Annotated in this window: 55 protein-coding genes, 4 tRNA genes and 1 pseudogene; 23 read left to right on the forward strand and 37 right to left on the reverse strand. The window is 64.4% G+C overall.

From position 1 onward, the window contains the following. The 7 genes from PKA57_RS02565 to PKA57_RS02595 form a co-directional block, all read right to left on the reverse strand. Positions 1 to 912, reverse strand: a 912-nt coding sequence (locus tag PKA57_RS02565; RefSeq protein WP_324297362.1) for a hypothetical protein, incomplete at its 3' end; no start/stop codon positions are given. Between the two features lie 120 nt (positions 913 to 1,032). Beyond that, positions 1,033 to 2,658, reverse strand: a complete 1,626-nt coding sequence (locus tag PKA57_RS02570; protein WP_324297363.1) for a molybdopterin-binding/glycosyltransferase family 2 protein — start codon at positions 2,656 to 2,658, stop codon at positions 1,033 to 1,035. Next, positions 2,655 to 3,332 carry an XdhC family protein gene (locus tag PKA57_RS02575; RefSeq protein WP_324297364.1) on the reverse strand — a complete coding sequence of 226 codons (678 nt, stop codon included), beginning with the start codon at positions 3,330 to 3,332 and terminating at the stop codon, positions 2,655 to 2,657. The genes PKA57_RS02570 and PKA57_RS02575 overlap by 4 nt, the downstream gene beginning before the upstream one ends. Before the next feature lies 1 nt (position 3,333). After that, on the reverse strand, positions 3,334 to 3,678 hold the full coding sequence (locus PKA57_RS02580) for an XdhC family protein (RefSeq protein ID WP_324297365.1): 345 nt from the start codon (positions 3,676 to 3,678) through the stop codon (positions 3,334 to 3,336). Continuing rightward, positions 3,675 to 4,859, reverse strand: coding sequence for a VWA domain-containing protein (locus PKA57_RS02585; protein ID WP_324297366.1), 1,185 nt, complete (start codon positions 4,857 to 4,859; stop codon positions 3,675 to 3,677). The genes PKA57_RS02580 and PKA57_RS02585 overlap by 4 nt, the downstream gene beginning before the upstream one ends. Beyond that, complete coding sequence (locus PKA57_RS02590; RefSeq protein ID WP_324297367.1) at positions 4,859 to 5,770, reverse strand: MoxR family ATPase; 912 nt, start codon at positions 5,768 to 5,770, stop codon at positions 4,859 to 4,861. The genes PKA57_RS02585 and PKA57_RS02590 overlap by 1 nt, the downstream gene beginning before the upstream one ends. 62 nt (positions 5,771 to 5,832) lie before the next feature. Beyond that, positions 5,833 to 6,411 carry a TetR/AcrR family transcriptional regulator gene (locus PKA57_RS02595; protein ID WP_324297368.1) on the reverse strand — a complete coding sequence of 193 codons (579 nt, stop codon included), beginning with the start codon at positions 6,409 to 6,411 and terminating at the stop codon, positions 5,833 to 5,835. 66 nt (positions 6,412 to 6,477) lie between these two features. Here PKA57_RS02595 and PKA57_RS02600 point away from each other — a divergent pair, with 66 nt between their 5' ends. Both PKA57_RS02600 and PKA57_RS02605 read left to right on the forward strand, forming a co-directional pair. Continuing rightward, positions 6,478 to 7,113 (forward strand): carboxymuconolactone decarboxylase family protein, encoded by a 636-nt coding sequence (locus tag PKA57_RS02600; RefSeq protein ID WP_324297369.1) that lies wholly within the window; start codon positions 6,478 to 6,480, stop codon positions 7,111 to 7,113. 16 nt (positions 7,114 to 7,129) lie between these two features. Beyond that, positions 7,130 to 7,669 (forward strand): VOC family protein, encoded by a 540-nt coding sequence (locus PKA57_RS02605; protein WP_324297370.1) that lies wholly within the window; start codon positions 7,130 to 7,132, stop codon positions 7,667 to 7,669. Positions 7,670 to 7,675: 6 nt separating this feature from the next. Here PKA57_RS02605 and PKA57_RS02610 read toward each other — a convergent pair whose 3' ends face one another. The 14 genes and pseudogenes from PKA57_RS02610 to PKA57_RS02675 form a co-directional block, all read right to left on the reverse strand. Further along, positions 7,676 to 8,473 (reverse strand): xanthine dehydrogenase family protein subunit M, encoded by a 798-nt coding sequence (locus PKA57_RS02610; protein ID WP_324297371.1) that lies wholly within the window; start codon positions 8,471 to 8,473, stop codon positions 7,676 to 7,678. A gap of 10 nt (positions 8,474 to 8,483) precedes the next feature. Continuing rightward, positions 8,484 to 10,850, reverse strand: a complete 2,367-nt coding sequence (locus PKA57_RS02615) for a xanthine dehydrogenase family protein molybdopterin-binding subunit (protein WP_324297372.1) — start codon at positions 10,848 to 10,850, stop codon at positions 8,484 to 8,486. Positions 10,851 to 10,918: 68 nt separating this feature from the next. Further along, complete coding sequence (locus PKA57_RS02620) at positions 10,919 to 11,383, reverse strand: (2Fe-2S)-binding protein (RefSeq protein ID WP_324297373.1); 465 nt, start codon at positions 11,381 to 11,383, stop codon at positions 10,919 to 10,921. Between the two features lie 277 nt (positions 11,384 to 11,660). After that, positions 11,661 to 12,098: pseudogene (locus PKA57_RS02625) on the reverse strand (carbon monoxide dehydrogenase subunit G); the annotation flags it as partial. A 34-nt stretch (positions 12,099 to 12,132) separates the two neighbouring features. Beyond that, positions 12,133 to 13,839, reverse strand: a complete 1,707-nt coding sequence (locus PKA57_RS02630) for a Na(+)/H(+) antiporter subunit D (protein WP_324297374.1) — start codon at positions 13,837 to 13,839, stop codon at positions 12,133 to 12,135. After that, entirely contained in the window at positions 13,832 to 14,110 is a 279-nt protein-coding gene (locus PKA57_RS02635; protein WP_324297375.1) for a hypothetical protein, read from the reverse strand. Before PKA57_RS02635 ends, PKA57_RS02630 begins: the two co-directional genes overlap by 8 nt. After that, positions 14,107 to 15,621 (reverse strand): proton-conducting transporter membrane subunit, encoded by a 1,515-nt coding sequence (locus PKA57_RS02640; RefSeq protein WP_324297376.1) that lies wholly within the window; start codon positions 15,619 to 15,621, stop codon positions 14,107 to 14,109. Before PKA57_RS02640 ends, PKA57_RS02635 begins: the two co-directional genes overlap by 4 nt. A gap of 7 nt (positions 15,622 to 15,628) precedes the next feature. Next, positions 15,629 to 17,131, reverse strand: coding sequence for a monovalent cation/H+ antiporter subunit D family protein (locus PKA57_RS02645; protein WP_324297377.1), 1,503 nt, complete (start codon positions 17,129 to 17,131; stop codon positions 15,629 to 15,631). Further along, complete coding sequence (locus PKA57_RS02650) at positions 17,131 to 17,514, reverse strand: cation:proton antiporter subunit C (RefSeq protein ID WP_324297378.1); 384 nt, start codon at positions 17,512 to 17,514, stop codon at positions 17,131 to 17,133. The genes PKA57_RS02645 and PKA57_RS02650 overlap by 1 nt, the downstream gene beginning before the upstream one ends. Positions 17,515 to 17,517: 3 nt before the next feature. Next, positions 17,518 to 17,952, reverse strand: coding sequence for a Na(+)/H(+) antiporter subunit B (locus PKA57_RS02655; RefSeq protein WP_324297379.1), 435 nt, complete (start codon positions 17,950 to 17,952; stop codon positions 17,518 to 17,520). Beyond that, positions 17,949 to 18,497 (reverse strand): DUF4040 domain-containing protein, encoded by a 549-nt coding sequence (locus tag PKA57_RS02660; protein ID WP_324297380.1) that lies wholly within the window; start codon positions 18,495 to 18,497, stop codon positions 17,949 to 17,951. The genes PKA57_RS02655 and PKA57_RS02660 overlap by 4 nt, the downstream gene beginning before the upstream one ends. Beyond that, a complete protein-coding gene (gene mnhG, locus PKA57_RS02665) occupies positions 18,494 to 18,853 on the reverse strand; it encodes a monovalent cation/H(+) antiporter subunit G (protein WP_324297381.1) in 360 nt (119 codons plus the stop codon). Before mnhG ends, PKA57_RS02660 begins: the two co-directional genes overlap by 4 nt. Then, positions 18,853 to 19,164: a cation:proton antiporter gene (locus PKA57_RS02670; protein WP_324297382.1), complete on the reverse strand. Its 312-nt coding sequence runs from the start codon at positions 19,162 to 19,164 to the stop codon at positions 18,853 to 18,855. Before PKA57_RS02670 ends, mnhG begins: the two co-directional genes overlap by 1 nt. Next, positions 19,161 to 19,640, reverse strand: coding sequence for a Na+/H+ antiporter subunit E (locus PKA57_RS02675; RefSeq protein ID WP_324297383.1), 480 nt, complete (start codon positions 19,638 to 19,640; stop codon positions 19,161 to 19,163). The genes PKA57_RS02670 and PKA57_RS02675 overlap by 4 nt, the downstream gene beginning before the upstream one ends. 284 nt (positions 19,641 to 19,924) lie before the next feature. Between PKA57_RS02675 and PKA57_RS02680 the strand changes: the two genes are divergently transcribed. Both PKA57_RS02680 and PKA57_RS02685 read left to right on the forward strand, forming a co-directional pair. Continuing rightward, complete coding sequence (locus tag PKA57_RS02680) at positions 19,925 to 20,476, forward strand: cold-shock protein (RefSeq protein ID WP_324297442.1); 552 nt, start codon at positions 19,925 to 19,927, stop codon at positions 20,474 to 20,476. An 87-nt stretch (positions 20,477 to 20,563) separates the two neighbouring features. Further along, positions 20,564 to 21,031, forward strand: coding sequence for a PaaI family thioesterase (locus PKA57_RS02685; RefSeq protein WP_324297384.1), 468 nt, complete (start codon positions 20,564 to 20,566; stop codon positions 21,029 to 21,031). Between the two features lie 14 nt (positions 21,032 to 21,045). Here the strand turns inward: PKA57_RS02685 and PKA57_RS02690 are convergent. Continuing rightward, a tRNA-Pro gene (locus tag PKA57_RS02690) sits at positions 21,046 to 21,122 on the reverse strand. Positions 21,123 to 21,550: 428 nt separating this feature from the next. Here PKA57_RS02690 and PKA57_RS02695 point away from each other — a divergent pair. Then, positions 21,551 to 23,245: an ABC transporter permease subunit gene (locus tag PKA57_RS02695; RefSeq protein WP_324297443.1), complete on the forward strand. Its 1,695-nt coding sequence runs from the start codon at positions 21,551 to 21,553 to the stop codon at positions 23,243 to 23,245. 26 nt (positions 23,246 to 23,271) lie between these two features. Next, positions 23,272 to 24,579: a nitrate/sulfonate/bicarbonate ABC transporter ATP-binding protein gene (locus tag PKA57_RS02700; protein WP_324297444.1), complete on the forward strand. Its 1,308-nt coding sequence runs from the start codon at positions 23,272 to 23,274 to the stop codon at positions 24,577 to 24,579. Between the two features lie 71 nt (positions 24,580 to 24,650). Here the strand turns inward: PKA57_RS02700 and PKA57_RS02705 are convergent, their stop codons facing one another. Next, a complete protein-coding gene (locus PKA57_RS02705) occupies positions 24,651 to 24,863 on the reverse strand; it encodes a hypothetical protein (protein ID WP_324297385.1) in 213 nt (70 codons plus the stop codon). 232 nt (positions 24,864 to 25,095) lie between these two features. On the opposite strand from PKA57_RS02705, the gene PKA57_RS02710 reads away from it, so the two are divergent. Beyond that, positions 25,096 to 25,404, forward strand: coding sequence for an ETC complex I subunit (locus PKA57_RS02710; RefSeq protein ID WP_324297386.1), 309 nt, complete (start codon positions 25,096 to 25,098; stop codon positions 25,402 to 25,404). 53 nt (positions 25,405 to 25,457) lie between these two features. Then, positions 25,458 to 25,534 (forward strand) — tRNA-Arg (locus PKA57_RS02715). 126 nt (positions 25,535 to 25,660) lie between these two features. Here the strand turns inward: PKA57_RS02715 and PKA57_RS02720 are convergent. Both PKA57_RS02720 and PKA57_RS02725 read right to left on the reverse strand, forming a co-directional pair. After that, positions 25,661 to 25,840 (reverse strand): Flp family type IVb pilin, encoded by a 180-nt coding sequence (locus tag PKA57_RS02720; RefSeq protein WP_324297387.1) that lies wholly within the window; start codon positions 25,838 to 25,840, stop codon positions 25,661 to 25,663. Positions 25,841 to 25,976: 136 nt separating this feature from the next. Beyond that, entirely contained in the window at positions 25,977 to 26,246 is a 270-nt protein-coding gene (locus PKA57_RS02725; protein ID WP_324297388.1) for a hypothetical protein, read from the reverse strand. Between the two features lie 138 nt (positions 26,247 to 26,384). Between PKA57_RS02725 and PKA57_RS02730 the strand changes: the two genes are divergently transcribed. Together PKA57_RS02730 and PKA57_RS02735 are read left to right on the forward strand one after the other, a co-directional pair. Further along, positions 26,385 to 27,020 (forward strand): tetratricopeptide repeat protein, encoded by a 636-nt coding sequence (locus PKA57_RS02730; RefSeq protein WP_324297389.1) that lies wholly within the window; start codon positions 26,385 to 26,387, stop codon positions 27,018 to 27,020. Positions 27,021 to 27,144: 124 nt separating this feature from the next. Next, positions 27,145 to 28,455, forward strand: a complete 1,311-nt coding sequence (locus PKA57_RS02735) for a D-arabinono-1,4-lactone oxidase (RefSeq protein WP_324297390.1) — start codon at positions 27,145 to 27,147, stop codon at positions 28,453 to 28,455. A 1-nt stretch (position 28,456) separates the two neighbouring features. Here the strand turns inward: PKA57_RS02735 and modC are convergent, their stop codons facing one another. From modC to metC, 3 genes are read right to left on the reverse strand one after another with little or no spacing between them, the layout of a single operon-like run. Further along, complete coding sequence (modC, locus tag PKA57_RS02740; RefSeq protein WP_324297391.1) at positions 28,457 to 29,584, reverse strand: molybdenum ABC transporter ATP-binding protein; 1,128 nt, start codon at positions 29,582 to 29,584, stop codon at positions 28,457 to 28,459. Continuing rightward, positions 29,584 to 30,294 (reverse strand): molybdate ABC transporter permease subunit, encoded by a 711-nt coding sequence (gene modB, locus PKA57_RS02745; RefSeq protein ID WP_324297392.1) that lies wholly within the window; start codon positions 30,292 to 30,294, stop codon positions 29,584 to 29,586. Before modB ends, modC begins: the two co-directional genes overlap by 1 nt. Positions 30,295 to 30,298: 4 nt before the next feature. Then, positions 30,299 to 31,462: a cystathionine beta-lyase gene (gene metC, locus PKA57_RS02750; RefSeq protein WP_324297393.1), complete on the reverse strand. Its 1,164-nt coding sequence runs from the start codon at positions 31,460 to 31,462 to the stop codon at positions 30,299 to 30,301. 292 nt (positions 31,463 to 31,754) lie between these two features. On the opposite strand from metC, the gene PKA57_RS02755 reads away from it, so the two are divergent. The 4 genes from PKA57_RS02755 to PKA57_RS02770 are packed head-to-tail and all read left to right on the forward strand — an operon-like array spanning position 31,755 to position 35,922. Continuing rightward, on the forward strand, positions 31,755 to 32,870 hold the full coding sequence (locus PKA57_RS02755) for an amino acid ABC transporter substrate-binding protein (protein WP_324297394.1): 1,116 nt from the start codon (positions 31,755 to 31,757) through the stop codon (positions 32,868 to 32,870). Between the two features lie 52 nt (positions 32,871 to 32,922). Next, positions 32,923 to 34,071 (forward strand): amino acid ABC transporter permease, encoded by a 1,149-nt coding sequence (locus PKA57_RS02760; RefSeq protein WP_324297395.1) that lies wholly within the window; start codon positions 32,923 to 32,925, stop codon positions 34,069 to 34,071. A 1-nt stretch (position 34,072) separates the two neighbouring features. Continuing rightward, positions 34,073 to 35,167, forward strand: coding sequence for an amino acid ABC transporter permease (locus PKA57_RS02765; RefSeq protein ID WP_324297396.1), 1,095 nt, complete (start codon positions 34,073 to 34,075; stop codon positions 35,165 to 35,167). A 2-nt stretch (positions 35,168 to 35,169) separates the two neighbouring features. Then, positions 35,170 to 35,922: an amino acid ABC transporter ATP-binding protein gene (locus PKA57_RS02770; RefSeq protein ID WP_324297397.1), complete on the forward strand. Its 753-nt coding sequence runs from the start codon at positions 35,170 to 35,172 to the stop codon at positions 35,920 to 35,922. A gap of 51 nt (positions 35,923 to 35,973) precedes the next feature. On the opposite strand, the gene PKA57_RS02775 is transcribed toward PKA57_RS02770, so the two are convergent. From PKA57_RS02775 to PKA57_RS02800, 6 genes are all read right to left on the reverse strand, one after another. Beyond that, a complete protein-coding gene (locus tag PKA57_RS02775) occupies positions 35,974 to 36,486 on the reverse strand; it encodes a GNAT family N-acetyltransferase (protein WP_324297398.1) in 513 nt (170 codons plus the stop codon). A 43-nt stretch (positions 36,487 to 36,529) separates the two neighbouring features. Then, a complete protein-coding gene (gene sseA / locus PKA57_RS02780) occupies positions 36,530 to 37,378 on the reverse strand; it encodes a 3-mercaptopyruvate sulfurtransferase (protein ID WP_324297399.1) in 849 nt (282 codons plus the stop codon). 14 nt (positions 37,379 to 37,392) lie between these two features. Beyond that, complete coding sequence (locus PKA57_RS02785) at positions 37,393 to 38,391, reverse strand: cysteine synthase A (protein ID WP_324297400.1); 999 nt, start codon at positions 38,389 to 38,391, stop codon at positions 37,393 to 37,395. Between the two features lie 107 nt (positions 38,392 to 38,498). After that, on the reverse strand, positions 38,499 to 39,113 hold the full coding sequence (locus PKA57_RS02790) for an NUDIX domain-containing protein (protein WP_324297401.1): 615 nt from the start codon (positions 39,111 to 39,113) through the stop codon (positions 38,499 to 38,501). A gap of 57 nt (positions 39,114 to 39,170) precedes the next feature. Next, a complete protein-coding gene (locus PKA57_RS02795) occupies positions 39,171 to 40,427 on the reverse strand; it encodes a cyclopropane-fatty-acyl-phospholipid synthase family protein (protein ID WP_324297402.1) in 1,257 nt (418 codons plus the stop codon). A gap of 143 nt (positions 40,428 to 40,570) precedes the next feature. Next, positions 40,571 to 40,645: transfer RNA gene (locus tag PKA57_RS02800), tRNA-Asn, on the reverse strand. Positions 40,646 to 40,851: 206 nt separating this feature from the next. Here PKA57_RS02800 and PKA57_RS02805 point away from each other — a divergent pair. Then, a complete protein-coding gene (locus tag PKA57_RS02805) occupies positions 40,852 to 41,046 on the forward strand; it encodes a hypothetical protein (protein WP_324297445.1) in 195 nt (64 codons plus the stop codon). Here PKA57_RS02805 and PKA57_RS02810 read toward each other — a convergent pair. Next, the gene (locus PKA57_RS02810; RefSeq protein ID WP_324297403.1) at positions 41,043 to 41,990 is read right to left on the reverse strand and encodes a polysaccharide deacetylase family protein; all 948 of its coding nucleotides are present in this window, start codon (positions 41,988 to 41,990) and stop codon (positions 41,043 to 41,045) included. The genes PKA57_RS02805 and PKA57_RS02810 overlap by 4 nt on opposite strands. Positions 41,991 to 42,319: 329 nt before the next feature. Between PKA57_RS02810 and PKA57_RS02815 the strand changes: the two genes are divergently transcribed. Genes PKA57_RS02815 through PKA57_RS02830 form a run of 4 tightly spaced genes read left to right on the forward strand, consistent with a single transcriptional unit; the run spans position 42,320 to position 47,159 of the window. Continuing rightward, on the forward strand, positions 42,320 to 43,609 hold the full coding sequence (locus PKA57_RS02815) for a GNAT family N-acetyltransferase (RefSeq protein ID WP_324297404.1): 1,290 nt from the start codon (positions 42,320 to 42,322) through the stop codon (positions 43,607 to 43,609). A gap of 16 nt (positions 43,610 to 43,625) precedes the next feature. Next, positions 43,626 to 45,005: an oligosaccharide flippase family protein gene (locus PKA57_RS02820; protein ID WP_324297405.1), complete on the forward strand. Its 1,380-nt coding sequence runs from the start codon at positions 43,626 to 43,628 to the stop codon at positions 45,003 to 45,005. Between the two features lie 11 nt (positions 45,006 to 45,016). Further along, a complete protein-coding gene (locus PKA57_RS02825; RefSeq protein WP_324297406.1) occupies positions 45,017 to 46,264 on the forward strand; it encodes a GNAT family N-acetyltransferase in 1,248 nt (415 codons plus the stop codon). Further along, the gene (locus PKA57_RS02830) at positions 46,257 to 47,159 is read left to right on the forward strand and encodes a cupin-like domain-containing protein (protein ID WP_324297407.1); all 903 of its coding nucleotides are present in this window, start codon (positions 46,257 to 46,259) and stop codon (positions 47,157 to 47,159) included. The genes PKA57_RS02825 and PKA57_RS02830 overlap by 8 nt, the downstream gene beginning before the upstream one ends. Here PKA57_RS02830 and PKA57_RS02835 read toward each other — a convergent pair whose 3' ends face one another. Next, entirely contained in the window at positions 47,160 to 49,358 is a 2,199-nt protein-coding gene (locus tag PKA57_RS02835; RefSeq protein ID WP_324297408.1) for a polysaccharide biosynthesis tyrosine autokinase, read from the reverse strand. Positions 49,359 to 49,568: 210 nt separating this feature from the next. Here PKA57_RS02835 and PKA57_RS02840 point away from each other — a divergent pair, with 210 nt between their 5' ends. Genes PKA57_RS02840 through PKA57_RS02855 form a run of 4 tightly spaced genes read left to right on the forward strand, consistent with a single transcriptional unit; the run spans position 49,569 to position 54,311 of the window. Further along, complete coding sequence (locus PKA57_RS02840) at positions 49,569 to 50,192, forward strand: polysaccharide biosynthesis/export family protein (RefSeq protein ID WP_324297409.1); 624 nt, start codon at positions 49,569 to 49,571, stop codon at positions 50,190 to 50,192. Next, entirely contained in the window at positions 50,192 to 51,397 is a 1,206-nt protein-coding gene (locus PKA57_RS02845) for a glycosyltransferase family 4 protein (RefSeq protein ID WP_324297410.1), read from the forward strand. Before PKA57_RS02840 ends, PKA57_RS02845 begins: the two co-directional genes overlap by 1 nt. After that, entirely contained in the window at positions 51,394 to 52,959 is a 1,566-nt protein-coding gene (locus PKA57_RS02850) for an undecaprenyl-phosphate glucose phosphotransferase (RefSeq protein WP_324297411.1), read from the forward strand. Before PKA57_RS02845 ends, PKA57_RS02850 begins: the two co-directional genes overlap by 4 nt. Positions 52,960 to 52,970: 11 nt before the next feature. Next, entirely contained in the window at positions 52,971 to 54,311 is a 1,341-nt protein-coding gene (locus PKA57_RS02855) for an O-antigen ligase family protein (protein ID WP_324297412.1), read from the forward strand. A 23-nt stretch (positions 54,312 to 54,334) separates the two neighbouring features. Here PKA57_RS02855 and PKA57_RS02860 read toward each other — a convergent pair. After that, positions 54,335 to 54,408: transfer RNA gene (locus tag PKA57_RS02860), tRNA-Cys, on the reverse strand. Positions 54,409 to 54,651: the final 243 nt, after the last annotated feature.

Here is a 54,651-nt window from a genome sequence, read left to right on the forward strand (position 1 = left end):
CGGCAATGGCGGTGGCGGATAGGGGCCGGCTTCCACATCACCGGCCTTCAAATGGCGATCGTAGATGTTCTCGATGCGGCTGATCAGACGCTCAGAAAAGAAAGGCTGCCACACTTTTTTGTATCCGCACGCTGGTTTGGACATATACGGATCCGGTGGCCATCCGCTCGCAACGGCGGCGCCTCGCGCCCACCGTTCGATGGCGCCGCGGCCATCGGCCCAGATCAGCTCGAATTGCGGCACGCCGTTCTTCGGCGCAGATGGATCTTGCGCCACGGCCTCTTCAGGTAGGTGAGGACGAAGTTCGCAATAGAGTGGGACAAGCGTTCGGAAATTGCGCAGCGCGCTGCCATTACGATCGGCGCCAAATCGTGACTTGGGCGGCTTGTTGAGAATGGCGAAGCGGAATTCAGGCGAAGATAGGCCCTTAATGTTGAGAACCGGACGCAGCGAGTGGATCAACGCACGCTCCGTTCTTTCGGCTTCGTCACTTTTTTCCCGCCCAAGAGCTGGTCCCATCAGTAGGCCAAACCAGTAGGTGGCGCGGCCCTTGTACTTCTCGATTTTCGTGAGGCCGCCACTGTTCCTGATACGCTGCGCGAGAGTAAGCGCCGCGTCATCACCATTCTTGCCGATGTAGAGGATCTTTGTTGGCATGCGTGACCAGCGTTTGAGCCTGCCGATTGCCATATAGAGTCCGAAATCCGGCAGTCCGAACTTCTCATGTGCCTCGGCGGCCGCGTTCGCGCATCTCTCCTTGGTCGGATATGGGCCGTACCAGTCGACAACGGCGCCCCAGCCCGTAGTCTGATGTGTCGACAACGGTGCCGCCGGAGAGGTCGCTAGCGGTTCGTCGGTGTACGGCGTTGGGTCAATCGCGGTGCTTTCGGTACCAGAAACAGTCAGGTTCATGCGCGTCCCCGAACGTCATCTGCGACTGTCAATCTTCATATAGTGGGGCAGAGCAAGCCGATATGTCAAAAAAGATCGTCCGTGAACGGCAAGAATCGATCGCCGCTCCCGCGAGTTCGATCATTTTCCGCGCCGCTGCGCCATCTCCTCCGGCGTGTCGATGTCGGTCAGCGTCGCGGCATCCGGCATAGGCACCTCGCAGACAGCGTCCTCGTGCTCGCCGATGAGATGTTTGGCGCCCACATCGCCCTTGAGGTCCTGCATTTCGGGGAGGTAGCGCGCGCCCCAGAGAACGGGGTTCCCGCGCTTGCCCGCAAAGGTCGGCACACAGATGGTCCGGCCCTCGTCGGGATCGTATGCGGCGACGAGCCGGTCGATATGCCTTGCCGAAATATCCGGCATGTCTCCGAGGCAGATGACTGCGGCGTCGATGTCGCCGGGGAGCGCGCTCACACCAGCGCGGAGCGAGGTCGAAAGACCTTCGGCATAGTCGGGGTTGTGGACGAAGTTGACGGCGCGGCCGGCAAGGGCCGCGCGTACTTCGTTATCCTCATGTCCAGTGACGACCGTGACCGATGAGGCGACCGAGGCGAGCGCCGCATCGACGACGCGGGCGAGCATGGGCTTGCCGTCGATTTCGGCGGTGAGCTTGTTGGCGGCGCCCATGCGGCTCGACCGGCCGGCGGCGAGGACAAGGGCCGCGACGCGCGGGGCGGAGGGCTTGGTGGCGGCCGCGCTGCCGCTTCCGTCGCGCGGCTGGGGCCGGGAGGCGATCTCCTTCAGGAGACCGCCCGCGCCGAGGCGCATCACGTCTTCCCGGGTGACGGAAATTCCCGCCAGCAGGCGCGAGAGCACGAAGTCGAAGCCGTTGAGCTTCGGCGAGCGGGCGCAGCCCGGCAGGCCCAGCACCGGCGTCGTGCCGTGGCGGGCGAGCAGCATCAGATTGCCGGGATCAACCGGCATGCCGAAATGAAGGATCTCGCCGCCTGCTCTGGCGATTCCGGCGGGGAGCACGTCGCGACGGTCGGTGATGGCGGAGGCGCCGTAAACGAGGACGGGGCTGAAACCTTCCGCGAGCGCTTCCGCCACCGCGCCTGCCACGGCCGCCTCCTCATGCGCGCAGCGATATTCCTTGCCGATCCGGCTTCCCATCGCGGCGAGGCGGGCCGCGAGCACGTCATGCGTCTTGTCGAGCACGCTTTCCTTCGTCGTGGGCAACCTCGTTGCGACGAGCGCGGCGTTATGCGGGCGGAAAGGGTGAAGCGTGAGGATCGGCTCGCCCGACCTTGCGAGCGAGACGGCCTTGTCGAGGGCGGCGCGCGGGGCGGCGAAGGGGATCACCTTGACGGTTCCGACCATCTGGCGGGCGGCGACGGTTTCAAACGGGGCGAGCGTGGCGGCCGTCAGCGCCTCGTCGAGAAGGTTGATGGCGTCGATCCGCTCGCGCTCATAGGCGAGCACGCCATCCGCCTCGGCGAAGAGGTTGCAGCGGCCAGTGAAAGGCTCGCCGACGCGCAGGCCCGGCCCGGCAAGGGCCTGGGCGAGTTCGGCGGCGGCCTGATCTTCGGGCACGTCGCCCGCCTCGAGGCGCGCGGCGGTCACCCGCGCAATGCCCGCCTGCTCCAGCGCCTCGATGTCGCCGGCCGTCAGGACGCGGCCCTTCTTGAAGGTGGCAGCGCCCACGCGGAGCGAATGGGCGAGGATCGCGCCCTCGGCCTTTGCGCTTTCCATCTCTGCGAAGATCATGTGCGGAGCACCTCCGTGATCTCGGCCATGATCGAGATGGCGATCTCGGCCGGGCTCTTTGCGCCGATCGACAGGCCGACAGGGCCGTGAATGCGGGCGAAAGCCTCATCGCTGAAGCCCGCGGCCGCTAGGCGTTCGTGCCGCGCGCCATGGGTCTTCTTGCTGCCCAGCGCGCCGATATAGAAGCAGGGGCTTGCGAGCGCCGCTTTCAGGGCGGGGTCGTCGAGCTTCGGATCATGGGTGAGGGTGACGACGGCGGTGCGCGCATCGGGCGCAAGCACTACCATGGCTTCGTCCGGCCAGTCGGTGATGAGCGTCACATCGGGAAAGCGATCGGTCGAGGCAAAGGCCGTACGCGGATCAATCACGGTCACGTCATAGCCGGCAATCGTGGCAATGCGGGTGAGCGGCTGGGCGATGTGGACAGCGCCGACGAGAATGAGGCGGAGGGGCGGATTGAAGGCGTTGAGGAACCACTCCTCGCCCTCGACCTCCACAACCCGGCTCTTGTCCGCCGCAAGCACTTCAAGCGCCGCTTTAACAAATATATTTTTCTCATCTATATCAGTGTAATACAGAAGTTTTTGAAAGGCATCCGAGAGCCTTGTTGCAAGCACGACGGGGCGCTTTGCGGCACGGTCCTTCAGAAGCTGGTTGAGGATAGCGGCGTCCATGTCAGACCGTCACCGGCTCGACGAAGACGCGAATGCGGCCGCCGCAGGCAAGACCCACCTCCCAGGCCCTGGCGTCGCTTACACCATATTCGAGGATTTCGGGCTTGCCCGTTTCCAGCGTGTCGAGCGCGCGGGTAACGACGTCGCCCTCGATGCAGCCGCCGGAGACGGAGCCCACAAAGGCGGCATCGTCGCGGATGGCGAGCTGGCTGCCGACCGGCCTTGGCGCGGAGCCCCACGTCTCGATGACGGTGGCGAGCGCCACGCGGCGGCCTTCCGCCTGCCAGCGTGCGGCCTGTTCCAGCACATTGTCATGGTCGAGCTTGCGATCGGGCGTTTCGCTCATGCGGCCCTCCTTTCCGGCTTGCGCGTTGCCGGGGCGCTCAGCGCGTCGATCAGCTGCGACAGCGAAGCGATGTTGTGAACGGGCCGGAACTCGTCCACATGCGGCAGCAGCGCCCTGATGCCCAGAGCTTTGGGCTCGAAGCGATCATAGCGCAACAAGGGGTTGAGCCAGATGAGCCTTCTGGACTGGCGGTGCAGGCGCGCGATCTCGGGTTCTACGCCCGTGCCCGCATCGCGGTCGAGCCCGTCGGTCACGAGGAGGACGACCGCGCCCTGGCCGAGCACGCGGCGCGCCCAGTCCACATTGAACCGGCGCAGCGTTTCGCCGATGCGCGTGCCACCATCCCAATCCTCGACGGATGACGCGACGCGGACGAGTGCCTCGTCAATGTCGCGGTGCCGAAGCTCGCGCGTGACATTGGTGAGGCGCGTGCCGAAGAGGAAGACATGCACCCGGTCGCGGCTGTTGGTCAGCGCATGGAGGAAATGGAGGAAGATGCGGCTATAGGCCGACATCGACCCCGAAATGTCGCAGAGCACGATAAGGGGCGGCCGGCGGTGCCGATAGTCGCGCCTGCGCAGCGGAATGATGCCCCGCGCGCGGATCGAGGCGCGAAGCGTCGCGCGCATGTCGACGAGCCTGCCCGTCGGCGCGGGCTCGGTGCGGCGGGCGCGCACTTCGTCGAGTGGAAGCCTCAGTCGCGCGATGGCGGCCTTCGCCTCGGCAAGCTCGGCTGCCGTCATCTGCTCGAAATCCTTGTGCCGCAGCATCTCGACGGCGGAGAAGGTTTCGCTCGCGTCGATATCGAGGCCGGCCTCGAGCGGTTCCGCGCGCCTTTGCTCCTCGCCAAAGAGCGCGTCGGCAATACGGCGGCTCGCCTTCTCGCGGTCTTCGGTGTCGGCGGCGCGGATTTCAGGCAGCATCAGCGCCATCATCCGGTCGAGCAGGCGCGGGTCGCGCCAGAAGACATGGAACGCCTGATCGAAAAGCGTGTGGTCCTCGTGCCGTTTCACCAGCGTCGAGTGAAGGGTCCAGTAGAAATCCTCGCGGGACTTGAGCCCTGCCACTTCGATGGCCTCGATCGTATCGAGCACCTGGCGCGGGCCGACCTTCAGACCGGCGCGGCGCAGGACGCGCGCGAAATGCACGATGTTCTCGGCGAGCCTGCCGGGCTCCGCCATCACTCTGCCGCCCGCGCGGCGGCGCGAATTTCCTCGAGGATCTTCGCCGCCTCGCTTCCCCGGACGCGCGCGATGTCGTCCTGATATTTGAGCAGCGCGCCGAGCGTGTCGTTCACGATCTGCTGGTCGAGCGCGAGGGCATCGAGTTCGGTCAGCGCGGTCGCCCAGTCGATCGTTTCGGCGACGCCCGGGCTCTTGTAGAGATCGAGCCCGCGCAGCGCCTGGACGAAGGCGACGACTTCGCCCGAGAGGCGCTGGCTTGCGCCCGGCGCCTTCAGCTTCAGGATTTCGAGTTCGCGCTCGGCATTCGGGTAGTCGACCCAGTGATAGAGGCAGCGGCGCTTCAGCGCGTCGTGGATTTCGCGCGTGCGGTTCGATGTGATGATGACGATGGGAGGCTCGCTCGCCTTGATGGTGCCGATTTCCGGAACAGTGACCTGAAAGTCCGACAGCACCTCGAGAAGATAGGCCTCGAAGGGTTCGTCGGCGCGGTCTAGCTCGTCGATGAGGAAGACGGGCGGGCCCGCAACATCGGGCGACAGCGCCTGAAGGATCGGGCGGCGGATGAGGAACCGCTCGGAGAATATGTCCTTGCCGAGTTCGGTGAGATCCTGGCTTCCGGCCGCCTCCGCGAGGCGGATCTCGATCATCTGCGCCTGATAGTTCCACTCATAGACAGCGTTCGACGTGTCGAGGCCTTCATAGCACTGAAGCCGGATGAGGCGGCGGCCGAGCGCCTCGGCGAGCACCTTGGCGATCTCGGTCTTGCCGACGCCCGCCTCGCCCTCGAGAAGCAGCGGACGCTTCATCCGAAGCGCGAGGAAGATGGCGGTCGCGAGCGAGCGGTCGGCCACATAGGCGCCGCGCGCAAGAAGATCGACGGTTTCGTCGATAGAATTCGGCATGGTCATGCGATGACTCTCGTCGCTTGCCGGCAGGGGGAAAAGCGCCGACGCTCGTTCGCGTCAGGTGCCTATTCGCTTCCGGCGTTCGCCTGGCCCGTCATCAGCTCGTTCATGCGGCCGAGCACGTCGCTGCCAGTCTTGTCGAGAAGGTAGGGTGCCGCCGAAATGCCGATACTGCAATAGAAGAGAATGAGCGCGCGCGCCCTTGCCTCGGCGGGCGTCGCGCCCATCGCCTCGAATTGCGATTGCACATAGGCGGTGATTTGCCGGTCGGTCGTCTCGATGGCGGCGCGGATGCGGGGCTCGCTCACGCCCCATGCGCGCATGGCCGCGTCGTATTGCACGATGTCGTCGCGCCAGAAGCCCTGCGCCAGATGATCGAGCCTTTCGGCGGGCGTCATGCCGCTCTGCTCCGCCTCGGCGAGCGCCGCCGTCGGCCGCCGTTCCGCCCAGTCGGCCGCCATCGCCTCGATCAGCGCGTCGCGGCTCGCAAAGTGCCAGTAGAAGCTCCCCTTGGTGATGCCGAGCGCAAGGCAGAGCCGGTCCACGCGAAGCGCCTCTGGCCCGCCCTCGACGAGCAGCCGCATGGCCGCCTCGATCCAGTCGGCCTTGTTCATGCGGGAGGATGATTTCGGTGCGAGTGTCATTTTCCGCTCGACCATACCATACCGTATGGTAGCCTTCCAGCGAGGGAAGAGACGAGGGAGGTACACATGCCGCGCCTGCGGGAAGTCGGTAAGGACGAAGCGCATCCATTTGCGAAGCGCGTTTACGCCTCGCTGTTCGGCGAGCGCGATCCGGTGAAGGAGCCGGGCACCGAGACGGGCACGCCCGGAAACTGGTGGACCGTCTTCGCGCTGGTACCGGATGCGTTCGACCATGCGGTGGCGGGCTTCCAGTTCTATCGCAGCCCCAATCGCAAGCTTTCGCCCAGGCTGCGCGAGCTTGGCCAGATCCGCGCGGGCTGGGCGCGCGGCAGCAAATTCGTCTTCTCGCAGCATTGCAAGGCGGCACGCGGCGTCGGCTTCACGGAGGAGCAGGTTCAGGCGATCCCGCACTGGCAGGTGGCGACCTGCTTCGACGAACTTGAACGCGCGGTTCTGGCCTATGCGGATTGCCTCGTGCTTTCCGGCGGGCGAACGCCGGATGGCGTCTTCGAGGTCTTGAAGAAGCATCTTTCGGACGAGGAAATTCTGGAGCTAACCTATGTGACGGCGCTTTATGATTTCCATGCCGTGATCTCGAAGGCGCTGCGTCTCGAATATGACGATGTGGAGGAGCGTGTCGTCGAAGTGCCCGCGCCGCAAGGCTCCGGCATGGACGTCATGCGGATGGTCGATCAGAAGTGAACCGGGAAGGAAAGCCATGGCTTATCATCATCTCGCCTTTGCGACGCGCGACATCAAGGCCATCGACCATTTCTATCGGGAGGTCATGGGCTTCGATCTGAAGAAGGTCGAAATCGGGCCGACGCCGGTCGGCGGCTGGGCCAAGCATTTCTTCTACGAAATCGAACCGGATCGCTTCATCGCCTTCTGGGAGCTTCATGGCGAGCCCTATGCCCGGGAATTCGAGACGGGCATGTCGCGCGCGGTCGGGCTTCCCGACTGGGTGAACCATGTGTCCTTCTATTCTCCGACCGAGGAACATCTGGTCGAGAAGCGCAACATGTGGCTCGCAGGCGGTTACGACGTCTTCGAGGTCGATCACAACTGGTGCCGGTCGATCTACACGATGGACCCCAACGGCACGATGGTCGAATATTGTGTGACGACGGGCGTTTTCACCGCCGAGGACAAGGAGCGCGCCATCGCGGCGCTCACATCGGACACGCTGCCCCATTCGGCGCCGCCGAAATCGATGCAGCATTTCAAGGCTGCCGATTACCGCAGGGCGGCGGAATAAATCCGCTCAGCCCGCCGCCGCGACCGCGCGCTTCGCCATCACGGTGATGAGATGCGCGCGGTATTCGGCGCTGCCGTGAAGGTCCGAGAGGAGCCCGTCGGCGGGCGCCTTGATCGAGGCGACGGCCTCCGGCGACCAGTTTTTCGTGAGCGCGTCTTCCATCGCCTTCATGCGGAAAACGCCGTTCTGGCCCGCGCCCGTCACCGCGACGCGCACGCCCCAGGGGCCCTTCGACACGAAGACGCCGACCATGGCGTAGCGTGAAGCCGGATTGGGGAACTTCGCGTAAGCCGCCTTGTCGGGATGGGGAAAGGTCACTTCCCTGATGATCTCTCCGGGCTCCAGCGCCGTCTCGAACATGCCCTTGAAGAATTCGTCTGCCTCGATGAGCCGCTTCGTGGTGTGGATCTTGGCGTCGAGTGCGAGGCAGGCGGCGGGATAGTCCGCAGCCGGATCGTTATTGGCGATGGAGCCGCCGATCGTGCCCATGTGGCGAACAGCGGGATCGCCAATGCCTTCCGCGAGCGCGGCGAGGGCAGGGATATGTTTCTTCACATCGGCGGAGGTCGCGACATCGAAATGCCTCGTCGTCGCGCCGATCATGACGGCATTGCCTTCCGCGCGGATGAAGGCGAGCTCCTTCAGGCTGCCGATGTCGATGATGTCGCTCGGCATGGCGAGCCGCTGTTTCAGCGTCGGGATCAGCGTCTGGCCGCCCGCAAGGAGCTTCGGATCGTCGGCCTGGCCGAGCAGCGCCACAGCATCAGCGAGCGATTTCGGGCGGACATAGTTGAACTGATACATGGGCTCTCTCCTATTCGGCGGCGGCGCGCGGCTTCATCTGCAATGTCTGCCAGATGCGCGCGGGCGTGGCCGGCATTTCGATCTCGCGGACGCCGAGCGCATCCGTGACGGCATTGATGATGGCGGGCGGCGATGCGATGGCGCCAGCCTCGCCGCAGCCTTTCATCCCGAGCGGGTTTGACGGGCAGACCGTCGTGGTGAAGCCGAGACGGAAGCTCGGAAGGTTGTCGGCGCGCGGCATGCAGTAATCCATATAGGAGCCGGTGACGAGCTGGCCGGATTCCGTGTCGTAGACGCCATGTTCCAGCAGCGCCTGACCGACGCCCTGCGCGATGCCGCCATGCACCTGGCCTTCGACGATCATCGGATTGATGACGGTGCCGAAATCGTCGACCGCGACGAAATTCACGATCTCGGGCACGCCCGTGTCGGGATCGATCTCGACCTCGCAGATGTGACAACCGGCAGGAAAGGTGAAATTCGCCGGATCGTAGAAGGCGCTTTCCTTGAGGCCCGGCTCGATTTCGGATGAGGGGAAACCGTGGGCCGTGTAGGCGGCGAGCGAGACTTCCGGCCAGGTGAGAGATTTATCCGTACCCTGAACCGTGAACTTTCCGTTCTCGAAGACGATGTCTTCCGCCGCCGCTTCCATGAGATGGGCGGCGATCTTCTTCGCCTTGGCCTCGACCTTGTCGAGCGCCTTGGAGATGGCGCTCATGCCCACGGCGCCGGATCGCGAGCCATAGGTGCCCATGCCGAACTGCACCTTGTCGGTATCGCCATGGACGATCTCGATCTGGTCGATGGGAACGCCGAGGCGGGAGGAAACGAGCTGGGCGAAAGTTGTCTCGTGCCCCTGTCCATGGCTGTGCGAGCCGGTGAGCACCTCGATATTGCCGGTCGGGTTGACGCGGACTTCCGCCGACTCCCAGAGGCCGACGCCTGCGCCAAGCGAGCCGACGGCCGCGGAAGGCGCGATGCCGCAGGCCTCGATATAGGTCGAATAGCCAAGACCGCGGAGCCTGCCCCGTCGCGCGGCCTCCGCCTTTCGCGCGGCGAAGCCTTTCGCGTCGATGATCTCCATCGCCTTGTCGAGCGAGGCTTCGTAATTGCCCGTGTCATAATTCATGATGACGGGCGTCTGGTGGGGGAAGCTGCGAATGAAATTGCGGCGGCGGATTTCAGCCGGGTCGAGCCCCGTTTCGCGCGCCGCCGTTTCCACGATCCGCTCGATGAGGAACGTCGCTTCGGGCCGCCCCGCGCCGCGATAGGCATCGACGGGCGCCGTATGCGTATAGACGCCATCGACCTCGACATAGATCGCCGGCAAATCGTACTGGCCCGAAAGGAGCGTGCCGTAGAGATAGGTCGGCACGGCCGATGAGAAGGTCGACAGATAGGCGCCGAGATTGGCTATCGTCTTGACGCGGAGGCCGAGGAATTTTCCATTGGCGTCGAGCGCCAGTTCCGCATGGCTCAGGTGGTCGCGGCCATGGGCATCCGCCAGAAAGCTCTCGGAGCGTTCGGCCGTCCATTTGATCGGGCGGCCGACCTTCGCCGCCGCCCAGACACAGGCCGTTTCCTCCGCATAGATGAAGATCTTCGAGCCGAAGCCGCCGCCGACATCGGGCGCGATGACGCGGAGCTTGTGTTCGGGCGCCACGCCGACAAAGGCCGAGAGCACGAGGCGCGCGACATGCGGGTTCTGGCTCGTGGTGTGGAGCGTGTAGCCGCCCGTGCCCTTGTCATATTCGCCGATGGCGGCGCGCGGCTCCATCGCGTTCGGGATGAGGCGGTTGTTGACGAGATCGAGCTTCACGATCTTCGCGGCCTTCGCGAAGGCTGCTTCCGTTTCGGCCTTGTTGCCGAGTTCCCATTCAAAGCAGGTGTTGCGCGACGCTTCCGGATGGACTTGCGGCGCGCCCGGCTTCTGGCAATCGGCGAGCGCGACGACGGCGGGCAGGGGCTCGTAATCGACCTCGATCAGCTCCGAGGCGGACTTCGCCTCGGCATGCGTTTCGGCGACGATCATGGCGACGTGATCGCCGACATAGCGCACCGTATCGAGGGCGAGCGCCGGATGGGCCCCGACCTTCATCGGCGAGCCGTCCTTGGAATGAACCGTCCAGCCGCAGATGAGCCCGCCGAGCTTGTCGGCGGCAATGTCCTTGCCGGTGAAGATCGCGACAACGCCGGGCGCGGCGAGCGCGGCTTTCGTGTCGATGGCGCGAATCCTGGCGTGAGCGTGAGGGGAGCGGAGGAAATAGGCGTGCGTCTGTTTCGGCCGGTTTATATCGTCCGTGTAATGGCCATTTCCGGTGATGAAGCGGAAGTCTTCCTTGCGGCGGACAGGCTTGCCGATGCCTTGATCTGTCATGTCGTCGTCCTCCCTCAACTTCATGTCGCCCCGGATCAGCGCCGGGCTTCAGAGGCCGAATTTGCCGCTCAGCGCATCTCCTCCGAGGCGGCGAGGATCGCCTTCACGATATTGTGATAGCCGGTGCAGCGGCAGATATTGCCCTCGAGTTCCTCGCGCACCGTGCGCTCGTCGAGGCCGGGCTTGCGCCTTATGAGGTCGATCGCCGTCATGATCATGCCGGGCGTGCAGAAGCCGCATTGAAGGCCGTGATGTTCCCTGAAGGCTTTTTGCACCGGGTGGAGTTCGCCATTCGTGGCGACGCCCTCGATCGTCGTCACCTCGGCATCCTCGGCCTGTGCGGCGAGCATGGTGCATGACTTCACCGCCCGTCCGTTCACATGCACGACGCAGGCGCCGCATTGGCTCGTATCGCAGCCGACATGCGTGCCTGTAAGCCCCAGGGCTTCGCGTATGTAGTGAACGAGGAGGGTGCGTGCCTCGACATCGGCGCTCACCTTCTTCCCGTTGACTGTCATCGACACAACGGTCATGCGGTCCTCCCTCGGATATTTTCAGGAGTCTCCGCGCTTGTGCCTGTGGCGTCAAGCGGGCTCGGGCGGGGAGGCGGAATTAGCGGCCGAAGATGAGCAGCAGGCCGATCACGACGATGACGAGGATCGTCCCCCATATCCATGGCGAGAGGCCCTGTCCGGCCTCTTCGTCGGGCACCATGGGTACCCCGGTCGGGGCGATGGCGTCCTGATCGGGTGACTTGACAAGCCCTTCCTCGAGCTCGCCGAGGAGCTCCGGCACCGCCTCGACCTTGGTGCCGCCAAGGGCCGCTGAAAAATTGCCGAAAAATTCGTCAGCGAGCTTCGATGCGGTCGAGTCGATGAAGCGCTGGCCGATCTGGGCGAGCTTGCCGCCGATCTGCGCGTTCACCTGATAGCTGAGGACCGTCGCGCCCTCCTCGTCGCGCAGGCGCACCACGGCCGATCCCTTGGCGAAGCCCGCCGCGCCGCCATTGCCCTCGCCGCTGATGGTGTAGCCATTCGGCGGGTCGATGTCGGTGAGCTTGACCTTGCCCTTGAAGCGGGCGCTGACCGGGCCGACCTTCGCGCGGGCGACGGCCTCGAATTCGTCGTCGGCGATCTTGTCGACGGATTCAGCACCCGGAATGGTGTTACGAAGCATCTCGGGGTCGTTCAGCGCCGTCCATACGGCTTCCCGGGAGGCGGGAATCTTGTATTCGCCGGACATTTCCATGGGCGCGTCTCCTCGCGAGCTCGTCTCGTTGATCTTATAGGTAAGTCAGCGTCAGCGTGATGCCAAGCAGAACCGCGATCCATAGCACCATTGAGCCTGTCGGCCAGGTGCGGGCGAGGATGCCTTCGGGGCCGTGCGTCCGGTAGATGGTGACGAGTGCGCGGTCGAGGCGATAGTCGACGCGCCGCGCCGCCGCCCGCCACATCGAGCGGATGTGGTAGGCAACGAGGCCGAAGAGGCCGGGCAGAAGCCGCCTGTAGAGCCAGTCGAAATCGAGATTGATCGAGCGGAGATCGGCCGGATAGAGGCCGCGCCGCACGAGCAGCGCGAAGGCGAGGCCCGCGAAGAAGAGAAGCTGAAGCTGCGTCACGACGTGGTCGGCCGTATAGGGCACATAGTCCGCCGCATAGGGGAGCAGGGCATAGAGCCGCTCCGGCCAGATGCCGATACCGATGCAGAGCGCGGACGTGAGGCCCATGGCGATGAGCATATGCGCCGGCGCTTCCTTCGCCTTCAGGCCGCGGTCGTGGCCGAGGAACATGGCGAAGGGGACGCGCAGGCCCGTATGCAGGAACGCGGCGACCGAGGCCGCGACGAGAACGAGCCAGACGATCAGGCGGCCGCTATCGGCGCTCGCCGAAACGACGAGGCTCTTCGAGACAAAGCCCGCAAGGAACGGGAAGGACGAGATCGAGAGCGCGCCGACGACGCAGAAGACCATGGTGAGTGGCATGGATTTGCAGAGGCCGCCGAGTTCCGACGCCTTGCCCGTTCCCGTCCGGTAGATGACCGCGCCCACGCTCATGAAGAGGAGCGCCGTGTAGAAGATCGAGGCGAAGGCGTGTGTGACCGTGCCCGCGAGCGCCAGCGGCGTGCCGATGCCGATGCCCACAACCATGAAGCCGAGTTGCTGGTTGAGGCCATAGGCCAGCACGCGGCGGAGATTGTTTTCGATGGTGGCGTAGAAGGCCGGGACGAGCGCCATGACCGCGCCGATATAGACGAGGAGTTCCGTGCCCGCGAAGCCGCGCGCCAATGCGTAGACGGCGAGCTTCGTCGTGAAGGCCGAGAGCGTCACCGATCCTGTCAGCGTGGCGGCGGGGTAGGCGTCCTGCAGCCAGTTGTTGAGAAGCGGGAAGGCGCATTTGATGCCGAAGGCGAGAAAGATCGCCCAGCTTGCGAGGCTGTCGAGTTCCATGCGCTCGAAGGCGATGGAGCCCGTTTCGTGGTAGCGCAGCGCGATGCCGACGAGGAGCAGAAGGCCGGAGCCGATCTGAATGGCGAGGTAGCGAAGGCCGGTGCGCCAGGCGCCTTCGCTGCGCCGCGCCCAGACGAGGAAGACCGAGGCGAGGGCGGTTCCCTCCCAGAAAACGAAAAGGGTTATGAGATCGGCGGCGAAGACGGCGCCGATCGCAGCACCGGCATAGAGAAGGCTTGCCGCCTGCTCCATCCGGTCGCGCAGATGCAGCGCATAGAAAAGGGCAAGGAAGGCCGCGAGCGAAAAGGCGAGCGCGAAGACATAGGCGAGCGCGTCGAGCCGCATCACGCCGACGCGCAGATCGAAAAAGGTGAAGCCGCCATAATTCGCGTAAGGAAGGAAGGCGAAGCCCGCAAGCGCTGCGGCCGGCACGGCGAGCGCGAAGAATGCGCGCGGGCGTGGCCAGCGGATAAGCGCGACAAGGGCAGCTCCAATGGCGTAGCAGAAAACGGGATAGAGCGCGGGCGAGGCGAGATCAGGCATTGCGTGCCTCCTCCGTGCCTGCCATGCGTTCGTCTTCCTGATCGGTCGCCTCGGCGCCGTAAAAATCCTCCGGACGCAGCGTCAGCCGCCTGAGACCTTTGGCGATGAAAATGACGGCGACATAAACGGCGAAGCCGAAGAGGCAATAGAAGAGCGGCGTCTGCTCGATTGCGAATGCGCCATGTCGTTCGCGGAAGAAGTCGGCGGCCGCAAGCGCAAAACAGATGATGCCGAGCGCGTAAAGCACTCTCGACGTGATGTAGCCGCTCATGGGGTTGCCTCCGTCGCGTTCGGCAGCAGCGGGACGTGCAAGAGGAAATCGTAGATTTCATTTCCGAAGAAGAAGAGCGCGACACAGCCCCCGGCGGTCAGCAGGATCGGGACGAGGCAGAGAAGCGGCGCCTCGGCGATCGGCTCGCGGGTGGGTTCCGCCGGCGTGCCATTGAGCGTTTTTGCCCGCCTTGATGGCATGAAGAGCGCCGTGCCCGCCACGGGCAGGAGATAGGCGAGGCTCAGCAGCGAGCCGATGGCGAGAACAGCCATCATGAAGAGCTGCTTCGCATCGGCGGCGGCGAGCAGGAGGAACCATTTGCTCCATCCGCCGCCGAGCGGCGGAAGGCCGACAATGCTGAGCGAGGCGATGAGGAAGGCGGCGAATGTCCATGGCATGCGGCGCCCGAGGCCCGCCAGTTCGCTCACGCGCGTCTTTTTCGTCGCGACGTAAATGGCGCCCGCGCACATGAAGAGGGTGATCTTCGCCATGGCGTGGGTGACCATCTGCATCGTGCCGCCGATGATGCCCATCTGATTGGCGAGCGCGACGCCAAGCGTCACATAGGCGAGCTGGCTCACCGTGGAATAGGCAAGGCGCGCCTTGAGATCGTCCTTGGAGAGGGCGATGAGCGCGGCGACGACGAGCGAGATCGCCGCAGCCCAGACGAGCCAGTCCGATGCGCCGGTGCGCGAGAGAAAGCCGACGCCGAAGATGTAGACGCCGACCTTGAGCATGGTGAAGACGCCCGCCTTGACGACCGCGACGGCGTGGAGAAGGGCGCTCACCGGCGCGGGCGCGACCATGGCGGCCGGAAGCCAGCGGTGGAAAGGCATGAGCGCTGCCTTGCCGATGCCGAAGGCGAAAAGCGCGAGCAGGAACGGAGCCCAGACGGGATCGACACGGCCTTCGATGATGCCGCCCGGCGAGAAGTCGAGCGTGCCGCTCGCCGTCCACGTCCAGATGATCGCAACGAGGAAGAAGCCGATGGAAGTCGAAAGCAGGATCGCGAGATAGGTGCGCGCGCCCGCCCGCGCTTCCGGCGTTTGCTGGTGCGCGACGAGGGGATAGGTCGAGAGCGTCAGCACTTCGTAGAAGATGAAGAGCGTGAAGAGATTGCCCGCGAAGGCAATGCCGAGCGCGGCTCCGACGGAGATCGCGAAGCAGATGGCGAAGCGCGTCTGATGCGCTTCCTCGAGCGCGCGCATATAACCGATGGAATAGATCGCAACGGCGATCCAGAGCCCCGAGGCGAGCAGGGCGAAGACGATGCCGATGGGCTCCGCTTCGAAGGCGAGCGGGAGGCCGGGCATCACCTCGAAGAGCAGGAGTTCGGGTGCGCTGCCGGCGAGGAAGCCGCGAAGCACGATGAATGCGAAACCGAAGGCGAGCGCCGCGGTGATGACGCTCGTGGCATCGCGCGCATTCGGCCATCGGTCGAGGGCGGCGAGAAGGGGCGTCGCCGCGAGAGGCAGGAAGACTGCAAGATAGAGAGCGAAGGAAGGGGTCATCCGCGCCTCACTGCCAGAAGAGATTTGAGGCGCCGATGAGCGCATTGGCCGCCCGGCTCGCGGCGGCGCTGGTCAGTTCCGCGTCGATGCCGAAATAGAGGCTGAGGCCGACAAAGCCCCAGGTCGGGATGAGCATGGAAAGAGGGGCTTCCTTGCGCACGACGCCTTCGGGCGCCTCGCGCAGATAGGCGATCTCGACGACGCGCCAGATATAGCCGAGCGCGATGAGCGACGTGCCGACGACGAGAAAGACGACGGGCCACCAGCCCTCCGCGATGGCGGCCTCGACGAGATACCACTTGCTCACGAAACCAACAGTGAGCGGCACGCCGATGATGCTGAGGCCGCCTGCCACGAAGGCGGCGGTGGTCCATGGCATGTCGCGCCCGATGCCGGCAAGGTCGCGAAGCGAGGTCGTGCCCGTCCGCAGGAAGAACGATCCGGCGGCCATGAAGAGCGCGGCCTTGGCGACGGCATGATTGAAGAGGTGGATGACGCTCGCCATCAGGCCGCCATGCGACAGGATGGAGATGCCGAGCAGCATGTAGCCGATCTGCGCGATGCTAGAATAGGCGAGCATGCGTTTGAGATCGTGCTGGAAGAGCGCGACGGTCGAGGCGACCACCATGCCGACCAGCGCGAGCGGGAGCACGACTAGGCGCAGCACCTGCCCCTGAAAGGCGAAGTCGAAGGCGAAGACGGCGAATAGAAACCGCAGCAGCGCATAGACGATGACCTTGGTGGCCGTGGCGGAGATGAAGACCGTGACGGCGGAAGGCGCGCGCGCATAGGCGTTCGGAAGCCAGAGATGCAGCGGAAACATGGCGAGCTTCAGCGCGAGGCCGATGAGGATGAAGGCGAAGCCCATCCGCAGCGTCCGGTTGTCGCCAAGATCGAGCAGGCGCTGGGCGAGGTCGGCCATGTTGAGCGTGCCGGTCAGCATGTAGAGGAAGCCGAGGCCGATGACGAAGTAGGTCGCGCCGATCGTCCCCATGACGAGATAGTTGTAGGCGGCGGTGAGCGCGCGGCGGTCGCGCTCGGCGCCGGCGGCGATCAGCGCATAGCTCGAAAGCGACGAGATTTCGAGGAAGACGAAAAGGTTGAAGGCATCGGCAGTGATCGCGACGCCCATGAGCCCCGCGAGGCAAAGAAGAAAGGCGGCATAAAAGAGCCCGTGCCGTTCCGCGGCGACTTCCGCCGCGATGCTTGTGCGCGCATAGGGGAGCGTCAGCGCCGCCACGCCCGATATGATGACGAGCACGAAGGCGTTGAGCGCATCGACGCGATATTCGATGCCGAGTGGCGGCGCCCATCCGCCCATGTGATAGGCGATCACCGTTCCGTCGAGAACGCTGGCAAGAAGCGCGGCCGCGATTGCGAAGGTGATAAGGCTTGCCGCCATGGCGACGAACCAGCCGCCCCTGCGGCCGGCGATGGCGGCGAGCGGCGCCGCGATCAGCGCCAGCACGATCTGAAGTGCTGGCAACTGGTTGGCGAGGGCTTCAGGCATCAGCGATCGCGCTCCAGCTCGTGTTCGATGGCGAGGATTTCGTCTTCCTCGATGGTGCCGTAGCTCTCGCGGATGCGGACGATGAGGGCGAAGGCGAGCGCAGTGGTCGAGATACCGACGACGATGGCGGTCAGGATGAGGACATGCGGCAGCGGGTTGGAATAGACCGTGCCCGGCGTGCCTGTGGCGATCGGCGCTGTGCCGCCGACGATCTTGCCCGCCGAGATGTAGAGCATGAACACCGAGGTTTGGAACAGATTGAGGCCGATGATTTTCTTGATGAGGTTGCCGCGCGCGATGGTGACATAGAGGCCAAGCACCATCAGCACGATGACCATCCAGTAATTGTAGCGTCCGGCGATGAAGGCGAGCGCGTCTTCCATTCTTCACCGCTCCTTTTCGTTCGAGGGCGGGCGTCCGGCGAAAGCCGCGAAAATCGCGATCATGGCCATGGCGACGGCAATGCCGACGCCAAGCTCGACGATCAGAATGCCCCATTCCTGGGCGTGAACGGGGTCGGAGCCGAGCGCGTAGTAATCGAGGAAGTTCGAGCCGAGCAGGAGGCTCGCGACGCCGGTTCCGGCATAGAGGAGCACGCCGAAGGACAGGGTCACGAGGACGAAGCGGGGGGGAAGCACGCGCTCAAGCGCCTCCACGCCGAAGACGAGCGCGTAGAGGATGAAGCCGACAGCGAAGATGACGCCCGCCTGAAACCCGCCTCCCGGCCCGTAGTCGCCGTGCCACTGCACATAGAGCGCGTAGACGAGAATGTAGGGCAGGAGGAATTTTCCAACGACGCGGAGGATCAGATACTGGCTCATTGGTCCCCCGTCCCGCGGCCGCGCAAGCCACGGCCAAGTAGAAGCAGTACGGCAATGGCGGCGGTGAAGATCACCGTCGTCTCGCCGAGCGTGTCATAGCCGCGATAGCTCGCCAGAATGGCCGTGACGAAATTGGGAACGCCGATATCGGTCCCCGTCCGGGCGAGATAGTCGGCGCCGACATGCGTGTGGACGGGTGCCTGCGCCGATCCGAAGGCGGGTATGTCGAGCGTGCCATAGAGAAGCGCCGCGCCCGTAACCGCGCAGAGGAGAAGCGGCAACCTCGTTGAATGAACGGACTTCTTCTCTTGGCTGGTCGTGAGGGCGAGTGCGCCAAGCGTGAGCACGGTCGAAATGCCCGCGCCGACAGCTGCCTCGGTGAAAGCGACGTCGACGGCGTCGAGCGTCATGAAGAGGCCGGCGGCCAGAAGGCTGAACATGCCGGCGAGCATGGCGACGGCAAAAAGATTGCGAAGCCGCGCCACCGCGATCGCGGTCAGAATGAGGAATGCGAACAGGACGAGGTCGATGATAAGCGCGATCATGGCGCCTCCTCATTACCATGAAAACGGCCGCTCGCATCCTTTCCGAGCCGCGTGGGGCGCAACCCCGCCGCGAAGGCGGCATGGGCGATCGCATGTGTTGCCGTGGGGCTCGCGATGAAGATGAAGACGCCGATGAGGAGGAGCTTCAGCGCGACGAGGCTCAATCCCGCCTGGAGCATCATGCCGAGGATGACGAGGCCGGCACCGGCGGTATCGATGATTCCGGCGGCGTGAAGGCGTGCCCAAAAATCAGGCAGTCTGATCAGTCCTACGGCACCGACGACGAGGAAGAATCCTCCGGCGATGAACGACGCCCAGCTCAGAACCTCGATCAGAATGGAGAGCCAGTATTCCATCAGCCGCGCTCCTTTCCGGCGATCCCCTCGGATGCTTCAGGCGCCGCCGCGCGTCCGAGCGAGCGGTAGCGCAGGAACTTCAGCACGGCGATGGTGCCGACGAAATTGATGAGGGCATAGAGAAGGGCGATGTCCATGAAGTCCGGGCGGCCGGTGAGAAAGCCCAGAAGGCCGATCAGAAGCACCGTCAGTGTTCCGAAGGAATTGACTGCCAGCACGCGGTCGTAAATCGTCGGGCCGGCGAAGCTCCGGACGATCACGAGAAGCATGGAGACGAAGAGTGCGCCTGCCGCCGCTACGAACATGTTCATCGGGCGGCCGCCTCGACGGCGGTGACGCGCCGGTCCATATCTGACAAAGCGTCAGTATCGGCGGCGGCTTCGGTGAGCGCATGGACGATGAAGCCCGACTGGCGGGTGACGGCCGTCACCGTGCCGGGGGTCAGGGTGATGGAATTGGCGAAGATGACCTTTCCCATTTCGGTGCGCTGGCTGGTCGGTACAAAGACGAACTGCTGGGCGAGCGCCGGGCGCGGGCTCAGAATGAGCTTTGAAACGGCCCAGCTTGATTTGATGATTTCACGGACGAGCCAGAGCCAATAGGCAGGGAGCGAGAGCCGCAATTGAAGCGGGACAGCCTCCTCGTCGATAAGATGCATGCGCCGCGCCACATAAACCGTTCCGGCAACGGAGATGATGCCCATGCCAAGCAGGAAGGGCGTATAGTGGCCGGACAGGACGAGCCAAAATACGAACAGGAGACAGCCCAAAGTCGCGGTTTTAATCATGCCTCTCTCTTTGTCATTCTCCGGCGTTTCTCTTGCGGCGAGTGTAGATTGTCACAGAAATCTGATCAGTCCGGACGGTTTATTGAGGTCTCATAGTTACGGGACGGCACATCTTGCTGCAGAATTGAGGGGTGGCGCTTTTAAACTGGTTCGGACGCTGTTATAGTTTTTAATCATGTGTGGGGGGTCGTGGGGTGCAACCACGAACCGGGACGGAAACTCCGGGCGCTCATCGTCTGTGGCCAGTGTAAAGACGCGGCACCCGGTACGAAGTCGTGGTGGGGATGGAAGAACGATTGGAATCGGCGGCGGAGATTTTCGACACGTCGTTTGAGATCAGCGGCATCGTCAAATGGTTCGATCCAGTCAAAGGGTATGGTTTCATCATACCGGATGATGGGCGCGATGACGTACTTATTCATTCGTCGTGCTTGAAGCAAATTGGCCGTGACTTGCTGGAAGAAGGCGCGGGCGTGGTGTGCGAAGTGGTTCGCAGGCCAAAGGGGTTTCAGGCGCTGCGTGTCATAGATATTGACGACTCGACGGCGATCAAGTCGTCCGCTCACTCGGCCCGCGGCGCGACGTCGCGCTCGCCGACAGCCGGTGTGGTGCCGATCGGCGAATTTGAAGTGGCGATCGTCAAGTGGTTCAACCGCGCGCGGGGTTACGGTTTCGTGACACGCGGCGAGGGCATGCCCGACATCTTCGTGCATATGGAAACATTGCGGCGCCACGGCATCCGCGATCTCATACCCGGCCAGTCGCTGCATGTGCGCTTCGGCGAGGGACCGAAAGGGCTCATGGTCGCTGAGATTGCGCCGGAGAGCGAAAGCTGACATCAAACGGGACGACGATCTGGCTTGCTGGCGTTTGGCCTTCAGGTCGCGCCGTCCCGTTCGCTCATTCACTTTCGCCGGTCCCTCATGTCCAGTTCAGCGACAGACGACAACGTCTCCGACAATCCGCCGGAGGGCTATGTGCCCTCGACGACGCGCGGCCCCTACACGACGCATAACGGACCCTTCTACCACAAGGTGACGGAAGACGGGTTCTGGCATGGTGTCCGTATCCGGCAGCGCCATTGCAACTCGCGCGGCATCACCCATGGCGGCATGCTGATGGCATTTGCCGACGGGCTGCTCGGCACCGCAGTTTTCCGCGAGACGAAAACCGTGGCGCTCACCATCCGCATGAATTCCGACTTCCTGTCCTCGGCCCGGCCCGGCGACTGGCTCGAGGGAACGGCGCGCGTGACCAAGGCGACGCGATCGGTGGTCTTTTGCGAGGCGGAGCTTTTCGTCGGCCAGCGGCCGGTGATGAAGGCGACGGGCGTCTTCAAGCTGATGTCGCGTCACAAGGGCCTGGACGCCAGCGAGCCCGCGGCCTCGTAGCGGGGGCCGGATACTGGTCGGGGCGGCCTGATTCGAACAGGCGACCCTCTGCTCCCAAAGCAGATGCGCTACCAGGCTGCGCTACGCCCCGACAGCTTCCCCATACACCGGGAATGGCCCCGCCCGCAACCGGCGGGCGACGGCCCGTCCGTCCCACCGGGGAACGGGGGCGGGGCGGACGAATTTTGGGCGTGCGGCAATTGACCGGCCCTGGCCGCGGGAATATAGGCTTGTTCGACGTCGGGGCAGCCGCCTCGAAGCTCCAAGAGGAAAAAATGGACGGCGACAGTAGTCGGTTGGGCCGCAAGGGCTGAACCCGACGCGTCGGAGCCGGTCGGTCTCCTTCGCGAGGGCAGCTCTTTCGGGCCTGCGCGAGGTGACAATGAAACTCTCCTTCTTCGCATTCTCGCCGCCGGGGCGGGCGGCAGCCGGAGCGCCGGGCAGGGCGCGGCGCCTCTCCGAGGGGGCCGGGCTGTGAGCGAGATCTCGACCATTTCAGTTGCGCGGCGCGAGCGGCTGATGCCGTCCGCCTGGGACGGCGTGGCCTTCTGCCTCGTCGCGGGAACGCTCGCGCTCGTCGTCTACGGCGCGCGAAAGATGAGCGCCCCGCTCGAGAGCGTGACCGCCGCCAGCATATCGCTTTCGCCGGCGGCGCTTCCCGAATATGCGCTGCGGACGACATTGCGGATGTTTGCCGCGCTCGCCGCGTCGCTCCTCTTCACCTTCACCTATGCGACGGCGGCGGCCAAGAGCCGGCGCGCCGAGGTGGTGCTGATCCCCATTCTGGACGTGCTCCAGTCCGTGCCGGTGCTGGGCTTCCTGTCCTTCACCGTCGTCGGCTTTCTGGCGCTCTTTCCGGGGAGCGTGGCAGGCGCCGAATGCGCGGCCATATTCGCGATTTTCACGGCCCAGGCCTGGAACATGGCCTTCAGCTTCTATCAGTCCCTGCGGACGATCCCGGAGGATCTGGACGAGGCGACCCGCTCCTTCAGGCTTTCCGCATGGCAGCGCTTCTGGCGGCTCGAAGTGCCCTTCGCCATGCCGGCGCTCATCTGGAACATGATGATGTCGATGTCGGGAAGCTGGTTCTTCATCGTCGCCTCCGAGGCGATCTCGGTTGGCAATACCACGATCACCCTGCCGGGGATCGGCGCCTATGTGGCGCTCGCCATCGAGCAGCGCGACCTTGGCGCGGTCGGCTATGCGATCGTGGCGATGCTCATCGTCATCATCGCCTATGACCAGCTTCTCTTCCGTCCGCTCGTCGCCTGGGCGCAGAAATTCCGCTTCGAGCAGACGGTGGGGCAGGCCGCGCCCGGCGTCTGGCTGCTGCGCGTGCTCAACCGGGCGCGCCTCGTCCAATTCGCGCTGGCGCCGGTGCAAATGGGGATCGGGAAGGTAGCTCATGCGCCGATGTCGCTGCGGAGCTGGCGGCCGGGGCGAAGCGGCGCGAGCCCGCTCTGGCTCGGCAGACTCTGGAATTTTGTCTGGTGGGGTGGCTGGGGAGCCGTCGCGCTCCTCGGTGCGCATGCGCTCTACACGGAGCTGCACGGGCACATAGATGTCAGAGAGGTTCTCATTGCCTTCAAGTTCGGCGGCATGACGCTTGCGCGGGTGATCGTGCTCGTCACACTCGCCAGTCTCGTCTGGGTGCCGGTCGGTGTCTGGATCGGCCTCAGGCCGGCACTGGCCATGCGCATGCAACTCGTCGCGCAGATCCTTGCGGCCTTTCCGGCAAATCTCTTCTTTCCTGTCGCCGTCGTCGCCATCCTCCAGTTCGAGCTCAATCCGAATATCTGGCTCAGTCCGCTGATGGTGCTCGGCACGCAGTGGTACATACTTTTCAACGTCATCGCGGGCGCGAGCGCCTTTCCGAACGATCTGCGCGACGTGGCCACCAATCTGCGCGTGCGGGGCTGGCAATGGTGGTACAGGGTCATGCTGCCCGGCGTCTTTCCCTATTTCGTCACTGGCGGGCTCACCGCCTCGGGCGGCTCATGGAACGCGAGCATCGTGGCGGAGCTTGTCGTCTGGGGCAGCACAAGGCTCGAAGCCAACGGCCTCGGCTCCTACATCGCCAAGGCGACGCTTGCCGGCGATTATCCGCGCATCATCCTCGGCGTTATGGTGATGTCGGCATTCGTGACCGTGTTCAACCGGCTCGTCTGGCGCCCGCTGCATGCCTATGCGGAGCGCCGGCTTCGCTTGATCTGACGGAGGGCACCATGAGCGTTACGGCGATGGAACGGCGGGCCAGGACGGTTCTCGAGGTCGCGGGGATCAAGCAGGCATTTTCGCGGCCCTCCGGCGGCGAGCTGGTTGTCCTCGACAATGTGAACCTGACGCTCAGGGAGGGCGAGATCGTCGGGCTTCTGGGGCGGTCGGGCTCCGGCAAGTCGACCCTGCTGCGGATCATTGCCGGGCTCGCGGCGCCCACAAGGGGAGAGGCAAAATTTCTCGGTGAGCCCATCAAGGGGCCGGCGGAAGGTGTCGCCATGGTCTTCCAGACCTTTGCCCTCTTTCCGTGGCTCACCGTTCTGCAGAATGTGCGGCTCGGTCTCGACGCCTTGCAGATAACCGAGGAGGAGGCTCGCAAGCGCGCGCTCGAGGCGATCGATCTCGTCGGCCTCGACGGTTTCGAGAGCGCCTATCCGAAGGAGATCTCAGGCGGCATGCGCCAGCGCGTCGGCTTTGCGCGCGCGCTCGTCGTCCAGCCCGCCTTGTTGCTCATGGACGAGCCCTTCTCCGCGCTCGACGTGCTGACTGCCGAAACGCTGCGTACCGATCTTCTGGACCTCTGGTCGGAAGGACGTATGCCGATCAAGTCGATCCTGCTCGTCACCCACAATATCGAGGAGGCGGTGCTCATGTGCGATCGCATCCTCGTTTTCTCGTCCAACCCCGGGCGGGTGGTCGCCGAAATCCCGGTCGATCTCCCCCGGCCGCGAAACCGGGTCGATCCGAAATTCCGTTGGCTCGTCGACAAGATCTATGAGCGCATGACGACGCCGGAGGCGGTGCCGGTGGGCGGGCTGCGTCCGGCGATTTCGGGCGGCGGCATCCAGATGGTGCTGCCGCGCGTCTCGACGAATTCGATCGCCGGTCTCATCGAGGCGGTGGCGGGTGCGCCCTATCACGGTCGGGCCGACCTTCCGCAGCTTGCCGAGCATATGCACATGACGATGGACGCGCTCTTCGGCATCGGGGAGACGCTCCAGCTTCTGCGCTTCGCCGATCTGGAAGGGGGCGACATCAGGCTGACCGAGGCGGGCAGGCGCTTCGCGGAGGAGGGGCCCAACGAACGCAAACAGATGTTCGCCGAGCGGCTTCTCGCCCAGGTACCGCTCGCGGCTCATATCAAGGAGGTGCTGGACGAGCGGCCGGAGCATCGCGCGCCCTATTCGCGCTTTGCCGAGGAACTGGAGGACGCCATGTCGGAGGAGTGGGCCGAGCAGACGCTTCGCAGCGTCATAAACTGGGGCCGGTTCGGCGAGATCTTCGCCTATGACGAAAACCGGGCGATGCTGAGCCTCGACAATCCGAGCTGAGGGGGTGGGTTGAGGCGGGGCAGGCCGGGGATGGGGCGCGGGGCAGATCCGCCCCGCACCCCCCAATCGGTTCAGGCCGCGGCAGTGGTCGAGAGAGAGACCTCATGCTGGCCGAGCCAGTATGCACGGGCGGCCAGCCGCTCTATTCGGTCGGCAGGCCAGAGCTTTTCCCCGTTCCGGCTGTGGGGGGCGGTCAGATCGAGCAGGCACTCAATATCAAGGGTGTTGAACCCCTGGGCCTTCAGCAGTCGCTTCGCAGAGGTGAGGTCGAGATATTCAGGCATGGAAGCCTCCCTAACTCTGGTACGGACAGGACCATACGCGCCTGGCGTGTCAGCGCCGTGAACCTGCGGCGGCCGGATGAAGACATCTGGCCCCTCAGGACAGGGTGGAGTGCGGAAACGCCACGCCGCGCGAGGTTGCTTGTGGCTTGCAACTCGGGCCGATTTGAGGCGATAAGAATGTGATTTCAAGACATTGTCCCTAATGTCGGGGCAATCGGTCAGGAGCGAGGAAATGGCGCGCGCGCGTATCTACAGACCTTCGAAGACAGCCATGCAGTCCGGCAAGGCGAAAACGAAGAAATGGGTGCTCGAGTTCGAGCCCTCGGCGGCGCGCAAGGTGGAACCGCTGATGGGCTGGACGAGCTCGCCCGATACGAACACGCAGATCGTGCTTCGCTTCGACACGAAGGAAGAAGCGATCGCCTATGCGACGCGCAGGGGCATCGACTATCAGGTGATGGAAGCGCAGACGGCGCGCTCTCACCTCAAGGCTTACGCGGATAATTTCAAGGCCGACCGCATCGGCCAATGGACGCATTGATTGGACGCATTGAGCATTCTGTGGCGCCGCGCGTTCCGGCGCCTTGACGGTCTGGTCCCGTAGCTCAGCTGGATAGAGCACCTGCCTTCTAAGCAGGGGGTCGCAGGTTCGAATCCTGCCGGGATCGCCATTTCCTCTTGCAGTTCCGGCCTCGACGTCTCGCGCAATCAGGCACGCAAACAAGCAGACACGCAAAATAAAAAGCCGGCCGCGCGGATGAACGTGCGGCCGGCTTTCGTGGTTTCAGTGCTGCCTGTTAGGTAGCGGGCGTGGTGCCGAGCTTGTCGCTGACGCCCTGGAACATGCCCGTCAGCTTCGTGCCGACCGTGCCGACGACCATGGCGATCGCAACGGCGATACCAGCAGCGATGAGGCCGTATTCGATCGCGGTCGCGCCGCTTTCGTTACGGGCAAAGGTGGTGAGAAAAGCGCGCATTTCGATGCTCCTATGACGCATGTTTGAAGGACCTCATAGGTCGCTGGAAGTCGAAACCTCTGCTGTCCCTGCGAGCAAAGAATGGCCGCAAAAATATAAAGAACTTCTAAACCCATAATCAGGATTTGAATTAACCCTATTGCAAATACACACGATGCAATTTCCTGAATTGAAACATCGGCGGGTGGAAATGGCGGAAAGCCGCGAATATTCCGCGCCTTTTGTCTTTGTTCGCGACTTCGGCGGCACCATCCGGGTTCCGTGCGCGGCCGATCGGGCCAAGTGACGTGACAAAAAATTCACGCCTCGTCGCGCAATCATGGCTGCGATCCTCCAGAATCGCGGCATGGGGCGCGGCCGAGTCGGCGCGGATTCGGCGGGATTGGCGGCGCGTGGCGGCGTCCATGATGGTTCACATTTGTTCCTCGCCGCGCCATGATGATTGCGTGCACCGGAAAACCGGTCTTCAAGGACCCCGGGGCCGGGGGAGGAGTAAGAGATGCTTGAGCAGGCTCGAGTGGGAATCCAACGGCATGAAACGGCCATGAGGAGGCAGGCGCTTTTCGGCGGCTTCCTTCTCGTCGCTATCGTCTGTTTCTGTGCCTCGTTCGCCTTTGCTGCGGGCAAGGCCCCGAGCGAGGCGACCGGCGCCGATCTCTATCAGCGCGGCTTCTATCCCGAGGCCCTCGCCGAGTGGAAGAAGGCTGTCGAGGTCGGCAAGGACGCGGGCGCCGCTTTCCGTCTGGGTGAGGAATATTTCGACGCGAAGGTCGTGCCGCGCGATGTCGCGCAGGCCATCCGCTATTATCGCTTTGGCGCCGAGCGCGGCGACGCAAGAGCGCAGATGGACCTCGGCAGCATGTATGACAAGGGCTGGGGCGTGGCGCGCGACGCGAACGAGGCCGCGAAATGGTACGAGGCCGCAGCCAGGCAGGGCATGGCCGTCGCGCAGTACAATATCGGCACCATGTACGAGTCGGGCGAGGGCGTCGAAAAGGACAACACCAAGGCATACATGTATTTCCTGCTCGCCGTGCAGAACGGTTTTTCGCAATTCGCGAGCAAGGAGCTTGAAAAGCTTTCGGGGATCATGTCGCCGGAAGACATTCGCAAGGCCACCGTCATGGCGCGCGACTTCAAGGCGGCAAGCGCGACGAACCCCGAAGCCGTGACGCGCTGACGCGATCACGGGCTTCCGACTGAGGAGCCCCGGAAGGCCGGGGCTCTTCTCGTTTCGCGGGCATCGCTGTGCCATAGTCTGCGGCGGGACGAAAAGTTTGCGCCGCAGGCATCGGAGGAGGGAGATGAACTACGTCTGGTCGAACTGGTCCGGCTGGGTAAAGTCCTGGCCCAGATTGATCGCCGAGCCTTCCTGCGAGGAGGAGCTTGCGGAGATCGTTCGCGATGCCGAGGCCCCCGTGCGCGTCGCGGGTACCGGGCATTCCTTCACGCCTCTCGTCGGCAGCGAGGGGACGATCATCACGCTTCGCCATATGGCGGGCGTCGTCGATCACGACCCGGCCGCGCTGACAGCGCGCATCAAGGCGGGAACGACGCTTCGCGATCTCGGCCCCATGCTTTTCGACCGTGGCCTCTGCCTCATCAATCAGGGCGATATCGACCGGCAGTCGCTCGCGGGCGCGATCGGCACGGGCACGCATGGCACGGGCGGCGATCTCGGCTCGCTCTCGGCAAGCGTCGCGGGCTTCCGTCTCGTCGCCGCCGATGGCGGCGTCATCCAGGCGAGCCGGAACGAAAACGCGGACGTGTTCGATGCGGGCCGCGTTTCCTTCGGCAGTCTCGGCATCATGAGCGAAATCACCATGCAGTGCCGCCCGGCCTATGTGCTGGAGGAAACGGGCGGCGCCATGCCGATAGAGGAGGCGCTGCGGCGCGCCGAGGAGCTGCGCGACGCGCATCGGCATTTCGAGTTCTGGTGGTTTCCGTTCACGGATCTCGCCATCATAAAGATTCTTACCGAGACGGAACATCAGGCAAAGCCGCGCCGGCGCAGGCCGGATGGCGAGCTTACGCGCGACGACAAGATTTTTCTGCTTGCCTGCGAGGCGACGCGCTATGCGCCGTTCCTGCGCGGCCCGTTGCAGAAGTTCCTCACCTCGAGCAGCACGCGCTATTCGTCCGGCTCGCTGTCGGCGCCGGGGCGCGTGCGCTGGTCGCATGAGGCATTTCCGAGCGATCGCAATGTGCGCTTCAACGAGATGGAATATGCGATTCCCGCCGAGCGGGGGCCGGATTGCATCCGCGAGGTCGGCGCGCATATGCGCAAAAGCGGGGTCAACTTCCTTTTCCCGCTGGAATATCGCTATGTCGCGGCGGACGACATCTGGCTGAGCCCCTTCTATCAGCGCGACAGCGTGACGATCTCGGTGCACCAGTATCACCGCCAGCCCTATGACAAGCTCTTCGCCGGCGTCGAAGCGATCTTCGCGCGCTATGAGGGGCGGCCGCATTGGGGCAAGCTGCATTCGCTGACGGCGCCGCAACTTTCGCGGCTTTATCCGCGCTGGGACGATTTTCAGGCTGTTCGCAAACGGCTGGACCCGGCGGGCAAGTTTCTCAATCCCTATCTGCGGCAGATTTTCGGCGAGGCATGAGCTAGTCGGGATCGAAGCGCCCGAGATCGCTTGCAAGCGCCACGGTCTTCACGAGCGCCCAGACGTCGCGGCCGGGGGTGAGCGCAAGGCGCTCGGCCGCGCGGGCGGTGATGCGCGCAATGAGGGTCACGGAATGCGGCTCCCGGCCCACTGCGAGCCTCACATCCATTTGCGCCGCGCCTGCCGGATGAAGCTCCGATATGCGCGCTTCGATCACATTCTGGATGGAAAGCGCGGCGGGGCGCTCGGTCGCTATGGCGATGTCGCGCGCATGAAGGCGCAGGCGCACGGGCGCGCCGACGGGAAGGCCGATGCGCGAAAGAGTGACGGTCGCGCCTGCGAACTCCACTTCGGTCAGGTGATGAGCTTCGTCGTGGCGCGCCACGCATGCGTCGACGATGGTTGCGGGATCGGCCTCGCGCGCCTCCTCGCCGAGAATGAGGCTCTGCACGCCGGCTCTGTTGAGCACATCCGCGACGCCGCCCGATGCGACGATGCCGCCTTGCTGCATGACGAGCACGCGATCGGCGAGGCGCACGACCTCGTCGATATTGTGGCTCACATAGAGGATCGGCAGTTCGAGACGGCGATGGAGAGCTTCGAGGTATGGCATGATCTCGCGGCGGCGGCGAATGTCGAGGTTCGAGAGCGGCTCGTCCATGAGGATGAGGCGCGGCGCCGAGAGAAGCGCGCGGCCGATGGCGATGCGCTGCGCCTCGCCGCCGGAAAGGCGGTGGGGCATGCGGTCGAGAAGCGGCGCGAGGCCGAGAAGCGCGATGATCTCGTCGCGCGGGATTGCCTCCGCCGCGCCGCGCCGCCTTGCGCCATAGTCGAGATTCTGTTCGACACTCAAATGAGGAAAGAGGCGCGCCTCCTGAAAGACGTAGCCGATGCGGCGGCGCTCCGGCGGCAGGAACACGCCGCGCTCCGTATCGAGAAACGTTTCGTCGCCGAGCGTGATGCGTCCGCGCCGGGGACGGCTGAGCCCGGCTATGGCTGCGAGCAGCGTCGTCTTGCCTGCGCCGGAAGGGCCGATGACGCCGGTGACGCCGTCGCCCGCTTCGAAGGCGGCATCAAGCGAGAACGCATCGAGCCTGTGATGGACTTCGGCCTTGAGCGTTGCGACCATCACGTAGCAACTCCGATCCGGCGGCGCATGGCCCGCGCGAAATATTCCGAGGCGCCGAGCGCGGCGATGGCGAGGACGAGCGACAGGATCACGAAGCGGGCTGCATCAATCCCGCCGCCCGGCACCTGTAGCGCGCTATAGAGCGCGAGAGGCAGCGTCTGCGTTTCGCCCGGAATATTGGCGACGAAGGTGATGGTGGCACCGAACTCCCCAAGCGCGCGGGCAAAGCCGAGCAGCGCCCCGGCGATGAGCCCCGGCGTGATGAGCGGAAGGGTGACGCTCATGAACACATCCGCCGGGCTCGCGCCGAGCGTTCGCGCGGCGGCTTCGAGTTTCGGATCGACGGCTTCGAAGGCGAGCCTGATGGCGCGAACGAGAAGCGGAAAGCCCATGACGGCGCTCGCAAGCGCCGCGCCCTTCCAGTTGAAGGCGACGACGAGGCCGAATGTCCGCTCGAGGAATTGTCCCATGGCCCCGCCATGACCGAAAAGGACGAGAAGCAGATAGCCGGTGACGACGGGCGGCAACACGAGCGGTAGATGCACCAGCCCGTCGAGGATGATCTTGCCGGGAAAGTTTCTCCGCGCGAGAACCCATGCGACGACGATGCCGGGTGGAAGCGAGAGCGCCGTTCCGGCGAGGCCCGTTTTCAGCGAAAGCCAGAGCGCTTCCGCTTCTCCCGGCGTCAGCCATGCGCCCGGATCGCTCACCGTGTCAATTTCCTGCCGCGTTGAGGCGCGCGAAGCCCGCGTCGAGATCGGCGATGAGATCGTCCGGATCTTCGAGGCCCGCATGGATGCGAAGGAGGGGCCCTTCGAACTTCGGCGGCGTCACCGTGCGAATGCCTGTGAGGTCCTGCGGCACGATGAGGCTTTCAAAGCCGCCCCATGACCAGCCCATGCCGAAGAGCTCCAGATGATCGAGCATGGCGGCAAGCGCCGCATCGGAGCATGGCTTCAGCACGACGCCGAAAAGTCCGCTCGCGCCGGTGAAATCGCGTTTCCAGATCGCATGGCCGGGATCGTTTTCGAGCGCCGGATGAAGGACGCGCGCGACCTCGGGGCGGGCGGCGAGCCAGCGGGCCAGCGTGAGCCCGGTCTTCATGTGCCGCTCGAGGCGGACCGAGAGCGTTCTGATGCCGCGCAGCACCAGATAGGCATCGTCGGGGGCGGCCATCTGTCCGAGCGCCCCATGGCCCGAAAGCGCGCTCTTCCAGGTTTCCTCATTCGTGGTGATGGCGCCCATCATCGCGTCGGAATGGCCGCAGAGATATTTGGTGATGGCCTGTATGGAAACGTCCGCGCCATGCTCGAAGGGCTTGAAGTAGAGGGGCGAGGCCCATGTATTGTCGATGACGAGCTTCGCGCCACGCGCATGCGCGACGCGGGCAATGGCCGGAATGTCCTGCACCTCGAAGGTGATGGAGCCCGGCGATTCGGTGAAGACGACGGCGGTGTTCGTCTTCATCAGCCGTTCGATGCCGGCGCCGATCAGCGGATCATAATATTCCGTCTCTATGCCGTTCCGCTTCAGGATCGTGTCGCAAAAATGGCGAGTGGGACCATAGACGCTGTCCGTCATCAATAGGTGATCGCCCGTCCGCAGGAGCGAGAGGAGGGCGGTCGTCACCGCCGAGAGGCCCGAGGGCGTGAGCATGGTGTTGTGGCCGCCCTCGAGGCCAGCGATCGTCTGTTGCAGGGCGACGGTGGTCGGCGTGCCGCGACGGCCGTAGGTATAGGGCTGCTTCCGGCCCCGCAGTGCCTCGACCGTCGGGTGGAGGATCGTCGAGGCGCGGTAGACGGGCGGATTGACGACGCCGAAATTGGCGTGCGGGTCGCGCCCCAGAGTGACGATCAGCGTGTCCTGCTTCTGCTTCATTCCAATTCACCCAACTTTGCGGGCCATGCCGTCCGCGCGCCTTGCGATTCGTCCGCCCCCGGCTCCCCGGCGTGGCCGCGTGGCGCCATCCATGCGACAATGCTCCGGTTTCGCATATGTTCGCGTCTGCTTTCCAGCGCGCATACGGGATGAAAGCCGGCGGGGCATTGCGCCGAGGCGCCATGCGGTTAGTCTGGTGGCCAATCCGGGCGGATCGCTTTAAACATCCCGCAGCATAACATTCCCCGAGGCCCTGCTGGCAAAGGGAGAGAAAAGGAAGAGGCCGGAGGAGATGGCCAGAAGAAGTACGTTTGAAAGCCGCGTGGTGCCCTTCCTTTTCGGGCTGCTGATCGGCGCGGGGATGCTCTATTTCTTCCTGCCCGGGCCGGGGTCCGCGCCCGGAAAGCCGCAACCGGAGACCGCGCGGGCGAACCGCAGCCAGTCGGCCGCGCCCGCCGCCGCGACGCTCGAGACGGTACGCGCGCGAGGCTATCTGCAATGCGGGGTGAGCCAGGGGCTTCCCGGCTTCTCCAATCCCGACGACAAGGGCAACTGGACCGGGATCGACGCTGATTTCTGCCGGGCCGTGGCGGCGGCGGTTTTCGGCGATCCGGCCAAGGTGAAATTCCGGCCGCTCAGCGCTAAGGACCGCTTCACGGCGCTCCAATCGGGCGAGATCGACCTTCTCTCGCGAAACACGACATGGACCATGTCGCGCGATACCTCGCTCGGCTTCAATTTCGCGGGCATCATCTATTATGACGGTCAGGGCTTCATCGTGAAGAAGAAGTCCGGGATCGCGAGCGCGGCACAACTCAACGGCGCGACCATCTGCACACAGACGGGCACGACGACCGAACTCAACATCGCCGATTATTTCCGCGGCCAGAAGATGAGCTACAAGATCCTCGCCTTCGAGAAGAACGAGGAGGCGCTTGGCGCCTATGATGGCGGCCGCTGCGATGCCTACACGACCGATGCGTCCGGCCTGCACGCCCTGCGGCTGCAGCTCAAGGACCCCTCGGCCCATGCCGTGCTTCCCGAGATCATCTCCAAGGAGCCGCTCGGGCCCGCCGTGAGGCAGGGCGACTCGCAATGGGAGGACATCGTGCGCTGGACGCTCTTTGCCCTCGTCAATGCGGAGGACCTTGGCGTCACCTCGGCCAATGTCGGTGAAATGGCGAAGAGCCAGAGCCCCGAGATCAAGCGGCTGCTCGGCACCGAAGGCGCCTATGGCGAGCCGCTCGGGCTTTCCCGCGACTGGGCAGCGAACGCGATCCGCGCGGTCGGCAATTATGGCGAGATGTTCGAGCGGAACCTCGGCCTGAAGACGCCGCTCGCCATTCCGCGCGGGCTCAACGCGCTGTGGAAAAATGGCGGGCTCATGTACGCGCCGCCCATTCGCTGATGGCGAGGGACGAGTGACCGGAAACCGAGGCGCAGGCAGGAAGTCGGGCCCGTTGTCGTGGAGCAATCCGCGCCTGCGCGCCGTCATCTATCAGGTTGCGGCTCTGCTCGCGGTCGGCTTCGCGCTGTGGTATTTCGCCTCGACCGCGCGGGCCAATCTCGAGCGGCAGCACATCGCCTCCGGCTTCGGCTTTCTCGAGCATACGGCGGGCTTCAGCATCATCCAGTCGCTCATTCCCTATTCGGAAGAGTCGAGCTATGGCCGGGCGTTTCTCGTCGGCCTGCTGAACACGCTCATCGTCGGCGCCATCGGAACCATTATTGCGACGGCGCTCGGATTTGCGATCGGCGTGGCGAGGCTTTCGCAAAACTGGCTCGTCGCGCGGCTCGCGGGCGCCTATGTCGAAATGCTCCGCAACGTGCCGCTGCTCTTGCAGCTCTTCTTCTGGTACTTCGCGATATTGCGGCCGCTGCCCGGGCCGCGCGAAAGCCTGACGCTGATGCCGGGCGTCTATCTCAACAATCGGGGTGTCGTCCTTCCCGCCATGGAGGCGACCCATTCGACGCTCGCCATCCTCGCGGCTCTTGCCAGCGCGCTCATTCTCTCCTTCTTCATTCACCGATGGGCTCGTGCGCGGCGGCTGCGGACGGGCAGGGTTTTTCCGGCCGCCCGTGTCAACGCCGTGATCATCCTCGGCCTTCCGGCGCTCGTCTGGGCCATTGGCGGGACGCCGCTCCGGCTCGAGCCTGCCGTCTTCGGCAGCTTCGATTTCGTCGGCGGCTTCCGCCTCCTGCCGGAGTTTGTGGCGCTCGTTCTCGGCCTGTCGCTCTATACGGCCGCTTTCATCGCCGAGATAGTCCGGGCGGGCATTCAGTCGGTCAACAAGGGGCAGACGGAAGCCGCCTACGCGCTCGGTCTCAAGCCGGGAACGACATTGCGCCTCGTCATCATTCCGCAGGCGCTGCGCGTCATCGTTCCGCCGCTGACAAGCCAGATCCTCAACCTGACGAAGAATTCCTCGCTTGCCGTCGCCATCGCCTATCCCGATCTCGTTTCGGTCTTTGCCGGGACGGTGCTCAACCAGACGGGGCAGGCGATCGAGGTCATCGCCATCACCATGGCCGTCTATCTGGCGATCAGCCTCGCCACGTCGCTTGCAATGAACATCTACAATGCGCGCGTCGCGATCAGGGAGCGTTGAGATGGCGCGGGGTGCAGCAACGCAAATGACGATGGGCGGCGCCATTCGCTGGGCGCGGCTCAATCTCTTTTCCAACTGGTGGAACAGCGCGCTGACGATCCTTGCGCTCTACCTTCTCTGGGTGAGCGTGCCGCCCTTTCTCGACTGGGCGATCTTCGATGCAGTCTGGCGCGGGGAAAACCGCGAAGCCTGCATCGGGCCGGGGAAGGGGGCGTGCTGGGCCTTTGTCACGGCAAATATCGAGCAGTTTCTTTTCGGGCGTTATCCGGTGGATGAACGCTGGCGGGTAATCACCGCCTTCGCGCTCGGCGTTGCCGGGCTCGTGCCGCTGCTCATTCCGCGCATGCCCGCGAAACGATGGAACGTGATCTATCTTGCCGTCGCCTATCCGCTCATCGCCATCGTGCTGCTGGCGGGCGACAGGCCGGGGCTCGTTGGCGTCGATACGGACCTCTGGGGCGGGCTTCTCGTCACGCTGGTCGTGGCGGTGACGGGGATCGTCGCCTCGTTTCCGCTCGGAATTCTGCTCGCGCTCGGGCGGCGTTCCGAGATGCCGGTCATCCGCGCGCTGTCCATCGTCTTCATCGAGTTCTGGCGCGGCGTGCCACTCGTCACCGTTCTCTTCATGGCGAGCGTCATGCTGCCGCTCTTCCTGCCGGAAGGCGTGAGCTTCGACAATCTGCTGCGCTGTCTCATCGGCGTTGCGCTTTTTTCGTCGGCCTATATGGCTGAAGTCGTGCGCGGGGGCTTGCAGGCTGTCCCGCGCGGACAATATGAGGCGGCGCGCGCCGTCGGCCTCAGCTACTGGCAGACGATGGGGCTCATCGTTCTGCCGCAGGCGCTTCGCCACGTGATACCCGGCATCGTCAACACCTTCATCGGCCTCTTCAAGGATACGACGCTGGTGCTCATCGTCGGAATTTTCGATTTTCTCGGGCAGGTGCGGGCGCAGCTTTCCGATGCGATGTGGGTGACGCCGCAGGGCGCGGCGACGGCTTATATTTTCGCGGCACTGGTCTACTGGATTTTCTGCTTCGGCATGTCGCGCTATTCGGTCTTCATCGAAAGGCGGCTCAATGCCGGCCGCGTGAGGTAGAAATGATGTCGTCAGAAGCAAGGCCCGCCATCGCTATCGAGCATCTGCACAAATGGTTCGGCGATTTCCATGTGCTCAGAGATGTGAACCTGACCGTGCGCGAGGGCGAGCGCATCGTGATCGCGGGGCCTTCGGGCTCCGGCAAATCGACGCTCATCCGCTGCATCAATCGTCTCGAGGCGCATGACAAGGGGCGGATCGCCGTCGACGGGATCGAGCTTACGGAAGACCTGAAGCGCATCGACGAGGTGCGCCGCGAGGTCGGCATGGTGTTCCAGCAATTCAATCTCTTCCCGCATATGACGGTGCTTGAGAATTGCACGCTCGCGCCGATCTGGGTGCGGGGCCTGCCGCAGGAGGAGGCGGAGGCGGCCGCCATGAGGCTTCTGGAGCGCGTCCGCATTCCGGAGCAGGCGCATAAATATCCCGGCCAGCTCTCGGGCGGACAGCAGCAGCGCGTCGCCATTGCGCGTGCGCTCTGCATGAGCCCGAAGATCATGCTTTTCGACGAGCCGACCTCGGCGCTCGATCCGGAAATGATCAAGGAAGTTCTGGACGTGATGGTGGGGCTCGCCAATGACGGCATGACGATGATCTGCGTCACGCATGAAATGGGCTTCGCGCGAGAGGTCGCGGATCGCATTGTCTTCATGGATCAGGGCGAGATCGTGGAGGAAGCGCCGCCCGCGGAGTTTTTCACCGCGCCGAAGAGCGAGCGGACAAAGGCGTTCCTCGCGCAGATCTTGCGCGGGTAGAGACGTCGCCCGAAGACGCGGATGGCTCGAACAAGCCGGACCGTGACTGAGCTATTCGTCGAACTCCGCTTCCGATTGCCCATAGGGCGTGAAGCCGGCGCGCTGATAGAGCCTGAGCGCGCGGGGGTGGTCGAGCGTGCAGGTCTGGACGATGAGGCGCGCGGGATGCCTCGCCCATGCGAGCGAGATCGCCTCGCCAAGGAGGAAGCGGCCAAGACCTTCGCCGATCCGCTCGGGGATGATGCCGAGGAAGGAGAGTTCGGCGTCCGGCATGCCGCGGAAATCGAGTTCGGTGAATCCGACGGGCGCGCCGTCGAGATAGAGCACGTATATCTCGACATTATCGTCATGGATGATGGATGCGAGCTCTTCGTCCGAGAGCTTCCGGCGGCTCACCCAGGCATAGTCGCGGCCGACCGTGTCATAGAGATAGCGGTAGAAATGAAGCGGCGGCTTCGCTGCGCGCAGCAGTGCGCAGGCGCCGCGCGGGCGCGGTGTGGCGAGCAGGCGCGGCTCGGCACGCATTTCGAGATGGGTGACAATCGTCTTGTGCCGCTTGCCCATTATTGTCCGCTCTGCCCATGTTCCACCGGCGAGGGCGATGCCCTCAGGCTTCGACGGGCATGCCCTTGACCGCGCCCCACTCCGACCATGAGCCATCATAGACCGAAGTCTGCCGATGGCCGAGCACCGCAAGGCCGAGCGCGAGAATGCAGGCGCTGACGCCCGAGCCGCAGGTGGTGATGACAGGGCGGGAGAGGTCTATGCCGGCGGTCTCGAAGAGCGAGCGCAATTCGGCAGGGGGCTTCAGCGTGCCGTCCGCCTGGACGAGTTCGGCCGAGGGCAGGTTGTGGCTGCCGGGTATGTGCCCACCCTTGAGGCCGGGCCGGGGCTCCGGCTCCACGGCGCGGAAGCGGCCACGGCTGCGCGCGTCGAGCACCTGTTCGGCGCATGTCTCGATATTGCGAAGCATCGCCTCGCGGTCGCGCAGGAGAAGCGCGTTGCGCCGCGCGGTGAAGTGGCGGGCGCTCGCATGCGAGCGCGCATCGCTGAGCGGGCGGCCTTCAGCCTTCCACTTTTTCAGCCCGCCATCGAGCACCACGACATCCTCATGGCCCATGACCCGGAACATCCACCAGACGCGCGGCGCGCTGAAGAGCCCCGCGCCGTCATAGACGACGATGCGGTTGCCATCGCCAAGGCCGAGGGCGCGGACGCGCGCGGAAAACTTCTCGGGGCTCGGCAGCATGTGCGGGAAGGGGCTCGACGTATCGGCGATCTCGTCAATATCGAAATAGACCGCGCCGGGAATGTGCTCGCGCTCATATTCGGCGCGGGGGTCGCGCTGCGATTGGGGCATGTACCAGGAGCCGTCGACGATGCGGATGTCAGGCGCGTCGAGCCTCTGCGCCAGCCACTCGGTGCTGACGAGCGGGCTTTCGGTCGATGCGGGCATGTTGCTTCTCCGGATCAGAGCCAGGCAGGCGTCGGCAGGTTCTTCTCCCGGAGGAAGGCGGGATTGAAGAGCTTGCTCTGATAGCGGGTGCCGTAATCGCAGAGGATGGTGACGATTGTATGGCCGGGGCCGAGCTGGCGGGCGAGACGGATGGCGCCGGCGACATTGATGCCGCTCGAGCCTCCGAGGCAGAGGCCCTCTTCCTTGAGAAGGTCGAAGATGATCGGCAGCGCTTCCTCGTCCGGGATCTGATAGGCCTCGTCGATGGGCGCGCCTTCGAGATTGGCGGTGATGCGCCCCTGGCCGATGCCTTCGGTGATGGAGCTGCCCTCGGCCTTCAGTTCGCCATGCTTGTAGTAGTGATAGAGCGCCGCGCCCATCGGGTCGGAAAGCGCGATGGTGACGTTCTTGTTGCGCTCCTTGAGGGCCATGCCGATGCCGGCCAGCGTGCCGCCCGTGCCCACGGCGCAGGTGAAGCCGTCGATCTTGCCATCCGTCTGCGCCCAGATCTCAGGGCCGGTTGTTTCGATATGCGCCTGGCGGTTCGCCACATTGTCGAACTGGTTCGCCCAGATCGCGCCGTTCGGTTCCTTTGCCGCGAGCTCGTCTGCGAGCCGGCCTGAATATTTCACGTAGTTGTTCGGGTCCTTGTAGGGAACGGCCGGCACCTCGATCAGCTCCGCGCCGCAGAGGCGAAGCATGTCCTTCTTTTCCTGCGACTGCGTTTCGGGAATGACGATCACGCTGCGAAAGCCGAGGGCGTTGCCGACGAGAGCGAGCCCGATGCCTGTATTGCCGGCCGTGCCTTCGACGATGGTGCCGCCGGGGCGGAGCTGGCCCTTCGCCATCGCGTCCTTGATGATGTAGAGCGCGGCGCGGTCCTTCACCGACTGGCCGGGATTGAGGAATTCCGCCTTGCCCAGAATTTCGCAGCCCGTCTCCTCGGAGGCGCGCTTCAAGCGGATCAACGGCGTATGGCCGATCGAATCCACGAGTCCGTTTCTGATATCCATGATTGTCCGGTCTTGATTGAGGAGTGGCGCACAGGCATCGAGGTGCTGTGCTCAGAACATACGGAGCGTTGGCTTCGCGTTCAAGGCGCGGGGCGCATGAGGGTTCTTCATTTAATTTTTGTTTTATTGGCGCTAAGCCATTGAATCATAAGAAATGTCTTCGCGTCTCTGATGCGCCCGTCCATGGTTGCGGTTTGCGCCTCCGCGAGCGGCACGACTACCGCGCGAATGTCCTCATGCTCATGGGCGAGACCGTGTACGCCGCCGATGCGCGAGAGATCGGCGCGCGCCGCGTAGATGTGGGTGCGCTCGCCATAGCCGCCCGGCGACGACCAGGCGGTGGTGATGTGAACCGGCTCGCCGATGGCGCAGCCCGCTTCCTCGAGCGCTTCACGGCGAACGACCTCGATCGGCGTTTCGCCGGGATCGACTATGCCCGCGATCGCCTCGAAGAGCCATGTCGCCTCGTCATGGACGAGGCCGCAGGCGCGGAATTGCTCGATGAGGACGACGGCGTCGAGCGCGGGATCGTAGGGGATCACCATCGCGACCTCGCCGATCGTGTACATGTCGCGCGTGACGGTATCGGACCAGGTCCCATCGAAGCGGCGATGGCGGAAAGTGAAGCGCTCGAGCCTGCCCCAGCCGCGGCCGATGAGTTCGCGCGAGCGGATTTCCACGTCATCGAGCGTGCGTGGCGTCGGGATCAGGCGATCTTCCATTCCGGGGCTCCGGGTTTCTTCCGTGGCGGAAGCTCAAGGCGGGGCCCGAAGTCTAGATCAGGGTCTTGTCAGCGTCACCTGCGTGACGTCGATCTGTCCTGCGCGGAAGCCCGCCTCGCAATAGGCGAGGTAGTATTCCCACAGCCGCCGGAAGCGCTCGTCGAAGCCGAGATGCTGAATGTCCGGCCATGCGGCGCGAAAGCGCTGGCGCCAGAGCTTCAGCGTCTCGGCATAGTCGAGGCCGAAGTCGAGATTGCCGGCCCAGGTGAGGCCCGCGCGCGCGACCTGCTCTCTGAGCGCTGACGGCGAAGGCAGCATGCCGCCGGGGAAGATGTAGCGCTGGATGAAGTCGGCGCTCTTGCGATAGGCGGGGAAGATGCTGTCCTCGATGGTGATGATCTGGAGGCCCGCCACGCCGCCGGGCTTCAGGCAGTCGCGCAGCTTGCCGAAATAGGTGGGCCAATAGGCTTCGCCGACCGCCTCGAACATTTCGATCGATGCGACGCGGTCGAAGCGTTCTTCGATATCGCGATAGTCCTGATAGCGGATCTCGACCCTGTCGGAGAGGCCCTTTGCAGCGATCCGCTCGCGCGCGAAAGCGAGCTGTTCCTTGCTGATGGTGATGCCGGTGACGCGGCAGCCGATCTCGCTTGCGGCATATTCCGCGAAGCCGCCCCAGCCCGAGCCGATTTCGAGCAGATGGTGCTCGGGCCGCAGGTCGATGCGTTCGGCGAGCGAGCGGTATTTGTTGATCTGGGCGTCCGAAAGGTCCTGCCCCTGGTGCGCGAACCGCGCGGAGGAATAGGTCATCGTGCCGTCGAGCCAGCGGCGGTAGAAGCCGTTGCCGAGATCGTAGTGGAACTCGATGTTGCGCCGCGCGCCGCGCCGCGAGTTTCGCCGGACGAGATGCAGAAGCCGCGCGCCGAACCGGACCGCGCCGAGGCCGAGAAATCTCTCGCGGAGCACGTCGCGGTTGCGGGCGAAGAGTTCGAGGAAGGAGGCGATGTTGGGGCTGTCCCACATGCCGTCGAGAAACGCCTCGGCGGCGCCGAGATCGCCCGCGGCGAAGAGGCGGCGGGCCAGCCCGAAATCCCTGATCTCCATCACGGCGTCGGCGCCGGGTTCCCGCCCGCTGAAGCGCAAGCTGCGGCCATCGGGAAGCAGGATGGTGAGGCTTCCGCGTCGCATATGGACAAGCGCGCGAAAGACGAGGCGGACAAGGCGTGGAAGGCCCGTTATGCGGCCGAGATTGGAGGCGGTGACGTCGATCGTCTCCGCGCCTCGTGTCGAACACTCTTCGAGATACTGCGTCATGCGAGCGTCCCCCGTAGGTTCTTCGCATGAGCATATAGCGAGCAGGGCGCCCGGTGCGACTGGTTCTTCGAGCACCTTCCGCGCCGGGGCGGGGCCGAAAGAAAAAGGGGCCCGGCTTCGTCGGAAACCGGACCCCTCGAAACTGGCTCCCCGGGCCGGACTCGAACCAGCGACCAAGCGGTTAACAGCCGCTTGCTCTACCACTGAGCTACCGGGGATCACTTCGTCGCAACTCAACGACGAGGACGAGCGGTCCTATAGCAAAGTCGTTTGCCCCATGCCAGCCCAAATCTTGCCTCCGGCGCCGTGAATACCCATTTGTTCGGCCAGTCCGGGCGTCAGGCCCTGTTTCCCAAGGAAAGCGAGAGGCATGGCGACGGTTCGCTTCGGTAGCAGGCGGTTCAAGGTTCCCGGTTCGCCGACCATGCGGCGCGTGACCGGAGCGGCGCTTGTGGGCGGTGGAGTGCTCGGTTTCCTGCCGGTTCTCGGCTTCTGGATGCTGCCGCTCGGGGTCGTGGTGCTGTCGGTCGATTCGCATCCGGTGCGCCGCGTGCGGCGCCGGACGGAGGTCTGGTGGGCGCGGCGGCGGAACGGCCGGGACGAGCGCTTCGGCGGCTAGTCGATCGCCTCTCCGGCAAGCGGCCTCGCCAGGGCGAAGGGAAGGCCGCTCAGCAGCACCTCGATGATTCTCACATCCTGATAGTCGCCATTGAGCGAGAGGCGCGGCAGGCGCGTCAGCCGGTCCCTGTGGGACGGTCGGATCAGCCCCTTGCGGGTCGTCGTGGCCGAGCGGAAGCCGAACCGGGCGGCAAGCGCAAATTCGCGCTCGCCCGCCGAGCCGGGGTCGCCATAGGGATAGGAGAAATGGGTGGGCTTCAGCCCAAGCTCCGCCTCATGGCGCGCGAGGCCCAGGGCGATCTCGTCATGCGCGCGTGCCTCCGGCAGCCCGGCAAGGGCGAAATGTCCGGCCGTATGCGCCTCGATGGATGCGAGCGGATGGGCGGCAAGCTCGCGCACCTCGCCCCAGCTCATCGAAAGCTCACGTGTCACGCGCCCGGGCTCGATGCCGTGCTCGACCGCAAGGCGGATGATTTCGTCCCGCGTGTGGTCTTCGGGCCCGCCGCGCAGGCGCCAGTAGATTGCCGACCAGGCGGCGTTCTTCTCTGCGAGGCTCGCGCAGGAAAACACCTCCTCGCCATCCACGAAGCTGACGCGCAAGTCTCTCGCCGCGCCGATGACCTGCTCGAGCAGAACCCACCAGAGGACCGCCGTGCCGTCGGGCAGGCTCGTTGCCAGATAGACCGTGAACGGAACATTGTGGCGCGCAAAGACAGGCGCAGCGACGGTGAGATTGTCGCGGTAGCCGTCATCGAGAGTGAAGACGGCGAAGCGCTCTCCGGTCTCGCCCGCGGCGAGGCGGGAGACGGCTTCATCGAGGCTGAGGCAGAGATAGCCCATTTCCTGCACGCGCGTGATGACGGCATCGAGGAAGGTGGGCGTGACTTCGAGAATGCGGTTCGGCGCGAAATCCTCGCCATCGGGCTTGCGCACGCGATGAAGCATGAAGATCACGCCCGCCCCGGCCAGTGCCTTCGGGGCGAGTCGGTGTGCGCCGCTCGCATGAAGGGCGAGGAGGCCATGCCGCGCCAGAGGCGTTTTCTGCGCCAGGGGTCGTGGTTTTTCCGATGCGACATTCATGCGTCGAGGTCCTCGGCGCCGGGGAAGCGAAGTGGGGCCGGATGCGGGCCAGGGTAGCACGGCGATTGCAACCGGCACGGTGTGGCGAGAATGCGCGTCCGGAATTGAGAAAAGATTGATGCAAGCCGGCGCATCGAGCCTCGAAACGCGGAAAAAGCGTTTCAACTTGATCCATCGGCAAGGCGAGGCCCCCCGTGAAGCCGCTGACGAATAAGAACGACGCAGAGAAGCAGTCCTTCGCGCCCATTAACCATTGGCCCCAGCGCCACGGCGAAGCCGGGCGGGTCATTCACGGGCCGTGGTCGCGCAAGCCCGAAGTGCTTCTCACCGTTCATGACAGTTTCGAGGGGCTACGTTCCATTTGGACCGCGCTCGAGGTGGTGGCCGATTGCACGGTATTCCAGACCCATGCCTGGCTCTCGGCGTGGTTCCGTCATGTCGGCGCGCGTCAGGGTATCGAGCCTGCGATTGTCGTCGGCTGGGATGGCGAGGGCGAGGCGGAAGGGCCGCTGTTCATCTTTCCGTTCGGGCTGAAGCGAGGCTTCTCCGGCACCCGGCTCGTCTGGCTCGGAGCTGAATTCTGCGACTATCAGGCGCCGATCCTTGCAAAGCGCTTCTCGCGGACGGTTCACAGGAGCCAGTTCAAGTCGCTCTGGGCAGAGGTCCGCGCGGCCCTGCCACACCACGACATTGTCGAACTCGACCGTCTGCCGGAATTCGTCGGCGAGCAACTGAACCCGCTGCTGGCACTCGGCAATGCGACACGGCACGCCTCATCCGCTCACATGACGCGGCTGAAGCCGGTCTGGAGCGCCTATTACGACGAGAAGCGCTCGTCCGGCAGCAAGAAGCGCGACAGGCAGAAGCGCCGCAAGCTCGAGGAGTTCGGCGAGGTCGCTCTGGTGACGCCGCAGTCCCCCGCAGAGATCGCCCGCTCCATCGACGAACTGATCGCCCAAAAGAGCGCGGCCTTCGCGCGCATGGGCGTTGCCAATCCATTTGCGCGGCCGGGCGTGCGCGAATTCTATCTCGAGCTTGCGACCGATCCGGCCGCCAAGGGGCTCATCCATGTCAGCCATCTCGATGTCGGCGGCAGGATCGCGGCCACGAATTGGGGCGTGAGCTTTCGCGGGCGTTATCACTATGTGCTGGCGAGCTATGCGGCGGCGGAGGAATTCGCGCGCTTCGGTCCCGGCATGGTGCAGCTCATGGAGCTGATGCGGCACGCGACGGAAACGGGACACGGGGAGTTCGACTTCACCATAGGCGACGAGCCCTACAAGGCCGACTGGTGCGAGGTCGAGACGCGGCTTTTCGATCATCTCGAGGCCGTGACCATGCGCGGCTGGCTGGCGCTCATGCCCGCGGTTCTGCGCCGCAGGGCTAAACGCTTCATCAAGCAGACGCCGGTACTTTGGGAAGCGTTTACCCGCCTGCGTGCCGTCGCGGGCTCGCTGCCCGGCGCGGGAATGGCCCGGGTCTGACAAGGAATCCGGCCCGATGAACGCCACGGCGCTTCCTCATTCCCTGAGACGGCTCGGCGCAACGCTCGCCGCCATGCTTGCCGAGGGCCACCTCGCGCAGGTCGTGCGCGGGGCCGGTCTCGTCATGGGTATCCGCATCGCGGGAGCCGCCATCGCGCTGCTGAGCCAGGTGCTTCTCGCGCGCTGGATGGGCGCCTTCGAGTACGGCATTTTCGCCTATGTCTGGGTGTGGGTCATCATACTCGGCATCATCGCGCCGATGGGCTTCGGCACATCGACGCTCCGCTTCGTGCCGGATTATCGCATCAATGCGAAGTGGCGGCGGCTCGCAGGCATTCTCCACGATTCCTGGTGGATCGTGCTCGTGCTCGGCCTCGCATTCATGGTGCTGGGGCTCGCCGCTATCGGCATCCTCCGCAATGAAATCGAAGGCTATTACGTGCTCCCGCTCGTTCTGGCGATGATGTGCGTGCCGGGTTTCGCGCTGACCGACACGCTCGAGGGAACAGCCCGCGCTTTCGGCTGGGTGAGCCTTGCCTATCTCCCGGCCTATATCATCCGCCCGCTCGGCATCGTCGCCGTTGGCGCGCTCATCCATTTCATGTTCGGCGGGCTGACGGGCGTTGCCGCGGTGGCCGGCGCTCTCGCCGCGACGCTTCTCACGCTTGCCGGCCAGCGCTTCTTTCTCAATCGCCGCATCGGTGCGGCGATCCCGCGCGCGAAGCCCATCCGCCACACGCGCTACTGGGTCGCGGCTTCGCTGCCGCTGGTGCTGGCCGAGGGGCTCTACCTTCTGCTTCTCAACACCGACATCGTTCTGCTCGGCTATTTCGTCGATCCCAATGAGGTCGGCATCTATTTCGCGGCGACGCGGATCACCAATCTCGTCGTCTTCATCTATTTCGCGGTGGCGGCGCTCGCGGTTCCGAAATTCTCCGAACTTCATGCGGCCGGAGATCGCGTGGGATTGCAGGTCTTCGTCCACAACATCATTCAATGGATCTTCTGGCCGACGCTCGCGGCGGCGGGCTTCCTGCTGCTCATCGGCGAATTCGCGCTCAATCTCTTCGGCGAGGGGTTCGACAAGGGCTATCCGCTGCTCGCCGTGCTGATGCTTGGCTTCGTCGCGCGCGCCTCGACCGGCCCGGTCGAATATCTGCTCAACATGACGGGACACCAGAACCTGACCGCCGCCGTCTATGGCGCGGCGGCACTTCTCAACATCGCGCTCAATCTCGTGTTCGTGCCGCGTTTCGGCCTCATGGGCGCAGCGGCGGGGACGGCGGCCTCGCTCGTCTTCGCTAGCTTCTGTCTCTTCCTGATCGCGCGCCGCCGTCTCGGCATCACCTCTTTCGTGCTCTCGCGAAGCGGTTTCGCTTCGCCCGCCACTGTCTGAAGGATCGATCGATGACCGATCTCAAATCGCAGCATCCGACTTTTCCAGCGCTGAGGCGCAACGTCACGGCGGAGGTTCCGCTTTCCTGCGAGGCGGATGACGGCAGCATCTCCGTCATTGAAAGCGCCGAGGCGCTGGAGCCTCATATCGCGGAGATGGAAGCGCTGGCGACGGCGTCGAGCGACAGCAATCCGCTGTTCGAGGCAAGGGCGCTTCAGGCGGCAATGGCGCATCTCCGGTCGGGCGGCGCGGTTCGCGTCGCGCTTGTGCGCGGCGCGCCTCTGGCGGGCGGCGAGCGGCTGCTGATCGGTGTGTTTCCCTATCAGGCACGGCGTTTCTATCTCGGCCTTCCGCTCGCGATCTGGTCGATCTGGACGCATGTTCACGGCTTTCTCGCCACGCCCATCGTTCGCGCGGGATATGAGCGGCAGGCGCTGCGCCGCTTTCTCGCTCATGCCGACCGCGCGGGCGCGCCGCTCCTGCGCTTTCCCATGTTCGAGGTAGGCGGCGCTTTCGACGCGGCGCTCAACGACGTGCTTGCCGAGCGCGGGCTCGCGCATGTCGAAACCGGGCGACATGAACGCGCCTTCCTCAAATCCGATCTCGATGGCGAGGCCTATCTCGCCGCCACCATGCGCAAGAAGAAGCGCAAGGAATATAACCGCCTCTGGAACCGGCTCGCGGAGACGGGCGAGCTTCAATTCGTCACGCATGATGGCGGAGCGGAGCTTTCGAGCTGGGTCGATCGCTTTCTCGCTCTCGAGCGCAGCGGCTGGAAAGGGAAGCGCGGAACGGCGCTTGCCGAGCGCGCCAATGAGCGCGCCTTTTTCGAACGCCTCTGCTCGGACGCGCGGGAAGGCGGCAAGCTGCATTGCGCCGAAATTCTTTTCGATGGAAAGCCGATTGCGATGCTGGCGAGCTTTCTCTCGGGTGGCGGCGCCTACAGTTTCAAGATCGCCTATGACGAGGATTACGCCAGATATTCGCCGGGCGCGCTCCTGATGATGAAGGCCGTCGGCGCGTTTCTCGGCGATCCGCGCATCGCATGGGTCGATTCCTGCGCGGTGCCGAACCATCCGATGATCGACCACATCTGGGCGGAGCGGCGCGCGATCCGCGAGGTCAACGCGGCCACGGCGCATCTGCTGAGCCCGCTTCTCATTTTCTATTCGGCCCATATGACGCATATCGCGGAATGGGCCTGGGGCTACATGCGAACGCTCTATCACCGTCTACGCAAGGAGGTGGAACATGGATAAGCTCATCGAAGTCGAAGCGGGTGGCGTCGGAAACGAGATGCCGACACGCACATTCCGGCTGCGGCATCATCTGGCCGATCATCCGCTCTTCAAGCTCGACCGGCTGGCGCGGCTCGCGGCCTCGCTGCCTGCGGATCAGATCGAGTTCAACGGCCCGGTCCTGCCCAATCAGGACCCGAACCTGACGCCCTCCAACGGTTTGACGCCCGAGGAAACCGTGCGACGCATCGAGGAGTGCCGCTCCTGGATGGTGATCAAGAATGCCGAGAGCGACCCGGAATACAAGGCGCTGCTCGATGCCTGCCTCGATCAGGTGGCCGAGCAGACGGGCGGCGTCATGGGCGGCGCGCTAAAGCGGCAGGCTTTCATCTTCGTCACATCGCCCGGCAATGTGACGCCGTTCCACATGGACCCCGAATATAATTTCCTGCTCCAGATTCGCGGCCAGAAGCGGATGAGCCTTTTTGACTATCGGGATCGCGCCATCGTTTCGGAGGAAGCTCTGGAGCTTTATCCGGGCAAGCATCGGAACCTGCCGTATCGAGATGAATTCGAGGCGGGCGCGACGCAGCAGCATCTCGATCCGGGCGACGCGATCTTCGTGCCGCTCTTCGATCCGCACTGGGTGCAGAATGGACCCGAGGTTTCGGTATCCTTCTCGATCACCTGGCACACGAAGGAATCGCTCAGGCTGGTGAAGCTTTCCTATGTGAATGCCGGGCTTCGCCGGCTCGGTTTGCCGCAGGCGCCAGCGGGCACGCACAAGGCGCTCGATGCGATCAAGGTCGCGGCCTATGACCTGCTGCGGCCGATCTACGATGCGGTCAGGAAGGTTGCGGGCGACCGGCAGAAGGCGATCGCCTTCGTCTTTGGAAAGACGGCGCCAGCGAACTGATCAGGCCGCGCGGGCGGGGCGAACGGGATATTCCTCGATTGCCGTGTCCGTGTAGCGGCGATAGCGGCGCAGATTGACGCGTGTGAGCAGGATGCCGACGCGGCGACCGCTTGCCGCCGCGAGCATCTTGAGCACATGCGTGACGAGGCGGCGGCTCGTCACCGACCAGCGCACGACAAGCACGGTGAGGTCGGTCATCTTCGCCAGCACCTGCGCGTCCGCTGCGGCCATGACGGGCGGCGCGTCGATGATGATGTAGTCGTAGGTGTGTTCGAGCGCCTTCAGCACCCAGGCCATCTGCGCGGAGGCGAGCATGGCAGTCGGGTTGGGGAGGGCAGCGCCAGCCTGCATGACATGCGCATAGCTGCCGTAATCCTGCCGGATGACATGTGTGAAGTTCGCCTGTCCGGTCAGCAGTTCGGAGAGCCCGGCCTGCGGCGGCATGCCGACGGCGAGATGAACCGAGGGCGCGCGCATGTCGGCATCGATGAGGATCGTGCGATAGCCGCCCATGGCGAGGACGCGGGCAAGGCTCGCCGCCGTCGAGGTCTTGCCTTCATCCTTCTGCGCCGAAGTGACGAGCACGCTGCGCGCGCGACGATTGCCGATGCGGGCGAGCAGCACATTGCCCTGTAGCGTTCGGATCGCTTCGGCATAAAGGCCGAAAGGTTCGCGGAGAACGTCGGCGGCGGGGTTCGTCTGGCGGCCACCATGGGCTTCGATCTCCGGCACGAGGCCGAGAAATGGCATGCCCGTGACGCGCTCGGCCTGTTCGGCGGTGCGGAAGCCACGCGCGAAAACCTCCACGACGAAGCTCAGGACGAGAGAGAAAAGCAGGCCCGCTATGACGGAAAGCGTGAGCACCGCGCCCGTCCTGGGGAAGGTCGGGGAGGAAGGTTCCTGCGCGCGCGAAACGATGCGGGCATTGGCGGCCCCGGCATCGGCCTCGGCGCGTGCATTCGCCTCTTCATAACGCTTGAGGAAGGATTCGAGCAGCGCACGGTTCGTCGAGGCGTCGCGTTCGAGCGCGCGTAGCTGGACCTCGTCCTGATTGAGCGTGCCCATGCGGACCTGAAGACGCACGAGGCTCGCGCGGAGCGAGGCGACACGCGCCGAGGCGACACGCGCGTCGTTTTCCAGGCCCTTGATGATCTTGTCGACTTCCTTGCCGATCTGGCGGTCGAGATCGGCGAGATTGGCCTGCGCCTCCATCATCTTCGGATGGGACGGCAGAAGCGTCTCCGACATCTGCGCGATCTGCGCGCGAAGGGCGACTTCCTGCTGGCGCAAGTTCTGGATCAGCGGCGACTGTAGAACGGCGGCGGCCGAGTTGACCGCATTGCCCGAGGCAAGAAGGCTGCGGGCGTTCTGAAGCCTCGCCTCGGCCTCGGCGCGCGCGGCCTCCGCAAGCGTAAGCTGCGAGTTGAGATCGGTGAGCTGCTGCTGCGGAACGGTCGAGCCATTGGTGAGAAAGAGGCCCGAATCCGCGCGGAAGGCTTCGACGGCGGCCTCCGATGCCTGAACCTTCTTGCGAAGCTCCTCGATCTGCTGGCCGAGCCATTTGGTCGCTTCGCGATTGATGGCGTTCTTCTGCTCGATCTGCTGGGCGATATAGAGTTCGGCGAGGCGATTGGGAACCATCGCCGCCATGCGCGCGTCGGTCGAGGTAAATTCGATGGCGATGACGCGCGACGTGCCCTTCTGATAGACGTTCAGCTTGCGCAGCACGTTGTCGGCGATTTCCGTTTCGTCCGGCGCGCTGCCCCGCACGCCGACGAGATTGAGAATTCGCATCCGTGTGCCGGGACGAAGCGAGGGATTGAATTCCGGATCGCGGTCGAGGCGAAGATCGGTAACGAGGCGGGTGAGAAGAGGGCGCGAAACGAGAAGCTGGATCTCGCTCTGCAAGGTTTCGGAATCCGGCAGTGTTGGCTGGCTCGTCGTGTCGAAGGTCGAGATTTCGCCCGTGCGCGGCGAAAGCAGGATGCGCGTTTCGCCGGTATAGGTGGGCGTCACCGTCGCGAGCCAGACGAGGCTCAGCGCCATGAAGCCCGCAAAGGCGAGAGCGATCAACTCCTTGCGCGCCCAGATGCCGCGCAGCAGCTCCCATGGCGAAACGTCGCCCGCCGCCTGCATGTCAGGGGTGGAACGGCGTCGGTCGCCAAAGGTGACAACAGGCGTGCCGTGAGTGTTGGTCATGCGCTCCGCTCGCTGGAATGCTGGCGCACTCCTTCAGGGCGGACAGTAGAACGGTGTTGGTAACGGAAGGCTTAACGCGAGGAGACATCATTCGCAAAAGGCGAGCAATTCCGGCGACTTGGACACGCCGGAGCGTCTCCGCGCTCGCAAAAAATTAACCAGTCCGGCCTAGTTTGCGGAACAGCGGGATATTTCAGGGATCGTCCAGCCATGGCTCGCCGCGGCGTTCTGCCTTTCATCCGGGATCAGCGGTTTCCGGCCGGTAAATTCGGCAGGCTGATCGCCGCTGGCCTCATGTGCCTTGCTGTCTCGCTCGCGCTTTCTGCCTGCGCGGGCGGCAACAGCGTCACGGAGCGTCCGATCAACGAGGCGGTGGAGCCTTATCTTCTCGATAGCGGCGACAAATTGCGCGTGACCGTGTTCGGGCAGAGCGATCTCAGCGGCGATTTCTCGGTCGATGGCGGCGGCAATATTGCAATTCCGCTCATCCCGCCGGTGCGGGCGCGCGGGTTGACCACGGACGGGCTTCAGGCCGCGATAGAGGAGTCGCTCGGCAAGACCCTGCTTCGCAACCCCAATGTCAGCGTGCAGATCATGGAGTTCAGGCCCTTCTTCATCCTCGGCGAGGTGCAGAGGGCAGGGCAATATCCTTTCGTCAATGGCATGACAGTGCAGAGCGCCGTGGCGATCGCGGGCGGGTTTTCCTACCGGGCCAATCAGGACACGGTCCATATCACCAGGAAGCGCGGCGACCGGCTGATGGAAATGGATGTCGATACCGGTGCGCCGGTAAGGCCCGGCGACACCATATTGGTCAAGGAGCGATATTTCTGATGGCGGCGGCTACGGCATCCGGCACGGTCGAGTCGATCCGTGTGCTGCATGTCCTACGCGCGCCGCTCGGCGGGCTCTTTCGTCATGTCTGCGATCTGGCGGGCGGGCAGCAGGGCGCGGGGCTCGAGGTCGGCGTCATCCTTGGTGAGGAGCCGCGCGATCCGGTTTCGCTCGCGCGCCTCGACGAGCTTCGGAAGCATTGCGCCCTCGGCGTCCATGTCGAGCCCATGAGCCGACTGCCTGGTCTTGGCGATGCGTTCAATCTGGCGCGGATAGCCGGCCGGATACGCAAGCTCCGGCCTCATGTCATTCACGGGCATGGCGCCAAGGGCGGCGCCTATGCGCGGCTGTTGCCGCGCCTTGCGGGCGGCGTGCGCGTTTACACGCCTCATGGCGGCGCGCTGCATTTCAGCCGCACGTCGCCGCAGGGCGCGCTGTTTCTGGCGATGGAGCGCCTCATGCGCTATCGCACGGATGGCATCATCTTCGAATCCGATTTCAGCCTCCGAACCTTCATCGACAAGGTGGGCGAACCGAAAGGCCCTTCCATCGTCATCCACAATGGCGTGACGGAGGCGGAGTTCGAGCCCGTCCGTGCGCAGGCGGGAGAGTGCGCCGATTTCGTCTTCATCGGCGAATTGCGCCGGCTGAAGGGCGTGGGGACGCTCATCGAGGCGGCATCGAAGGCGGATACGCCGCTTTTCATCCGTATCGTCGGTTCGGGGCCCGACCGCGCAGCCTTCGAGGAGATGGCGCGCGCCGCTTCCGGGCATATCCGGGTCGAGTTCGCGGGCGTCATGCCCGCGCGGCAGGCATTCGCTCTCGGCCGCGTCGTCGTCATGCCGTCGCATCATGAATCTCTGCCTTATGTGGCACTCGAGGCGGCAGCGGCGGGCATGCCGCTCATCGCGACGCGGGTGGGCGGTATCCCCGAGATTTTCGGTGCGGATGCGAACCTGCTCGTTCCGCCCGCGGATGCAGATGCGCTGGCGGCCGCGCTCGTCCGAGCGCTCGGCGATGCGGACGGCATGCGGCGCTTGGCGGAGCGGCTGCGCAACCGGGTCCAATCGGAGTTTTCAGTCTCGCGCATGGTCGAGGGCGCCGTCGGCTTTTACCGGCAGCTTCTCGATCAGGCGCCAGTTCCTCATGCGGCGGGCGCGGCGAACGGGCTGCCCGGAAAGTTTCACGAAGGGGTTCCGCTATGAGCGGGTCGGGAGAAGGGTCGGGCGGCTTTCACGCCGCATCGGGCGACATGGCAGCAAGCGCCGGAGCCGGGCGGACCGGGACGGGCGGCTGGCGCGAAGGGCAGATCCGGGACGGGAAGCTCCCGACGCTTGAAAGGCGCGCGCGCATCGTCCGTATGATCTCGCCTGCGGTGATCGCAGGTTCGGTGCGCATCGCGGATGCGGCGCTGGTCATGCTATGTGGCGTTCTGCTTTTTCACGCCTATCTAGGCGCCGATGCGCCGGTGCTCCGTTTCATCTATTACCCGACGATCCTCGCCGGTGCGCTGCTCGCCGTGGTGAGCTTTCAGCTCAGCGGCCTTTATCGCATCCCCGTGCTTCAGCGCGCGATGATGCAGACCGGCCGCCTCGGCCTTGCATGGCTTGGCGTTCTCGCCGTTCTGATGGCGACGGGTTTCCTGCTGAAGCTCGGCGAGGACGTTTCGCGCGTCTGGTTCGTCGGCTGGTCGCTTGGCGCGTTCTCTTCGCTTGTCGCGATGCGGTCCGGCGCCACGATGCTCATAAGGCACTGGATGAAGACCGGCCGCCTCGAACGCCGCGTGGTGATCGTCGGCGGTGGCGAGCGCGGACAGCGGCTCATCGAGGCGCTTCAGGCCTCGGCCGGTTCGGATATCAAGATTTGCGGCGTCTTCGACGATCGCAATGACGAGCGCGTGTCCGACACCGTCGCGGGCTATCCGAAGCTCGGCACGGTTGACGAGCTTGTGCGCTTTGCGCGCTCGAACCGCATCGATCTTCTCGTCATGTCGCTGCCGCTTTCGGCGGAACGGCGCGTTCTGGAGATGATGCGGAAGGTGTGGGTGCTGCCGGTGGACATTCGCCTGTCGGCGCTCGACGCGCCGCTGCGCATGACGCCCGGAACCTACAGCTATGTGGGGAATGTCCCCTTCTTCAATCTCTACGACAAGCCGCTTTCGGACTGGGACTATGTGTTGAAGGTGATCGAAGACCGCGTTCTCGCGGCCTTGTTCCTGCTCGTGCTTTCGCCGCTTCTGCTTCTGATTGCGGCGGCCATCAAGCTCGATAGCCGGGGGCCGGTTTTCTTCAAGCAGCGCCGCTATGGCTTCAACAACGAGCTTGTCGAGGTCTACAAGTTTCGCACGCTCAGGCATGAGCAGACCGATGCGAATGCCGCGAGGCTCGTGACGAGCGACGATGACCGCGTCACCCGCGTCGGGCGTTTCCTGCGCCGGTCGAGCTTCGACGAGTTGCCGCAGTTCATTACCGTGCTCAAGGGCGACATGTCGATCGTCGGTCCCCGGCCGCATGCCATTCTGGCGAAGGCGGGCGACGAGCTTTATGGCGATGTGGTGGACGGCTATTTCGCGCGCCACCGCGTCAAGCCTGGCATCACCGGCTGGGCGCAGATCAATGGCTGGCGCGGAGAAACGGATACGCGCGAAAAGATTCTCCGCCGCACCGAGCACGACCTCTACTACATCGAGAACTGGTCGCTGCTCTTCGACCTCTACATCATTCTCCGCACGCCTTTCGCCATGCTCAAGGGCGAGAACGCATTCTAGGGAGCGAGGCGATGGACGGGTGGCAGGTCGAGACGGGAGGAAGCCGGGTCGCCCAACCCATGCGCGCCGGCGTTGCGCGTGTGAATTGGGGCGCGAGGGTCGCGGATTTCGCGCTCTTTCTCGTGCTGGCGAGCAGCTTCTACCAGACGAGCGAGCAGGGGAAGGACCAGCCCGTTCCCTACGATCTGCTGCTTGTCGGCAGCATGGCGCTCTTCTTCGCGCTGGGCTTGCGCTTCCCACGCCGTCTCGCGCTTCCGGCCTCGCTCTGGGGGCTCATTATCGTCGGTTACGGCATCGGCGGAATGGACGCCGTCTATCTCGACCGGTTGCAGAATGCGCTGCCGGTGACGGCCTATCTCACCTGCGCTTTCATTTTCTTTGCCAGTTGCGTGTTCGAGGCGCCGGAGCGGCGGCTGTCGCTGCTTTTCAACGCCTATTGCCTGGCGGCGATATTGGCGGCGGCCGCAGGCGTCGGCGGCTATTTCGGAATTTTTCCCGAATCCTTCGGCTTCACCAATTTTGGCCGGGCGGATGGCACCTTCAACGATCCGAACGTCTTCGGACCCTATCTCATCGCGCCGACGCTCTATCTCGGACTGCGCCTGACCAAGGCGCGCGCAATTCACGCGATCGGTCTGCTGCCTCTCTTCGTGCTTCTCGTTCTTGCGATACTGCTCAGCTTCTCGCGCGGCGCATGGGGCAGCTTCCTGCTTTCGAGCCTCGTCTTTGGCGGCTTCACGCTGGCGACCTCGCGCTCGCCCGCGCAATCGATGAGGCTCATCGCATTTTCAGCGCTGATGGGGCTCGTCATTGTCGCTGTGGTCGGCGTCGCGCTTTCCACGCCGAAGGTGCAGAGGCTCTTCGATGAGCGCGCCTCGCTCGTGCAGGATTACGACGTCGGCCATCAGGGCCGGTTCGACAGCCAGAAGCGCGCCATCGCCATGGCGCTCGAACATCCGCTCGGCATCGGCCCGGCCCAATGGGCGATAATCAACAAGCTCGATACCCACAACGTCTATCTGCACGTTCTGGTGGCGGGAGGCTTTCTTGCGGGCCTGGCCTTCATCTCCTTCGTCGGCTTGACGGTCATCCGGGGATGGCGCGCGGTGCTGATCGACGCGCCCGGACAGGAGATGCTCATCGTGGTTTTTGCCGCCGTCATCGGCCATGTGGCGGAGGGGCTCATCATCGACATCGACAACTGGCGCCACCTGTTCCTGCTTTTCGGCATGCTCTGGGGCGGGATTCTGGCGGCGGAGGCGCGGCGGGGCCAGCGCGCGACCCGTCCGGCGGCCCCTGGCGCCACCGCCGATTTGAGGCGGGGCGGGGCGCTGGAGGGCTTTGCAGCCTGAAGTCGATATTTTGGGAATTTATCTGGAGGCCACGCCCGGAATCGAACCGGGGTATACGGATTTGCAGTCCGCTGCGTCACCACTCCGCCACGTGGCCATCCTTGGTCGCCGCGGGGTATAGCAATTCCCGCCAGCGCATACAATCTTCAATCGAGCTTCGATCGGCCCTTCCCGCGGCGGATGCGCGGGTGGGCTGTTCATCGCCGTTCACTCCCATGCGCCCTCGGGCGTTGCCGGCCGGGCGAGAATCAGGGGATGGTCACGAATTGAGTTTGGCCGCCCGGACCTTTATAAACGCGTCCAGTTCCCGAAGCGGCGGGGCTCGATCAATCTCCGTCGC

The sequence above is a fragment of the Parvibaculum sp. genome, assembly GCF_035325945.1.
GTDB lineage: Bacteria > Pseudomonadota > Alphaproteobacteria > Parvibaculales > Parvibaculaceae > Parvibaculum.

Excerpts from the sequence above, each read along its gene's own strand:
- PKA57_RS02570 (WP_324297363.1), bottom strand. The coding sequence starts at position 2,658 with ATGATCTTCGCAGAGATGGAAAGCGCAAAGGCCGAGGGCGCGATCCTC.
- PKA57_RS02575 (WP_324297364.1), bottom strand. The coding sequence starts at position 3,332 with ATGGACGCCGCTATCCTCAACCAGCTTCTGAAGGACCGTGCCGCAAAG.
- PKA57_RS02580 (WP_324297365.1), bottom strand. The coding sequence starts at position 3,678 with ATGAGCGAAACGCCCGATCGCAAGCTCGACCATGACAATGTGCTGGAA.
- PKA57_RS02585 (WP_324297366.1), bottom strand. The coding sequence starts at position 4,859 with ATGGCGGAGCCCGGCAGGCTCGCCGAGAACATCGTGCATTTCGCGCGC.
- PKA57_RS02590 (WP_324297367.1), bottom strand. The coding sequence starts at position 5,770 with ATGACCATGCCGAATTCTATCGACGAAACCGTCGATCTTCTTGCGCGC.
- PKA57_RS02595 (WP_324297368.1), bottom strand. The coding sequence starts at position 6,411 with ATGACACTCGCACCGAAATCATCCTCCCGCATGAACAAGGCCGACTGG.
- PKA57_RS02600 (WP_324297369.1), top strand. The coding sequence starts at position 6,478 with ATGCCGCGCCTGCGGGAAGTCGGTAAGGACGAAGCGCATCCATTTGCG.
- PKA57_RS02605 (WP_324297370.1), top strand. The coding sequence starts at position 7,130 with ATGGCTTATCATCATCTCGCCTTTGCGACGCGCGACATCAAGGCCATC.
- PKA57_RS02610 (WP_324297371.1), bottom strand. The coding sequence starts at position 8,473 with ATGTATCAGTTCAACTATGTCCGCCCGAAATCGCTCGCTGATGCTGTG.
- PKA57_RS02615 (WP_324297372.1), bottom strand. The coding sequence starts at position 10,850 with ATGACAGATCAAGGCATCGGCAAGCCTGTCCGCCGCAAGGAAGACTTC.
- PKA57_RS02620 (WP_324297373.1), bottom strand. The coding sequence starts at position 11,383 with ATGACCGTTGTGTCGATGACAGTCAACGGGAAGAAGGTGAGCGCCGAT.
- PKA57_RS02630 (WP_324297374.1), bottom strand. The coding sequence starts at position 13,839 with ATGCCTGATCTCGCCTCGCCCGCGCTCTATCCCGTTTTCTGCTACGCC.
- PKA57_RS02635 (WP_324297375.1), bottom strand. The coding sequence starts at position 14,110 with ATGAGCGGCTACATCACGTCGAGAGTGCTTTACGCGCTCGGCATCATC.
- PKA57_RS02640 (WP_324297376.1), bottom strand. The coding sequence starts at position 15,621 with ATGACCCCTTCCTTCGCTCTCTATCTTGCAGTCTTCCTGCCTCTCGCG.
- PKA57_RS02645 (WP_324297377.1), bottom strand. The coding sequence starts at position 17,131 with ATGCCTGAAGCCCTCGCCAACCAGTTGCCAGCACTTCAGATCGTGCTG.
- PKA57_RS02650 (WP_324297378.1), bottom strand. The coding sequence starts at position 17,514 with ATGGAAGACGCGCTCGCCTTCATCGCCGGACGCTACAATTACTGGATG.
- PKA57_RS02655 (WP_324297379.1), bottom strand. The coding sequence starts at position 17,952 with ATGAGCCAGTATCTGATCCTCCGCGTCGTTGGAAAATTCCTCCTGCCC.
- PKA57_RS02660 (WP_324297380.1), bottom strand. The coding sequence starts at position 18,497 with ATGATCGCGCTTATCATCGACCTCGTCCTGTTCGCATTCCTCATTCTG.
- mnhG (WP_324297381.1), bottom strand. The coding sequence starts at position 18,853 with ATGGAATACTGGCTCTCCATTCTGATCGAGGTTCTGAGCTGGGCGTCG.
- PKA57_RS02670 (WP_324297382.1), bottom strand. The coding sequence starts at position 19,164 with ATGAACATGTTCGTAGCGGCGGCAGGCGCACTCTTCGTCTCCATGCTT.
- PKA57_RS02675 (WP_324297383.1), bottom strand. The coding sequence starts at position 19,640 with ATGATTAAAACCGCGACTTTGGGCTGTCTCCTGTTCGTATTTTGGCTC.
- PKA57_RS02680 (WP_324297442.1), top strand. The coding sequence starts at position 19,925 with ATGGAAGAACGATTGGAATCGGCGGCGGAGATTTTCGACACGTCGTTT.
- PKA57_RS02685 (WP_324297384.1), top strand. The coding sequence starts at position 20,564 with ATGTCCAGTTCAGCGACAGACGACAACGTCTCCGACAATCCGCCGGAG.
- PKA57_RS02695 (WP_324297443.1), top strand. The coding sequence starts at position 21,551 with ATGCCGTCCGCCTGGGACGGCGTGGCCTTCTGCCTCGTCGCGGGAACG.
- PKA57_RS02700 (WP_324297444.1), top strand. The coding sequence starts at position 23,272 with ATGGAACGGCGGGCCAGGACGGTTCTCGAGGTCGCGGGGATCAAGCAG.
- PKA57_RS02705 (WP_324297385.1), bottom strand. The coding sequence starts at position 24,863 with ATGCCTGAATATCTCGACCTCACCTCTGCGAAGCGACTGCTGAAGGCC.
- PKA57_RS02710 (WP_324297386.1), top strand. The coding sequence starts at position 25,096 with ATGGCGCGCGCGCGTATCTACAGACCTTCGAAGACAGCCATGCAGTCC.
- PKA57_RS02720 (WP_324297387.1), bottom strand. The coding sequence starts at position 25,840 with ATGCGCGCTTTTCTCACCACCTTTGCCCGTAACGAAAGCGGCGCGACC.
- PKA57_RS02725 (WP_324297388.1), bottom strand. The coding sequence starts at position 26,246 with ATGGACGCCGCCACGCGCCGCCAATCCCGCCGAATCCGCGCCGACTCG.
- PKA57_RS02730 (WP_324297389.1), top strand. The coding sequence starts at position 26,385 with ATGAGGAGGCAGGCGCTTTTCGGCGGCTTCCTTCTCGTCGCTATCGTC.
- PKA57_RS02735 (WP_324297390.1), top strand. The coding sequence starts at position 27,145 with ATGAACTACGTCTGGTCGAACTGGTCCGGCTGGGTAAAGTCCTGGCCC.
- modC (WP_324297391.1), bottom strand. The coding sequence starts at position 29,584 with ATGGTCGCAACGCTCAAGGCCGAAGTCCATCACAGGCTCGATGCGTTC.
- metC (WP_324297393.1), bottom strand. The coding sequence starts at position 31,462 with ATGAAGCAGAAGCAGGACACGCTGATCGTCACTCTGGGGCGCGACCCG.
- PKA57_RS02755 (WP_324297394.1), top strand. The coding sequence starts at position 31,755 with ATGGCCAGAAGAAGTACGTTTGAAAGCCGCGTGGTGCCCTTCCTTTTC.
- PKA57_RS02765 (WP_324297396.1), top strand. The coding sequence starts at position 34,073 with ATGGCGCGGGGTGCAGCAACGCAAATGACGATGGGCGGCGCCATTCGC.
- PKA57_RS02770 (WP_324297397.1), top strand. The coding sequence starts at position 35,170 with ATGATGTCGTCAGAAGCAAGGCCCGCCATCGCTATCGAGCATCTGCAC.
- PKA57_RS02775 (WP_324297398.1), bottom strand. The coding sequence starts at position 36,486 with ATGGGCAAGCGGCACAAGACGATTGTCACCCATCTCGAAATGCGTGCC.
- sseA (WP_324297399.1), bottom strand. The coding sequence starts at position 37,378 with ATGCCCGCATCGACCGAAAGCCCGCTCGTCAGCACCGAGTGGCTGGCG.
- PKA57_RS02785 (WP_324297400.1), bottom strand. The coding sequence starts at position 38,391 with ATGGATATCAGAAACGGACTCGTGGATTCGATCGGCCATACGCCGTTG.
- PKA57_RS02790 (WP_324297401.1), bottom strand. The coding sequence starts at position 39,113 with ATGGAAGATCGCCTGATCCCGACGCCACGCACGCTCGATGACGTGGAA.
- PKA57_RS02795 (WP_324297402.1), bottom strand. The coding sequence starts at position 40,427 with ATGACGCAGTATCTCGAAGAGTGTTCGACACGAGGCGCGGAGACGATC.
- PKA57_RS02805 (WP_324297445.1), top strand. The coding sequence starts at position 40,852 with ATGCGGCGCGTGACCGGAGCGGCGCTTGTGGGCGGTGGAGTGCTCGGT.
- PKA57_RS02810 (WP_324297403.1), bottom strand. The coding sequence starts at position 41,990 with ATGCTTCATCGCGTGCGCAAGCCCGATGGCGAGGATTTCGCGCCGAAC.
- PKA57_RS02820 (WP_324297405.1), top strand. The coding sequence starts at position 43,626 with ATGAACGCCACGGCGCTTCCTCATTCCCTGAGACGGCTCGGCGCAACG.
- PKA57_RS02825 (WP_324297406.1), top strand. The coding sequence starts at position 45,017 with ATGACCGATCTCAAATCGCAGCATCCGACTTTTCCAGCGCTGAGGCGC.
- PKA57_RS02830 (WP_324297407.1), top strand. The coding sequence starts at position 46,257 with ATGGATAAGCTCATCGAAGTCGAAGCGGGTGGCGTCGGAAACGAGATG.
- PKA57_RS02835 (WP_324297408.1), bottom strand. The coding sequence starts at position 49,358 with ATGACCAACACTCACGGCACGCCTGTTGTCACCTTTGGCGACCGACGC.
- PKA57_RS02840 (WP_324297409.1), top strand. The coding sequence starts at position 49,569 with ATGGCTCGCCGCGGCGTTCTGCCTTTCATCCGGGATCAGCGGTTTCCG.
- PKA57_RS02845 (WP_324297410.1), top strand. The coding sequence starts at position 50,192 with ATGGCGGCGGCTACGGCATCCGGCACGGTCGAGTCGATCCGTGTGCTG.
- PKA57_RS02850 (WP_324297411.1), top strand. The coding sequence starts at position 51,394 with ATGAGCGGGTCGGGAGAAGGGTCGGGCGGCTTTCACGCCGCATCGGGC.
- PKA57_RS02855 (WP_324297412.1), top strand. The coding sequence starts at position 52,971 with ATGGACGGGTGGCAGGTCGAGACGGGAGGAAGCCGGGTCGCCCAACCC.